We start from the raw sequence: 57,671 nt of genomic DNA, 5'->3' as shown, positions 1-57,671 counted from the left end.
AGAGCGGCCAGTGCAAAAGGTGGTTTATGTGTTGATAACATCAGATCGTGGTCTTTGCGGAGGGTACAATGCAAACCTTATTCGTAAGACCGCGGGCTTGATTGCCGAAACACCGCAAGAGGTTAAGCTGGTGACGGTAGGCCGCAAAGGTCGAGATTTCTTTCGACGCGGCAAAATAGAGTTTTTGGCTGAGTTTGTAGCACTCGGGGATGAGCCGAGTTATAATCAAGCGAAACAGATTGCTCAGGAAGTGATTCGCCTTTATGAGCAAGGGGAAGCGGATGAGGTATATCTCTTATATACCGAATTCGTCACAGCGATGACCCAAAGACCTACGCAAGTCAAATTACTTCCGATCAAACAACCGGAAGGAAAACAAGGCAAGCAGTATATATTTGAACCCTCGCCCGAGGCAATCCTTACCACTCTGTTGCCCAAGTATGTGGAAACACAGATATTTCGGACGATCCTTGAAGGAAAAGCGAGTGAGCAAGGGGCTCGGATGACGGCAATGAGTTCGGCAACGGATAATGCCAAGGATATGATTGGTCGGTTGTCGCTGGCGATGAACAGAGCCCGACAGGCGGCTATAACCACGGAAATATCCGAAATCGTCTCGGGGGCAGCTGCCTTAGAATAATCTTCCATAAATACCCAAAAAGGAGGTTTCGCGCCTGTGAATATCGGCAAGGTTTTGCAAGTTTTGGGAGCGGTAGTTGACGTTGAGTTTTCGCCCGACGAACTGCCGGAAATATATAACGCCCTTGAGATTAAGGTTCCAGACCAGAATATTAACATAACTTTAGAAGTCGCTCAACATCTCGGAAATAACACGGTGCGTACTGTGGCAATGTCCTCAACCGATGGATTACAAAGGGGTACCGATGTAATTGATACCGGGGCACCGATTACGGTCCCGGTTGGGCCATCAACTCTTGGTCGAATGGTAAGTGTCTTAGGATTGCCTATCGACAATGGTGGAGAAGTCAAAGCTGACACTCATTATCCGATCCATAGGCCAGCTCCTGCCTTTGAAGATCAAGAACCTTCAACACGAATTTTGGAGACTGGGATTAAGGTCATTGACTTACTAGCTCCGTATTCCAAGGGAGGAAAAATCGGACTTTTCGGCGGTGCTGGAGTTGGTAAGACAGTATTGATCATGGAACTTATCAACAATATTGCTAAACAACACGGTGGTATTTCTGTATTCGCCGGAGTTGGAGAGCGTACTCGTGAAGGAAACGACCTTTGGAACGAAATGAAAGAGTCCGGTGTTATTGACAAGACTGCTATGGTCTTCGGTCAAATGAACGAACCTCCGGGAGCTCGTCTTCGTGTAGGCTTGACGGGTCTGACCATGGCGGAATACTTCCGTGATGATCAAGGTCAAGACGTACTGTTGTTTATTGATAACATTTTCCGATTCACACAAGCTGGATCTGAGGTTTCGGCCTTGCTGGGTCGGATGCCGTCTGCGGTTGGATATCAACCAACTTTGGCTACAGAAATGGGTCAATTGCAAGAGCGGATTACGTCCACCCGTAAAGGATCTATCACATCTGTACAAGCAATCTATGTGCCTGCTGATGACTTGACAGACCCTGCACCAGCAACTGCGTTCGCGCATTTGGATGCAACCACAGTTCTGTCCCGTGCTATTTCTGAAATAGGAATTTACCCTGCCGTGGATCCGCTAGATTCCACGTCACGTATCCTTTCGCCATTAGTTCTTGGGGAAGAACATTATGGTGTAGCACGACGTATTCAGCAAATCCTCCAAAAATATAAAGAACTGCAAGATATCATTGCTATTCTAGGTATGGATGAGCTATCTGAAGATGAGAAACTTATCGTAGCTAGAGCACGTAAGATCCAACGTTTCCTGTCACAGCCGTTTCACGTTGCAGAAGCATTTACGGGTACGCCAGGAAAGTATGTACCGCTGAAAGAAACTATTCGTGGCTTTAACGAAATTGCGGATGGAAAATACGATCATTTGTCTGAGGCAGCCTTCCTTATGGTTGGGCCCATAGAAGAAGTGATCGAAAAAGCCAAGACATTGGGGGAATAAGCCATGGCAGCAACATTCTCTCTACGCATTGTCTCTCCGGAAGGGAACGTACTGAAAGAAAATGTTGAGTTTGTTGTTCTTCCTGGAGGATTAGGTGAGCTAGGAATACTACCGAATCATGCGCCCTTAATTGCAGGACTGGATGTAGGAGTTATAAGGTACACCCTTAACGGAAAAACTAATCAAGCTGCAATCGCAGGTGGTTTTGTCGAAGTTGTTGATAATGCGGCAGTCGTCCTCGCAGACAGTGCTGAGCTTGCTGAGCAGATTGATGTGAAACGAGCAGCAGAAGCAAAAGAACGAGCTTTGAAACGATTAGGGTCTCGTACCAACGAAATCGATTTACAACGTGCTGAGTATGCGTTGCGAAGAGCTGCGGCTCGACTTAACGCTGCTGGAGACAAAAAATAAACCCATATAGCTAATTGAATTTTTAAAATGATGAAAGCCCTCATTACTGGGGGCTTTTTTCTATTGTGCACGTTGAATTAAAAAATATTTGTGTAATATCTAGTGCAGGTATGTTAGCTTTCTCGCTATTTGGTAAAACTAAGATTGATATCAGAAAATGAGAAAGGAGGGTATAATATGTTCATGAGTTACGAATCCAAAAATGCCTGTCAGTTCAATCATATTAAATTAGCAATAGTTATATTAGCTTGGATATTAATGATTTGCTTTGGAGGCCAGACCCTAAGAGTAATGATACATAATAATGATGTCGGACAGACAGCAAAGTCAGAGGCACCCTTGCTTCTAAATTCTGGGATAACACAGGCGAAAGACGCAGAAGTCAGCGTCATTTTGTGGTTTGAAGATAGAGATATACCTGTCGCAATCAAAAAGAGTAAACCTACACCTGAATGGATATGGACTTATAAGGAATTGCAGATGGAAAATGAAGTATCAGCAACACTGACAGGACAGCAAATACTGAATAAAAGCGAGGAAAATAGTCTTTATGCATGGTATACTACTATGGTCCCGCAAATTGAAAAGGCTGGCGGAGAAATTTATCTGGATGAGCGCATCAATCAAGCTGTAGATATCTCCGCCTATCTAAGCCGGACGAATGCGGACCCTGCTCAGTGGGTCCTCATAGATAATATGATTTCTACCGCAGCTTATCAAAAAAATATTGAGACGAGTGTTATCGCGGGTCAAGATCAAATCAATATACAACTATTAAGTCGCGGAAAAGGGAATGAAGGGCAATCTGTTCTTGCCATCCCCGCCTTGCTCAAGGAATTTTAGCTTAAAAAACAAGAAAAAAGTCGAAATTATGCAGGAAATTTGATAGGTCAAAGAGAATATAAACAGGTCGAAATAAAACTTATCTGGCACCAGGCCATAACTAACATAATCCTTGAATAGGGGGGTGTCTTCAGAATTTGAGTAAGCTTACAGTTACAGGAGGTAAACCACTTGAAGGGACGATTACAGTAAGCGGTGCAAAAAATGCTGTTCTTCCGATTATTGCAGCAAGTTTGCTATGTAAAGAACCGATACGGCTGGATGACGCTCCGGACTTATTAGATGTAAATGTAATGAATCGGGTAATTTCTGCGTTGGGAGCGACAGTGGAGCGTAACGGCTCAACACTGAGTATCCATGCCCGTGAGATAGATTGTATTGAAGCTCCATACGACCTAGTTTCTCAGATGAGGGCGTCTATAGTTACTATGGGACCATTGTTAGCACGAAAAGGGCACGTGAGAATTTCTCACCCCGGAGGGTGTGCTATTGGATCACGTCCAATTAACTGGCATCTAAAGGGCTTGGAAGCTTTGGGTGCAGAAGTCAGAATGGATCATGGGTTCTTAGATGTTTCGACAAAGGGTTTAAAGGGAGCCCGAATTTACTTAGATTACCCAAGCGTAGGTGCCACAGAGAATATAATGATGGCTGCATCGATGGCCCAAGGCACAACTCTTATAGAAAATGCTGCCCAAGAGCCGGAAATTGTAGATCTGGCAACCTTTTTGAATGAGATGGGTGGCAAAGTTCGTGGTGCAGGTACTAGCATTATCTATATTGAAGGGGTTCCGGAATTTCGTGGTACAACTCATACTGTGATTCCTGACCGCATTGAGGCAGGAAGCTATTTGCTTTTAGCTGCAGCAACTGGGGGAGACGTTTTAGTTCAGAATGTAATTGCAGACCATTTAAAGCCATTGATAGCAAAGATGGAAGAAGCGGGAATTCACATGAAGGAGGAAGACGATGGGATTAGAATAAATGGAGACGGCGTTTATAATGCCGTTGATATTAAAACTCAGGTCCACCCGGGTTTTCCGACGGATTTACAAGCTCCATTTATGGCATTTTTAACTCGGGCAAAGGGAACGGGATTGATTACAGAAACCGTCTTTGAAAATCGTTTTATGCATGTCGATGAGCTAAAACGTATGGGAGCGGATATCAAGATTGAAGGTCGAAGTGCAGTTATTCAGGGAATAAATCGCTTAAATGCTGCGCCTGTGACAGCAACAGATTTGCGGGCTGGAGCTGCCTTGATCTTAGCAGCACTGACATCTGAGGGGACAACAAGTATTAGGGGGATTCATCACATTGATCGAGGGTACGAAATGGTAGAGGAAAAACTATCTCGATTAGGTGCCAATATTATCCGCGAGGAAGAGCCAGTTTCCTAGCATCTTACTTGATAAGTGTTCATTATAGGTCATACGCACTCGGTGACACTCATTTTTGTAGCGTTAAAATATTCGTTATTGGCGTATCTGACGTCAGGGTACAATGTGCTTTCCCTGCATAAAGAACAAGAAGTAGATTATTCTACTCTTGTTCTTTTTTACTAGTCAGAAAGTATAACTTATCATATGTAGTTTCCGAAAGGTCCCTTCCCGCCATCCTTGTTCGAGTCATGGCTGGCGGTCCCTCCTCCCCATCACAGCAAAGAAGAGTTATTCTTTATTTAATGTCTGCCATATTCTGTATTCCTTCGGCATAGATTTAAGCAAAATGCTTGTACTGCAGGAGGGTTCAATGAAAAAAGATTGGATATGGCTCATTGCATTATCACTCTGCATTGTCTTCGTAATTCCCTGGAGTGTCTTGAGCTGGCAGAAGGAGAAGGTCACTCCGGAAGATGTGCAAATAAGAGTCTTGATGCCTAATAAAGAAGTTGTGAAACTACCTCTTGAAGAATATTTAGTAGGGGTAGTTTCAGCAGAAATGCCTGCTGAATTTGAACTCGAGGCATTAAAAGCTCAGGCTGTTGCATCCCGGACCTATGCAGCAAAACGCATAGGGCAAAGCAGCCTGCCAGATGTGGGATATGATGTGGACACCACGGTGTTGTCACAAGCATGGCTGTCGGATACTCAAATGAGAAAAAATTGGGGATTGCTTAATTACTGGCGGTATCGGACTAAGATACAAAAAGCCGTGCTCGGAACTCGAGGAATGGTCCTAGTGTTCAATGGAGAATATATCGAAGCTTTATACCACAGCAGCAGCGGAAGAAAGCCCACAGAGCGATCAGAAGAGGTATGGAGCTCTTCACGACCCTATTTACAAAATGTGAATTCAGGTGAGGAAAATTTACAACGCTATGTTAAGAGAAATGTATATACCACCCAGGATCTCTATAAGAAGTTGGGACTTAAAGAGTCACCGCATTCTTTGACTGCAGCAGATTTTCAAGTGTTAAGCAAAACATCGGTCGGGAGAGCCAAGACTGTTCGAGTATTAGGAAGGGTGTATCCAGCGACTCAAATCCGTACTGTTTTAGGACTATCCTCGACGGATATTGAATATGCCGTTCAACCGGAACGCCTTACGATAACTACGTATGGAAACGGGCATGCCGTAGGAATGTCACAATGGGGAGCCAATGATTTGGCCAAAAAGAGTATCAAAGCGGAAGAAATTTTAGCATACTATTATCCTGGAACAAAACTTAATACATTAGGTAACATTTAGAGCATTGAAGGGTGAGCTTCATCTGTCTAAAAGCAGAAACATTCGGCAAAAATAGATCTAGAGGTGAGTCGAATGAAACGTTGGCATATAGCAAAAGAATGGGTTTTGGTCTGGGGGTTTGCCTTCATATTAGCAGGTCTGATCCTTTATATTGGGTATCTAAGTTCTGGGGCTGACATTTCCTTAGAAAAACCACAGAAGTTAACTAACGAGCCAGCTCATGCGGTATCGGCTTCTCTGGCTATAAAAACAGAAAATAGTGGAGCGAACGGAGTATCAGTAACCGAATCAGAACAGATGACGACGAACAGTGCTAATCAAGATCGGGAATTGCAGGAAAATATAAAGCTTGTCCTCGGAGAAAAGAATTCAGTCGATAACTCAATTGGGATAAAGGATTTTCCAAGCCCGGTCAATGGGAAGCCTATACGAAACGTGGGTAATTACTATTCTGAGGCATTCGGAAACTATGTCTATCATGCTGGCTTAGATTATGCTCTGTCAGAAGGAACAATGATTAGAGCTACACACGGAGGAAAGGTTATTCAAGCAGGACCAGATCCTATCCAGGGACAGAAAGTGACTCTGGACTGCGGAGAAGGCTGGCAAGTCACTTATGGAGGACTGGATAACCTTAGAGTTCAAAAAGGGGAGTTTATAGAAACTCAAGGAGCGCTAGGTCAGGTAGGATTATTTCCTGGATCGGAAGGGGAAAGTGATCAACCACAGCTTCATTATGAAGTATGGCACAACGACCAGGTCCAGAGGCTTGTGCCCTAATCAAATAATCAGCATTTTTAGAAACATTTTATACCCAAAAAACTAGTGCACCTTTAGAAGCAGGACAGTTTGAATAAAAAATTAGGCACAAAGCGACTTTAACTACTAGCTTTGTGCCTAATGATATAAAGGCTAAGTATATTGTTAGTGCCAACCGCTTACTCTAAGTTACGAACGTTTTCTTAATATTCCTACTGAAGTAGCAATATCAATATTTATTCATAAAGTAAATAAGTCAATCTGAGTTCTAAGGTTATCAATACCTCTTTCACGCGGGCAAGGATTACGAACCAGAAGGAACGATGATTGGACGCGAAAAGCGATAAATCAGCTTCACTTAGAAGTATGGCAGGGAGATAAAGTACAAAGATCAGGGAGCAATAATAAACATCTCAGTATTTACCAAGTGAGGACATCCTTTTATGGATGTCTTTTTTTGTTGGGGATGCATATAAATGTACTACACTTGTGGACGAAGGAGGGCTCTGCGTGCAAGAATATATACGTAAACGGGTGCTCGATATTGGAACTTACATATTAGAATCGAGTGCTACCGTTCGACAAACGGCTGATGTCTTTGGTGTTTCTAAGTCAACAGTTCATAAAGATGTTACGGAACGCCTGCCATTAGTAAATGAAAAGTTATCCATGGAAGTAAAGCATATTCTTGAGACAAACAAAGCAGAACGGCATATTCGTGGAGGAGAGGCGACTCGAAAGAAGTACCAAGAAAACTAGATATGGGTATTTTTAGTTGAAGAAGGGTGAACTTTAAGGTAATTTGAAAAAAAACTTGGATATCAAAAGGGATTAGCGATTTTATCGCGAATGAATTCAATACAAGATTATAAGTAGCGAATCTCCCGAGAGGGAGATTATGCTATTTGTTTATAGTATTATTTAGATGGACAAGCTATTGCTTAACGAAAGGGGTATCTCCGATAATGTTTGGAATTGATTTTGGAATAGATTTGGGAATAGATTTAGGGACAGCGAGTGTTTTGGTCTATGCTAAAGGAAAAGGGATTGTCCTGCATGAGCCTTCTGTTATTGCCATCGACAGAAACACAAATAAACGAATTGCAGTTGGGGAAGAAGCCAGGTTAATGATTGGACGTACACCGGGAAATATTGTTGCTGTACGTCCAATGCGTGATGGAGTGATCGCAGATTATCAGACCACGGAGCTTATGCTGAAATATTTCCTGGAGAAAGCAGGAGCCAAGAGATGGCCATTCTTTAAAACTCGAGTTGTCGTTTGCATTCCCTCAGGAGTTACAGAAGTGGAACAAAGGGCCGTTAAGCAAGCAGCCTACCAGGCCGGAGCTAAGGATGTGAAAGTGGTTGAAGAGCCATATGCAGCGGCGTTGGGGGCTGGGTTGGATATTTCCGGACCAACAGGCAGTATGGTAGTAGATATAGGTGGAGGAACTACGGATATCGCAGTTCTATCACTTAATGGAATAGTGGCCAAACGAAGCCTTCGAGTCGGCGGGGATAAGTTCGATGAAGCTATTAGTCGGTATATCCGACGGGAGCATAATCTTATGATTGGAGAACGTACTGCCGAAGAAATCAAGATCGCTGTTGGTTCAGCTGTTTCAGAGGGCAGACCGTCTGCGTATATTGATGTGCGTGGACGCGATTTGATTACGGGGTTGCCTAAAACTATTAATGTAAATTCTCAAGAGTGTTTCGTTGCACTTGAGGAATCTATCGATGCAATTGTCGCTGGGGTTAAAGAAGTCTTAGAACGCACTCCCCCCGAATTATCCTCTGATATCCTCGACAAAGGAATAATTATGACGGGCGGGGGAGCTATGATGTATGGCTTTGACACCCGTCTGTCCCGTGAAACCGGCTTGCCGGTTAGCTTAGCTGAGGATCCTATTTCTTGTGTGGCCTTAGGTACGGGTAAAGTATTGACAGGAAAGTATTAGTCTTAGAGAACATGATTTTAGAGAATTAAAAACTATTAACAAACAAAATTGTCCGAGGATAGGTGGTCGATCCGAAATCAGAGTCTTTTCGGATAGGGGCTCTCTTTCCTTGGGCTTTATCATTAATTCCATTTCATTTATCCGAAAGGAATAGATTTTTCATGAGGGTCGACATTCTTGGGATCAGCGTAAATACATATTCTATGCAAGAAACTGTTGAAGAGATTCGGAAGGCTGTAGATGACAGGGTAAAGATGCGTGTAGTTACAGCTAATCCTGAAATGATCTATGCATCTGGCCAAGATCAGCAACTTAGGAGCCTGATTAATTCTGCAGATATAGTAACTGCAGATGGGATCGGTGTTGTTTGGGCTTCTCAGCGGTTAAGAACTCCGGTTCAGGAGCGAGTGACCGGAATAGATTTAATCCAGGCTCTATTTCCTGTGGCTGACCAGAATAAATGGCGAATTTTCTTTCTAGGAGGGAAACCAGGCGTAGCTCGGGAGGCAGGAATCCAGGTTGCCCAGAAATATTCAGGAATAGCTTGGGAGGATTCTCACGGCTACTTGAGCACGGAGGAAGAAACTGAAGTAATAGAAAGCATCCGAGGCTTTCGTCCGGATATTCTTCTTGTCGGACTGGGTGCTCCCCGTCAGGAATATTGGATTGCGGAGCATCGAGATTTGGCAACAGTGAGTATAGGGGTCGGCGGTAGTTTTGACGCGCTTGCGGGTAATGTTGTTCGAGCGCCAAAGCGCGTTCAAGAGTTTCAATTGGAATGGCTCTATCGTTTGTGGAAAGAGCCTTGGCGTTGGAAACGTCAAAGTGTGTTGCCTCGTTTTGTAATGAAGGTGCTTTGGCAGAGGTTTTCTAATATGACCCCCTAATAGAGAAAATTTGTTTCGTATAAGAGATTAGAAGGAAGAAAGAAAATGCCAGAATGGGAAAAACTATGTTCTTGGCAGCGTTTGAAAGAGGACTCGGAAGTTCGAGAGGATTTCTTAGAGCAATCTTGATGGTCGCTAAAAACGGTAATAGAAGAATCAAAGGTTGAGCGTATTTGCTCAACCTTTGATTCTTCTGTCTCGTAAATGTTTCATTACTTTACTGGATGTGTAATTTGATATTACTTAACGGCTCGTTCCAGTAAGCGATTGTATACCTGTTCAGTTTCTCTGATCATACTATCAATGGAAAACATAGGCCAGCGCTTCTGGCCCGCTCGAACCAGGGACTGGACTAAGGTATGATTATCTAGAATAGAAGAACAAGCGGTGGTTAACGCTGCAACATCTCCAGGAGGAACAAGCAGCCCTTCTTTCCCATTGTGAATGACTTCTGAAATTCCTCCGACTGCACTTGCAACAATCGGAATTCCAGCCTGCATTGCTTCGAGGAGAACCAGCCCCATACCTTCACTGATTGAAGGTAAGACAAAAAGGTCCATTGCCTGAAGAGCTTCATACGCTTGGGGCAGGTAGCCGGTGACTGTATGAGGAATAGCGCTTCTTTGAAGTTCTTCAGTTAGGTTTTGGCGAAGAGGACCATCTCCTATAAGCAAGAGGTGGAGATTTGGGAAGCTCAAGTGAAGTTGTGTTGCGGCTTTGATTAAATTGATCTGCCCTTTAGCAGGATGGAGCCGGCCGATCGTTCCAACAACAAGAGCATCCATTGGGATGCCCCACTTTTTGCGAAAATAATAGCGAGTAGTTGAAGGTACGTCAAAGGAAATGGAGGAATAGCCATTATATATGGTTTTTATATTTCGACCACCTCTTAACGTAACTTCTCGTGCTAAATATTCGGATACAGTAATAATTCCCGAGGTTAGAGGCAGGGTCAGACGGTCAAGGTTTAGAGCTATTAGGGCAGATAAGGGAGAGAGATAATCGTGGGCAAGGGAGCTGTGGACAGTGGTTAAGGTAGGGATGCCTAACCATCTGGCACTTAGACGCCCCAAAAGATTGGCCCGAGAACCATGGGTGTGAATGACGCTGATCGCATGTTTTCGTGACCAGTTAATAAGAGTGGGCAGGGGAGTAAGATCAAGGGGGAAGCGCATAGGGAATGTAGTGGCGGGAATCTTATTTTCTATGGCTAGGTCAGCGAAAGGACCTTTGGTCAGGCAGACAAGATGAGGATCAAAGTGAGTCCGGTCAATTTCCTTGAGCAGGGATAACACATGTTGCTCGGCTCCTCCGATTTCACCGCCACCAATAATATGTAGAATCTTGTATTTTTTTTTCATACCCCTGCCATCTTCCCTTCAGACCTAAACTTGGTTATACTGTTTGCATGCAGTTATATGTCTTTATAATACTTAATCATAAGACATATTGGTTCACATCTGCAAGTGATACTCTCAGCTCGCAGTTTGATATTCTCAGTTCGTCACAATTCGTACTCCTGTGAATGCGATTCGAATGCAAGTCGAGAACTGAGCTGAAGCTTGTACCCAGTATGACATATCATTAGACAAAGTGGTTAATATCTGCCATACTCGTGTTGGTAATAGGATATTTGCAGTTCGAAATGCGTGCCACTAACCACGATTAATAAGGAGGAATTTCAGTGTTAGAAAGCCAAGAAATCCAGAAGATCATTCCACATCGTTACCCCTTCCTTCTGGTAGATCGTATCATAGAACTTGAAGAAGGAAAAAGGGCGGTGGGAATTAAGAACGTTACAATAAATGATTCCTTCTTTCAGGGCCATTTTCCAGGGCACCCCATCATGCCGGGAGTGCTGATTATTGAAGCACTTGCTCAAGTCGGTACCGTTGCAATTCTTAAGAAGCCTGAATATGAAGGTTGCTTAGGTTTATTTGCAGGCTTAGATGCTGTTAAGTTTAAGAGGCAGGTTATTCCGGGGGATCAGCTTCGTTTAGAGGTGGAGCTGGTGAAGTTGCGCAAGACTTATGGAGTTGCCAGAGGTGTCGCCTATGTCGGAGATGCACTGGCGGCAGAGGGAACCCTTAAATTCTTCCTAGAGAAGAAGAATCCGGCCCAGTGATTGGTGCAACATTACAACAAGACAGCAGAGCTAGGAGCAACACAGTAGGCTTCCTAGCTCTTTTTTTAGGATTAAGTGTTTTTATCCACGGTCTCTTTTATCCTAAAGAATGGCTTTTGTTTGGATTTCTTCTTTCTGCCTATATCATGTCTTCTTTTTTATACAAAAGATCTATTTTTATGACTGAGGAGTATTTCGGCTTAGGTCTAACAGATTTCCTGCTTTTGGGATTTTTGGCCTTTTCCTTATTAGGACTTCTTCATCCTATTAAATATATAGATGGATTGCTTGAAGCCTTACGTTGGGGAGTCTTTTGGTTCGTCTATCGGTTGGGGATTCGAATTTCTTCTGATGAAAAATCCAAAAGGTATTTGCTACAATATATTGAATGGATAGCCATTGCAATTGCTGTCATTGGTTGGTTGCCTTGGATCGGTAAAGTGGGGGGGAGATTGAGTTCTGTCTTTGGTTACCCTAATGCTGCTGCAGCATTTTTAGGAGCTGCACTCTTACTTTATCCACAAAGAAAGCTAGTTTTAATCTTTCTGGCTGTTTCTCTAGTGGGGACTGGTTCACGTGCTGGTGTGGGATTATTTCTTATAGTTCTCGGAGTTCAACAGATTTTTTTAAGGGTTAACTTACAAAAAAACAGCCCCAGCCTATCCATACGTCAGAGATTTCACTGGCGGCCAAAGATGATAAGTAGATATCTAAGAGGACTATTAGGGGCTATGCTGGGAATTGCAGGAACAATCCTCATACCTCTCTATTATAAGTCAGCATGGGAGAACCTAACCGCTTGGGGTTTTTCTTCTTCAAGTTGGCAGGAAAGAATAGTTTATTTTCAAGATGGGATTAGTTTAGCTTGGAATTCAGGGGGGGTTCCTCAGGCAGGAGGGTGGTTGGCTTTTCCTGCAGTTCAACACTTTCCATATTGGACAGCAGACCCTCATTCGAGTTTTATTCATATCTTGTTGAATCAGGGATTTCTCGGAATTGTGAGTGTGGGGATTTGGGGAAGTTTTTCGTTAGCTAAGGCTTGGAAGATTTGGGGAAGGAATAAACAACATATCAGTTCAATGGTTGAATTGGAAGAATCAAAAGCACAACTTAAGGTGTCAAGTGCCCTGGTCTTTTTAGCACTGCATAGTTTAGTGGACGCAGACTTTTCTTTTGGGGCCTTAGGGATTTTGTTTTGGTTGCTTTTTGGCATTCTTCGTAAACGGCGTGATTATTCTGGAACGATCTTTTCAAAACAAAATAAATTACTTCCCATGCTGAGTAACATGGGAATGTTGGGTTTAAGTTTTATCTTCTGTTTGATTTGTGGGAGCGCCCTCTTGAATCCAAAAATGATAGAGAGAGAGCAAATTTGGAATGCGCAGGCTGTCCAATACAGGGAGCTGGACCCTGAAAAAAGTGTTGAACTATGGGGTAAGAGTTTGAAGCGGGATCAGACCCAAGTTAAGGTGCGTCAAGAGTTGGCAGAGCATTTGCTTAGACAGGGGAACCTGGATTTTGGATTAGAGACTGTGAAAGAAGTTCTTTTATGGCAACCATTTGAGTTAGAAGCCTATGAATGGGCGCAGTCGGTTGTTTGGGATGCGGCCGAGGTAAATCGACAAGCACAACCGGAAATGACTATGCTCCTTTATCAGTGGGTTGAGGAAGTGCCTGAAACTATTGAAGAAAGGGCAGATGACCTTAATGATTTGGATTTAAAGCTTTGGCAAGGGCACAAGAACTTTCGGCCATCCCAACATATTAAGCTCCTTGCAGACTATGCTCGCCAAAGACAACTCACACAACTTCTGCCACAACATAAGTTGTAAGCAGGGGGAGAAAATATGACTTTCTTAATGGGGCTTGTGTTAGTTGCAGCTATTTATTGCTGGACAGCGAATTCACGCTATGAGTGGAGTATTCCTCATAAGTGGCAGGACTTTATTGGTGCATGGAGGGAAGGGCTTAGCAATAAATCACAAAGCGTCTTCTTAGTTTGCGACGGAGGCTCTGAAAATGGAGAAATGGAGAAGCGACTTTGGCTTCTTCAGAAGGCATTACCTAATCTGCAAAAGAGCGATAAACTCCCGTTATCAATTGAAGTTAAGATTAATTCGGATTTGTTTCTAGAACAAAATGAGAAATACATAGCATGTCTGCAGCGGCGGTTCTCAGAAATGGAGATTAGCGGCTACTCGCTTAGTGATAAGCAGGATGTAAGAAATGATCACACAGTGTGAACAGGGAGAGGGGTTTCGGTGCTCTTTTTTCTTACGTTAAACGATAACTATGAGGTTGGTGTTTTTCCGTTTCAAGAAAGGCTTGAGTGGGGTTCGAGAGCAGTCAGCTATCTCAGTGAGCCTCTTCCGTTAGCAATTATTCAAGTGGTTCTAGAGCGCCTAACAAAAAAGAATACCCTTAATTTTAAAAAGAGTCCTCAAGCAATTCAGAGCCGTATCTCCAAGATTATCGAAGAATTTAGTTGGGACGTGGATTTAACTTGGAGGAAGATCCCTGAGGCTATTTCCTTGCCTGAAGAGCGCTTAGTTCTTAGTGCAGATATTGGGAATGAGGCAAGGAAAGCCTTTAATCAACTTGTCAGAGGCAGGCAACTTTCAATAGGGGATCTGCGAGAACTTGCTCGAGAGCTTGGACTGAGGGATGAGGTGATTACAAAATTTGCTCATTATAATGTAGAGCAGGGATGTGCGCAATGGGTTCCTTCTGTAAAACAAAATAAAAGAGGTTGGCAATGTCAACGTTGTGGAGAACAGGATTTAGAAGAGTGGCCCAGTTTTTATGGAGTGGCTGCGACGTGCCAAAGTTGTCAAAGCATAGGTGTGAGTAACTCGTTGAATGTGCTGTATCGAGACAAACGCTCTATCTTGGACGGTCCTTCTGTGGTTTTATTTCAACCTCACTGGAACTTGACTGAGGCCCAACGTTTAGCAAGTTATCAAGTATCGGAGTTTATCAAAGGCACATCTGAAAAAGTTGCGCTTCTCTGGGCAGCATGTGGAGCAGGAAAAACTGAAGTATGTTTTCCAACAGCTGCTTGGGCACTGGCACAAGGGAAATCAGTACTTTTTGCTGCGCCTCGTCAGGATGTTATTCATGATATTGCGCCAAGGCTTCAACGGGACTTTTTAAATTATCCGATTCAAGTTTTGACTGGGACCACCACAGTTAAATTTCAAGTGGGGGGGCTGGTGCTGGCAACTACGCACCAGGTCTTAAGATTTTGGCGGTGTTTTGATGTAATTTTCATGGATGAGATGGATGCCTTTCCTTATCATGGGAACAGAGCATTGGAATGGGGGCTGAATCAAGCCTTGCGACCAGGAGGTAAATTACTTTACTTAACGGCAACTCCTTCTCATGAAGGATTAAAGGCTGTTCGAAAAGGGGAAATTTCGCTCATTCGCCTTCCGGCAAGACATCATCGAAAGCCTCTGCCTGTTCCGATTTGGATAAGGGTTGGAAATTCGCTAGAAGCTGACAGGGGTATAGGTTTATGGGCTAAAGATATTGAATCATTAAGAGGTCAGGGGGCTGTGCTGGTGTTTGTCCCCAAAATATCTTGGATTGATCCATGGATCAAGTCCTTTAAACAACGTTTTCCGGGTTGGTGCGTCGATGGGAGTTATAGTGCGGATCCGGGGCGCAATATGAAGATAAAGAACTTGCAACAGGGCAAATATGATATTTTTATAAGTACGACTATCCTCGAGCGAGGTATTACTCTGCTTGGGATTCAAGTAGTGGTTCTTGGGGCAGACCATCCAATTTTTGATGAGCGTGCTTTAGTGCAAATGGCGGGAAGAGTGGGACGAACCAGGGAAAGGCCTGGGGGAGGGGTTCTGTTTTTGGCAAAGCAGATCACGCCAGCGATGAAGACTGCAGTGCAATGGATTGAGGAACAAAACAAACGTGCTCTGGAATTAGGACTGATTGACCCCTTGGAGAAAGAAGGCTGAAGGCTTGAAGGAGTTGTGGAGGGAAGTATCTAAGGTCGGTCGCGCACTTTGGTACGCGGATAAACAATATTGCGCACTGTGTGGTGCTGAAAAAGGTCCAATTTGCATGACTTGCAGGATTAAATATCTTCGTTCCGACTTAAGGCGTTGCGGAAGGTGTGGAAAGTTGGTTCAGTCGGAGAAGTTATATTGCCTTGATTGTGCCGCGGGCAGAGGACCAAAACAACTGGATCAAGTTACTGCCTGGGGTCATTATTCGGGAGAATTGAAGGAATTTATTAAAACTGTCAAATTTAAAGCCCAGCCACGACTTATTAGAGAGATAGCACGACCTTTTTCAGATTGGGCTATTAGCCAGCTTCCAGCCGTAGATGGTATGGTTGCAGTGCCGATGTATAAAACCCGCTTGGCAGAACGAGGCTTTAATCAAGCGGAGGTGATTGCCTCTGCTTTACACTGGGAATTAGGATTGCCGATTCTTCCAGGTGTCGACCGGATCGAGCCAAGGGCGTCTCAAGTTTTACTATCCCGTCAAGAACGGCTTCATAACCTAAAAGGGATATTTGTTGTGAGACAACCGGAGTATTATCAAGGTCGAACCGTATGGATTATAGATGACGTAACGACAACAGGGGCAACATTCGAAGCGGTTGCAGAGGTTCTTAGGGAAAGTGGAGTAAGAGCAATTTATGGCTTGTGCTTAGCCGCTGGCCTTGAAAAAAAACTTGTGCCTTTGTCTGATTAGAGTTATAATTATAAATGGATGGGCACAGCCTATTACATTTTTTTACGTAAGGGGAATATCTTTCATGGCCTTTGAAGACAAAGATCTAGTATGTAAAGACTGCGGAGTGACTTTTATTTTTACAGTTGGGGAGCAAGAATTCTATGCTGAGAAAGGTTTCGAAAATGAGCCTCAGCGTTGCCGTGAATGCCGCAACATTCGCAAACAAAACCGTAATTCCCAAGAAGGAAGATCACGTGAAATGTTTACGGTCGTTTGTGGGGACTGCGGAGTAGAAACTCAGGTTCCTTTCCAACCTACATCTGATCGTCCAGTATACTGCCGTGAGTGCTATCAGCACCATCGCCCAGCTCGCGATCAATACTAATTTAAAAATTTCATCATTTTGATATTGACAAGCATTGGTTGGCGAATTGCCTACCAATGCTTTTTATTTTTTTCTTTAAAGGTTCCTTTTACATTAATTACTTTGCATAAGTATCAACAAGGTTATCCACAATGGTTTCTCGAAAAAATAGGCCCAAAACGATACTTATCCACACTATCCACACACTCCTGTGTGTAACTTAGGGGGATAAAGTAACTTTAATGGTCAACTCAAGAACTAGAGGCAATCTTTTTTGCTAAAAAAGGGGTATTAGAATGGTTTGCATCGCCATAAATAGGATATCTGACATTATAGGGGAATTATAGAAATAGGCGAATGTTTAAAGACAACTTTCTAAGAGGAGATTGTGTAAAGAAGATCGAATATATAGAAGATTATTTCTGCTGATATAAAAGAAGAAAGGGCATGAAGAGGAGGAGATAGCGTGAGAAGAAGATTGGCAGGGGTTCTTGCCGCCCTTTTTCTAGTGAGCACGTTGCTTACTGGATGCGGCGTAATTAATTCATTTGGCGGAGGTCAGACTGCGGGGGAGAAAACCGTAATATTTGCACGGGGAGCGGATTCGATTAGTCTAGACCCGGCACTTATTGAAGACGGAGAATCTGCTAAAGTTGTGGCCAACGTCTTTGACACATTGGTGAGGTATAGAGAGGGTTCCACCGAGGTAGAACCCTCTCTTGCTACAGAGTGGTTTACTTCAGATGACGAAAAGGAATGGACATTTAAGCTTCGAAAAGGGGTTAAGTTCCATGATGGTACTCCATTTAATGCTGAAGCCGTAAAATTCAATGTAGAGCGACAACTGCCGCCTAATCAAACAGCAGAAATGCCGTATTCGGAGTTTACGTTGGGTATGGTGGATAAAGTTGTTGCAGTTGATGAAAGCACTGTGAAATTTGTTCTAAAGAATCCTTATGCACCATTTTTGCTAAACCTTGCTATGTCGCTCAGCGTTCCTATGGGCTCTCCGGAAGCGATTAAAAAGATGGGCAAAGATTTTGGGGCAAACCCAGTTGGTACAGGCCCATTTGTCTTTGAAAGTTGGGAAAAAGACGCCAAGATTACGCTTAAAGCTAACCAAGATTATTGGGATGGCAAACCAAAAGTTGATAAACTAATCTTTGAAGTTGTTATAGAAAACTCCGCACGCGCCAATAAACTATTAGCTGGCGAAGCAGATATTATTGATGGCATTGACCCGGATGATGTCGAACGTCTAAAAGGGAATACCAATCTTAACGTTAGTACAGTACCAGGTATGAACATCAACTACATGGGAATGCGCGCAGATCGTAAACCTTTCAACGACCCTAAAGTTCGCCAAGCGATATCAATGGCGATTAACCGTGAAGAAATAATCAATAGCCTATACAAAGGAAACGCTGTATTGGCTAATGGCCCCTTGCCTTCGGTTCTCTTTGGCTATGTAAAAGAGTTGCAACCCTATCCTTATGACCCGGCGAAAGCTAAGGGGTTGTTGAAAGAAGCCGGGTATGATGATAATTTAAGTTTCGAACTTATCAGCTATACAGATCCCTGTCCTTACAATGCAATAGGTGGAGACAATCTGGCCATTGCGATTCAGGGATATCTGAAGGAGGCTGGAATAACTGTTAATATTACTTCTGCGGCTTGGAAAGAGCATAAAGAAAACGTGAAGAACGGAAAAGGCGAAGCATATCTGTACGGCTGGATGGGTGATAATGGAGATCCTGATAACTTCTTATATGCTCTGCTTCATTCAAACCAAATTGGCGATGGTCGTTTAAACGATGCAATGTACAATAATCCTAAATACGATGAATTGCTTCTTAAGGCACAGCAAAGTTCAAGTGACCAAGAGCGAATTAAGAATTATACTGAAGCCCAACAAATTCTGGTAAGAGATGCGCCATGGGTGTTTATCAGCAACTCTTTGGATATGGCAGCCTCCAACAAGAGTATTAGTGGATTTAGCATTCATCCAACGGGAGTATACTTCTTGAGGACGCTGGATAAAACAACAAAATGAATTGGGTTTATGATGCGAATACATACTTTGGAAGGGACTAAGGTAAGTTTTGGATCTGCGCATGAAAAAATAACAGGAGAGTGTCTAGATATCGATGAAAAAAGTATTGTATAATTATTCGTAACTAAGTATAATCGGAAGCAAGAAGGATAAGCTGATGCATAACACCAAAGCTTTAAAAGGGGTTTGCTAAGACATCCAAAAGAGAGGGGAATAAAAATGTTTAGGTCAAAAATTCGTTTTGTTTTAACTGCAGTACTTAGTTTGAGTCTTTTGACACTTGCCGGATGCGGAAGTACCAACACACCCGCTCCATCTTCGAATCCAGCTCCCGAGGAAAAGGTTTTGAGAGTCGGTTCTGATATTGCCTATGCACCATTTGAATTTATGGATGAAAAGCAAGTAGCGACAGGCTTTGATATTGAGCTTATTCAGGCTCTTGGCGCAGATATGGGCTATACAAAAGTAGATATTGAGACAGCAGCTTTTGATGGTTTAATTCCAGCTTTGCAAGCAGGGAAATATGAGGCGGTTATTTCTGCTATGACAATCACTGAGGATCGTGCCAAAAGTGTCCTGTTTAGTGACAAGTATTTTTTAAGCGGCCAATATATAGCCATGAAAAAAGGTGCTGATTTTAAATCATTAACAGACCTAAAAGGAAAGAAAATCGGAGTTCAACTTAATACAACGGGACAATATGCCGTTGAGGAAAAAGGTATGGAAACAAATAAGTATGACACAACCCCGGATGCTATGAACGCTCTAATAAGCGGTGGAGTGGATGCTGTTGTGGCCGACTCGCCGGTTGTGCTTTGGTTCCAAGCCCAAAATCCTACGGCCCAGATTGAATCTGTAGATGCAGACTCAGGTGAAGAATATTATGGAATTGCCATGAAGCTTGGAAATACGGAATTAGCAGGAAAGATGAATGCCTCATTGAAAAAGCTCATGGAAAATGGAAAATACAATGAAATCTATAAGAAATGGTTCAAAGTGGATGCTCCTAAAATCTAATAATCCTTTTAAACATGTTTGACTACTTTGCTAAAGGGAAGGCACTGAAATTAAAAAGTGCTTTCCCTTTAATTTGCCCTTAACCTTCTTACACTCAAAGGGCTGGCATTCATGCCAGCAATAGACACGAGATGGCTTAAATTGGTCCTTGAATATAGTCCTTCGTCCATGTATAATCACACTTTGTTTGATTATTTGAAATCCGGATTCATGTTGGAGCGGACAAGTATTTATAAATTGGATACAGGATGTACTCTTATGGACGAAGTTAATTGTCATGTAGTTTTACTTGTAAAAATTTGCGGTAAAATATATAATTTTAGGGCGATGTAATATTAAGCGAAAAGAGAGCTTGAAAGAACTAATTATGCTTCATATCTTCGTAAAGAATAAAGCATAAAGAATAGAATTTGAAGATAGGAGGATTATTGTGGGAATGAACTGGCATGTGGTTGTAGATAATATGCCTATTCTCGCCAAAGGGGCGTTGCTAACTTTAGAACTAACGGCTGGAGCGGTGGCAATAGGGGTAGTAATTGGTTTATTCATGGCTTTAGCTCGGCTGTCTAAGCACAAAGTTGTTCGCGCGGGGGCGATTGCCTATATAGATTTTTTTCGAGGGACTCCATTATTAGTGCAAATATTCCTGGTGTATTTTGGAATACCAATGCTTCTTAAATGGCAGACTATGCCTGATAACTATCAGTATACGGCAGGGATATTGGCGATGGGCCTTAATTCAGGTGCCTATATTGCTGAAATATTTAGAGCCGGCATTCAGTCCATAGACCGTGGTCAATCCGAAGCTGCACGATCGCTGGGGATGACACAAGCTCAAGCGTTGCGTTATGTTATCCTTCCACAAGCTTTTAAAAGGACGATTCCTCCTTTGGGTAACGAGTTTATTGCCTTGCTAAAAGACTCCTCGCTGTTATCCATAATTGCGATACAGGAACTTTTTTATACCGGAAAGATTATAGTTGGACGAACCTACCAACCACTTCCAATGTATATGGCCGTTGCCTTGTATTACTTAGTAATGACTCAGTTGATTGCCCAATGGGTTGCCTATATGGAGAGGAGGTTGGGCAAGAATGATCTTCGTTAAGAATTTGCATAAATCTTTTGGTAAGCTTGAAGTTCTTAAAGGAATTGATTGCCATGTTCATGAAAAAGAAGTGGTGGTTGTCATTGGCCCCAGCGGCTCGGGGAAGAGTACTTTCCTGCGTTGCCTAAATAAACTCGAAGAGCCTACTAGTGGAGAGATTATCGTCGATGGAATTCCTCTTAACTCCGAGGTCAATGTTAATGCAATACGACGAGAGGTGGGTATGGTTTTCCAACGCTTTAACCTCTTTCCACATATGACTGCAATTCAAAACATTGTGCTTGCTCCAGAAGTGGTTCGTAAAACAAATAAAGAGGAAGCAAGAAAGATTGGCCTAGAGCTCTTGGCTAAAGTTGGTCTCTATGATAAAGCGGACGAATACCCTGATCGCCTTTCCGGTGGACAACAGCAACGAGTTGCTATTGCTCGTGCTTTAGCAATGAAGCCAAAGATTATGCTTTTTGATGAGACTACCTCTGCTCTTGATCCGGAAATGGTGGGAGAGGTTTTAGCGGTCATGAAGGATTTGGCACGAGAAGGGATGACTATGGTCGTCGTTACTCATGAGATGGGATTTGCTCGTGAGGTTGGTGATCGAGTGATTTTTATGGATGAGGGGATTATCATGGAAGAGGGAGAGCCCAACGAAGTTTTTGCGAATCCTAAGAATCCAAGGACTAAGGTGTTTTTGAGTAAAATCTTATAAGAGAAGCTTATTGTACGCGCTCCTTTGGCTAAGCAGGCCTGGGGAGCGCGTTTGCATGTCATGCTCTTGGGAGGAGCGGTTTCTGCACGCGTCAGCACGTTACGCCGCTGACGCGCTGGAGGGTTCGCGAGCGCGTCCGAACCTCAGGGTTTGATGCATGTGACGCCGCTCCTTGCCATCGATGCTCTAACCTCAAACGTCCTGTTCCAGTCGTGGGCAAGGCTTGCGGTGTGCGGCTGGACTGCGTTTCACGAAGCTTTCTGCTTGGTAGAAACCGCTCTTTGGGGGTGGTCTTTGGAAGAAAATGTGGTCGTTTTGATGTAACGTATTTCTTGGATTCGAATTCGAGTTGGGGATTTAGGATCTTGAATCTTGACACATTAAATTGGGGAGTATAATTATGCTTAATTTAAGGTTTAAATTTTCTAAATGTTGGGTATCCTCCTAAGTATTAGTCGAGTTGAAGCGTAAGCTTTAGGACTTCGACAATTCAAGGAGGGTTTTTTTACGTGGTAGGCAAAGTCAAATGGTTTAGCAAACAGAAGGGTTACGGATTTATTGAGCAAGAAAATGGGCAAGATATCTTTGTGCATTTTCAATCGGTCATGGGGGATGGATTCCGTACCCTGGAAGAGGGACAGAATGTTGAGTTTGATGTCATTCAAGGCCCACGTGGGGAACAAGCATCCAATGTAATGGTCCGTTAATCCTAAGAAGTATAATCCCTAAAGAGAGAATCGTTGATGTAATGTCAGCGATTCTCTCTTTAGGGATTTAGTTGAGAAATATCATTTCTAAAAACATTATATTAAATAAGCAGGATTTTTTGTGTAAATCGGGAATATTAGTTATGTACCAGCATAGAAGGGGGTTGAATTTATGAACATTAATATTCGTGGTAAACATATCGAACTTACAGACGCCCTTAAAGAGTATGTTATGAAACGTGTGGGTAAGTTGGCAAAATACTCTGATGAGTTTATGGACGTTCAAGTAACCTTGCTTGTCGAGCGTGACCGGCATCGAGTGGAGGTTACTGCTCCACTCAATGGTATGATTTTGCGTGGCGAAGAAGAAACCGAAGACATGTATTCGTCAATCGACATGGTCGTTGAGAAATTAGAACGCCAAATTGATAAATATCGCACGCGTATTAATAAACGGATGCGCTCTAAGGTCCTGAAGGATCATGATCCTAAGCAACAAATTGCAATGAGCGATGAACCGAGTGAGGAGATTGTTCGAAATAAGAAGTTTTCTGCCAAGCCAATGTCAGTCGAAGAGGCGATTATGCAGATGAATTTAGTAGGCCATACATTCTTTGTGTTTACAAATGCTGAAAGCCAAGAAATGAATGTAGTCTATCTGCGTAATAATGGAGACTATGGGTTACTGCAACCTCAAACGTAATCAGCCAGAGTTCGAGCAAATCGCGTGGTGTACTCGGACTGATCTGCCGCTAATAATTGAGCGAAAGGCCCGCATATGCGGGCCTTTCTAGATATATATTGAAAGAATCGAAGGTTTTATTTCGGTTCGAACGTAAATGGGGAAATACCCCACGACTTAATCATCAGGCTTGGTTGCAGTCGTATCTCAAGGATGTTAGAATTAAGAAATATACAAAGATTGAGAAAGGTGGACATAATGGGGTTTTTAGATTTATTCGATGATAATGCACGCGAAATACGAAAATATCAAAAACGCGTTGCAGTGATTAATAGCTTTGAACCGACGATCCAAGCTTTGAATGATGACGAATTGCGTGGTAAGACTGCTGAATTTCGAGGACGTTTGGAGCAGGGAGAAAGTCTTGAGAGTGTGCTGCCGGAGGCTTTTGCAGTTGTACGAGAGGCTGGCCGAAGGGTGCTTAATCAGCGACACTATGATGTACAGTTAATTGGAGGGATGGTCCTTCACGACGGCCGGATTGCCGAGATGCGTACAGGGGAAGGAAAAACTCTTGTAGCCACTTTGCCGGCCTATTTAAATGCCTTATCAGGAAAAGGGGTTCATGTCATAACGGTCAATGATTACTTAGCTCGTCGCGACAGTGAATGGATGGGACGTATTCATCAATTTCTTGGTCTTTCCGTGGGCTTAGTTGTTCATGGGTTGAACTATGAGCAACGTCGAAACAGTTATGCTTCAGATATTGTTTATGGTACAAACAACGAATTTGGTTTTGACTACCTCAGGGATAATATGGTTACAAGACCTGAGGCCTTGGTTCAACGTGAGTTGCATTATGCTGTCGTGGACGAAGTAGACTCGATCCTTGTTGACGAGGCACGCACGCCACTGATTATTTCTGGGGAAGCGGACAAGCCAACTGAGTTATATTTTAGGGTTGCTATGATTATTCCGCGCCTAAAAACCGAAGAGGATTATAAGGTCATTGAAAAAGAGCGTGTCGTCACCCTCACAGAAAAAGGGGTAAGTCGAGTGGAGAGCATGCTAGGTGTTGACAATCTTTATGAAGATATTCATAGCGAGCTCGCACATCATGTTAACCAGGCCTTGAAAGCGCAAACCCTTTTCAGACGTGACCGCGACTATGTGGTTAAAGACGGGGAAGTAATTATAGTTGACGAGTTTACTGGACGTCTGATGTTTGGGCGTCGCTACAGTGAAGGATTACATCAAGCCATAGAGGCTAAAGAGGGCGTTAAGATTGAAAAAGAATCACAAACCTTAGCCACGATCACCTTCCAAAATTACTTTAGAATGTATGAAAAGCTCTCGGGCATGACCGGAACGGCTATGACGGAAGAACCAGAATTTCGCAAGATTTATAAGCTGGACGTTGTAGAAATTCCAACCAACAAGACTTTGTTGCGTAAAGATGAGCCGGACATTATTTATCGTACAGAGGAAGGTAAGTTCTTAGCGGTTGTCGATAGTGTCATCGAACGACATAGCAAAGGGCAACCGCTTCTGGTAGGAACGGTTTCCGTCGAAAGATCGGAACACTTAAGTACTTTGTTAGAAAGGCGAGGGGTTCCACACCAAGTCCTCAATGCCAAATTCCATGAAAAAGAAGCTGAAATTGTTGCTCAAGCCGGACAACACGGCATGGTTACAATTGCCACAAACATGGCTGGTCGAGGAACGGATATTATTCTCGGTGAAGGTGTGGCTGAAATAGGCGGGTTACATATTATTGGGACAGAGCGACATGAATCCAGACGAATTGATAACCAATTGAGAGGGCGTGCGGGACGTCAAGGTGACCCCGGATCAACTCAATTCTTTATTTCGTTAGAGGACGATTTAATGCGTTTGTTTGGTGCCGATAATATTATGGGCATCATGGATAAATTAGGGATGGACGACTCTATACCTATTACCTCTAAAATGATTTCCCGTTCTATAGAAACCGCCCAACGACGAGTTGAGAATCGCAACTTTGACATTCGTAAACATGTACTTGATTATGACGATGTCATGAACCTGCAACGTGAGGTTATTTATGCTCAGCGGCGTGCAGTTCTCATGGGAGAAAATCTGCATGACAATATCATGGACATGATAGAAAAGGCGGCCACAAACAGTATTAGCATGTTTAGCGGGGAAAGTACATTTCCGGAGGAATGGGATTTGCCTAGCTTAGCTGATTATGTAGAAGGATTTTTTCTGCCTGGAATCCATTTATCACCCGAAGAGTTAGCAGAGCTTTCAGCTGAAGAAATTGAAGCAATGCTGATTGAAAAAGCGAAAGCGCTTTACAAGAGCCGTGAGGAGTTATTTGGTGCTGACCTAATGCGTGAAGTTGAGCGAGCAGTAATGCTTCAAGTGGTAGACAGCAAGTGGATGGACCATCTTGATGCTATGGATATGTTGCGAGAGGGGATTGGGTTACGTGCCTATGGTCAGAAGAATCCACTCGTAGAATATAAGCGTGAAGGGTACGAAATGTTCCAAGCGATGATTGACTCCATTCAGGATGATATTGTCCGTTATGTTATGCGGGTGACACCGCAGGTCCGGGAAGAAGTTGCAGAGCAGCCTCGTAATGTAACAGAAAACCGCTATGAAGGTGAACCGAGTAAACCAGTTCACACGGGAGACCAAATTGGACGCAATGATCTTTGCCCATGTGGAAGCGGGTTGAAATATAAGAAGTGTTGCGGGGCAAAGAAAAAGCAAAGTCCAGGAGCGTAGGTCTAATTGCTTATGGATATCATTAGCGCATTGTTTCTTAGAAAGCAAATGGATTTAGAAAGGGTGAATATGAGTGCTTTCTGATTGGAAAAAGGATCTTGAAACATTATCATTGTCTTTGGCAGATTTGAGGGTTTCCCTTTGACGTCGCTAAGCGTATTGATAAAATCAGTGCTTTAGAGACGGAATTCCATAGACCGGATCTATGGAATGACCCGGTCTATGCTCAGAAAATTATGCAGGAGCTGGCCTTGCATCAAAGCAAAGTTAAAATGTATGAGGAGCTGGAGCGGGAACTTGAGGAGACTGCGACTCTCTGGCAATTAGCTGCGGAGGAAGACGATGTGAGCCTGGAACCCGAGATTGAGCAGGGTATAACAGCGCTTAATCAAAGGTTTGCGGCCTTGGAATTAGAGTTATTGCTTTCAGGCCAGTACGATCGAAACAATGCCATTTTGACTCTCCATGCTGGAGCCGGCGGGACAGAAGCACAAGATTGGGTTCAAATGCTTTATCGACTTTATATTCGTTGGGGCGAGCGTCATGGATATAAAGTCGAAACCCTGGACTTTTTACATGGAGAGGAGGCAGGTATCAAAAGCGCAACCCTGTCCTTCAGTGGGGAAAACGCCTATGGATATGCTAAGTCTGAAAAGGGTGTACATCGATTAGTAAGGATTTCGCCATTTGATGCATCAGGGCGTCGACATACTTCATTTGCCTCTGTAGATGTAATACCGGAAGTCGCTGAGGATAACAGCGAAATAAATATTGATACTGAGGATTTAAGGATTGATACATATCGATCCGGCGGAGCCGGCGGACAACACGTTAACAAGACAGATTCTGCTATCAGAATTACGCATTTGCCGTCCGGGATCGTAGTTCAGTGCCAGAGTGAACGTTCTCAAACCCAAAATAAGGCTGCAGCCATGCGGGTTTTACAGGCAAAATTATTGGAACTTAAACGTAAAGAGCAAGAAGCTGAGATTTCCGAAATTCGAGGCGAGCAACAAGAAATTGCTTGGGGCAGTCAAATACGTTCCTATGTCTTCCATCCCTATAGTATGGTTAAAGACCATCGTACGAACGTGGAAACTGGAAATGTTTCAGCAGTAATGGACGGGGAAATCGATGCATTTATTGCGGCGTTTCTTCAGAAAACTAAAACAATGCAATAACCCACAAAGTATAGCCATCAGATTTGGATGTGTTAAAGGAGGGAATCGAGTGACCACAATTGAATTAAAGCGAGTCGCAAATGTTATTCGGCAAGACATTATAGCCATGCTTGTTACTGCGAAATCTGGGCATCCTGGCGGAAGCCTGTCCGCTGCGGATATCGTGGCAACCTTATTCTTCAACGAAATGCGAATTAATCCCAAGGATCCAAAATGGGCGGATCGTGACCGTTTTATCCTTTCAAAAGGGCATGCCGCTCCCGTGCTGTATTCTGCTCTGGCGGAAAAAGGTTATTTTTCCAAGGAAGAGTTAAAGGGGCTTCGTCAAACAGGGCATATGTTACAGGGACATCCTGATATGAAAAAGACTCCTGGTGTGGATATGTCTACAGGCTCCTTAGGGCAAGGACTTTCAGCAGCCAATGGAATGGCCCTCGCAGGAAAGTTGGATGGCAAGGATTACCGAGTGTATGCTTTATTGGGCGATGGTGAGATGGCGGAGGGACAAGTTTGGGAAGCAGCGATGGCTTCTGCCCATTACAAACTGGATAATGTTACAGCTATCATAGATTATAACGGGTTGCAGATTGATGGCAAAACTGACAGTGTCATGTGTTCGGCTCCGCTTTTAGAGAAGTGGCAGGCATTTTGCTGGCACGTGATTGAGGTAGACGGGCACGATATTGACGCGTTGCTAGCAGCCTTTGCCGAGGCAAAAACGGTCAAAGGAAGGCCAACTATGATCATCGCCAAGACAGTGAAGGGTAAAGGGGTTTCCTTTATGGAAGACCAAGCAGGTTGGCATGGTAATGCGCCTTCAGTTGAGCAAGGCGAACAGGCCCTCAAAGAACTGCGGGAGGAGGCGGCGAACCTTGGCTGATAAACAAGCGACACGTGAAGCATATGGTAAAGCCCTCCAGATTTTAGGAGCGGAAAATCCAAACGTCGTTGTTTTAGATGCGGATTTATCGAAGTCGACTAAGACTGCTGACTTTGGTAAAAAATATCCGGAACGTTTCTTTAATATGGGGATTGCTGAGTCAAACCTGTTGGGAACGGCTGCCGGCCTAGCTGCAGCTGGTAAGATCCCATTTGCCAGCACCTTTGCAATTTTTGCAGTTGGACGGGCATTTGAACAGATTCGCAATTCTATTGCTTATCCGAAGCTAAATGTAAAAATAGCAGCTACACATTCAGGAATTACGGTTGGGGAAGACGGCGGATCCCATCAGGCCATCGAAGACGTGGCGATCATGCGCGCTGTTCCCAATATGGTTGTTTTAGTCCCTGCTGATGGAGAGGAAACACGCCAAGTGATTTTAGCCTCTGCTAAATATTACGGACCTGTTTACATAAGGATGGGTCGTCTGGATGTTCCCCTGCTTTTTGACGAGGATTATCATTTTGAAATCGGGAAGGCAAATGTCCTTAAAGAAGGAACAGATGTTGCCATCATGGCTAATGGTATTATGGTTTCTATGGCCCTGGAAGCGGCCGATGATCTAGCCGCCGAGGGGATTAAGGTGAGTGTGGTTAACGTTGCTTCTGTAAAGCCGTTAGATGAAGACGCGATTGTACGTGTTGCTAAAACCACTAAAGCTGTTGTGACAGCAGAGGAACACAACATTATCGGCGGGTTGGGAAGCGCGATCTCAGAAGTGCTTGCTGAAAGGCAACCTACGCCTATAGTTCGCGTCGGACTAAAAGACACCTTTGGGGAATCAGGGAAACCCATGGAACTTCTTGAAAAGTACGGTTTGACTAAAGCGGCGTTGATCAAAGCTGTTCATGAGGTTCTTGCAAAAAAGCAAAAGTAATTTAAGGCAAAACTTATTTTTAAAAGCGGATCTAATTGCAAATGGGACCAGCATTCTGAAGTGCTGGTCTCTTTTTCTGTTCTACCGATGGATAACCAATAATAACCCTCGAATAGGGTCGATAGGTGATGTAAGCCCCAGGAACTCACTTTAGGCGGAGCAGCAGTTCACCTAAGTGGGTTCCTTTTTTGGGGTATTCTTGAGCGTTAAGCAGTTACTGACTAATTCCAAAACATAAGAATGTTTTGGAATTAGAGACAGGAAATCCACGGCTGGTGTCGAATAAAATAAGAGTTATAGAGAAAAAAGGGGCGCTGCGTACAAAATCAAGGAGGACTGTATGATTCAGTTAACAAATGTGTCCAAGATTTATCCAAATGGTGCCAGAGCCCTTGTCGATGTCAATCTGAAAATTGGCAAAGGGAACTTTGTTTTTCTGGTAGGGCCTAGTGGGGCCGGTAAATCGACGTTAATCAAGTTATTATATCGTGAAGAGACTCCGACCCGTGGGCAGGTTCAGATCAACAGCAAAAATTTAGTTAGAATGAAAGACCGTGAAGTGCCTTATCTAAGGCGTAATATCGGGGTGATTTTTCAAGATTTCAAGCTATTGCCGAACAAAACAGTTTTTGAAAACGTTGGGTTTGCACTTGAAGTAATCGGAGTTGCCAAGCGTGAGGTTAGAAATCGTACCCTGGCGACATTAGAACTTGTTGGTCTTAAGGCAAAGGAGACCGCATACCCCCATGAACTGTCTGGCGGTGAACAACAGCGGGTCTGCGTAGCCCGGGCCGTTATTAATAATCCTGCACTATTAGTGGCAGATGAACCAACCGGCAATCTCGACCCAGATACTGCATGGGATATTATGGAGTTACTTTATGATATCAATAAACGTGGCACGACCATCGTGATGGCTACTCACGCCAGGGCTATTGTAAATAAGATGCAAAAGCGTGTCATTGCTATAGAAAACGGCCGAGTAGCGCGTGATGAAGAAAAAGGGGGATATGGCTACGATGCTTAATTCCTCCGGTTATATTTTCAGAGAGACGATTAACTCTATGAAACGAAATCCGTGGCTTAGCCTGGCATCCGTCGTAACGGTTATGGTTTCTCTAGTGATCTTGGGTTACTCGATTTTTTTCTTAGCGAATGCCGCGAATATGGCAAAATCCTTTGAATCTGAGTTAGAGATTGGTGCATTTGTGCAAATTGAATACACGCCAGAAGAAGTACAGGACTTGAAAAGCCAGATTGAACAGATGCCGGGAGTAGAGTCAGTGACCTTGGTAACAAAGGAACAAGCCCTAGAGGATTTTGGTAAAACATTAGGGGGATCACAAGGTAATATTGTTTCTGATGTAGGAGGAACCAATCCTTTTCCAGACAAGTTGACAGTCAAAGCTACCGATCCCCAGAACGTTAAAGCTTTGGCTAGCTCGTTGGAGAGCAACCCCGGGTTATACAAAGTACGTTATGGACAGGACTTTGTGGATCAGCTTCTTAAATTTACACAATGGTTGAGATGGATTGGTTTTGGTGTTGTCGCCGCCTTCGGTGTTGCAGCTGTTGTGCTTATTTCTATTAATGTTAAAATGAATGTCTTTTCTCGTCGCCGGGAAATTCAGATTATGAAGTTAGTTGGCGCCAGTAATAGTTTTATTCGTTGGCCTTTTCTTATTGAAGGGTTAGCTCTAGGCCTGGTAGGAGGGACATTTGCAGCTGTCATTGTTGGGCTAGGCTATAATTGGATTACAGTGTATGTTCAATCAACACTGACTTTTTTGCCGGTGGTTCAAAATGAAGTTCTTTTTCGTCAGGTTTCTATGGGTCTATTACTCGGGGGCATGGTGATGGGAGCCTTGGGAAGTTTATTTTCTTTGCAGAAATTCCTGCGCGCATAGGGATCAGAAGTGTCTTGCTCTGTGGGGCATGCACACTCAGCGATAATGTCTGCAGGACACTGTCGCTAAGTATTTCTATGATAAAGTTTTATTTAAGGACGGTGGGTTGTTTGTTCGGGAAGAAAGCCATACCAACTGTGCTGGTTAGTCTTCTTTTGCTTGGAACGTCGGCATTGCCTACCCGGGCTGATCAACTGGGGGAAAGTATTCAACAGAAAAATGATATTCAAAGTCAAAAAGATCAAGCTCGTGGACGACTAAACAAGCTTACCTATACATCGGAAAAGATGAAGACTCAGCTGGCTCAATTAGAAACGCAAGTTGCTGCGGCTCAGACCGCTTTGAATCAAAATAAGGTTGCCTATGTTCAAGCGCAAACCCAAGTTAGCGCTGCACAAAAGGAATTGGATCAAAAACAAAAAGAGCTTGATGACCGACGTGTAGCCCTGGGAAAACGTGCACGGGGAATTTATGAAAGTGGTCAGATTAGTCATTTGGAACTTCTCTTTCAGTCTACGGATCTCAGTGATTTCATTACGCGAATGGAATATTTTTCTAAGTTAGTGGACAATGATCGTCAACTGCTTGCGGATATTGAATCCCAGAAAGCACAAATTGCTAAGAAAAAGAGCGAATTACAGGCTAAAAGGGATCAAGCCGCAAAGCTTGAAAAAGAAGCTGCGTTAGTTACTGCAGACCTTGAGAATAAAAAATCCCTGCAAAGTAATGCTTTAGAACAGAATCAGAAAGCCCAGCAAGCTGCTTTTGATGAAATTGACCGATTGGAAGCTGAGTCAAAGGCATTGACGGAGAAGATTCGTAAATTGCAGGCAACACAGGCAGGAAAAGGATCTCAGGCAGGCGATGGAACAATTTCCACTTGGCCGGTACCCGGCTATTATGAGATAACTAGCCCCTTCGGCTGGAGGACTCATCCTATTACGAAAAAACGCAGTATGCATACCGGAACGGATGTTGGCGCTCCTACGGGGACTAAAATTCACGCTGCAGGAGCAGGGGTAGTCATAATGGCGGGTTGGAATACGGCCTATGGAAATATGACTATTATTGACCACGGCAGTGGTATATCCACGCTCTACGGGCATCAGTCGCGCTTGGATGTCAGCGAAGGGCAATCCGTTGAAGCCGATGAAGTCATTGGGGCTGTCGGCTCAACTGGGTGGAGTACAGGAGCACACTTGCATTTTGAAGTTAGAGTAGGTGGAAACCCTACTGATCCTTTACAGTATTTCCCTAACTAATGGATAAGCAGTATTTCTACGCAAGGATAAGCATATAATAGAGTAAGTTTAAAGAAAGCTTGGCTAGTGCTAAACCTTGTTGAAGGCGTCCCTTTTTCGCCATCCTTGGTCAGCGATTGCCTAGTTGCACTAAATGCGCTGGTCTAACCTCGAACCTGGTGTTCGAGGTTAGAGAGACGCCATGGATGGCAAAAAGGGACATTCAGAAAGTTATACTTTCTGACTAGTGCAAGAAAGGGAAGGGGTTACTGGATTGCAAGAGTGGAACATGAAACGAATAGCCAAAAACGTCGGAGTTATCTTCCTGGTTTTTTCTGTATTGGTAACCACGTTAGTGAGCGGGGTAGTAATTGCCAACGTCAATAACATGGGACGGCTAGTGCATGTAGTACAACTTGTTCGGAATGATTACTTAGAAAATGTATCGACAGTTCAGCTTGTGGAAGGCGCAACTAAAGGGATTGTAGAAATCTTAGGAGACCCATATTCAACGTACATGAATGCTCAGGAGAACCAAGAACTGTTTCAAATGCTTGAAGGGAAATTTGGCGGGATAGGAATAGTCCTGAGTCTCAAGGATCCTAAAAAGCTCGTAGTACTGCGTCCAATCAAAAATTCCCCGGCAAGCAAGGCTGGAATTCAATCGGGTGATGTTATCAGTAAGATTAATGATGCGGATACTTTGGGTATGGAGCAGGATAAGGCGGTAGGGTTGATGCGGGGAGAACCCGGAACGAAAGTGGATATAGCTCTATATCGAGAGAGTAGTAATAAGACCTTTACTGTGAGTCTAACGAGGGAAAACATAACTGTTCCAACCGTTGATGGGCAAGCATTGCCTGGGAACCCTGATATTGCCTATGTCAGCATAACTCAGTTTGGCTCAGATACAGGGACAGAACTTAAAGACACTTTTAATACCATAAACATTAATAAATTCAAAGGACTTATTCTGGATTTGAGGTATAACCATGGCGGCGAGCTTAATGCTGCGGTACAAGTTGCCAGCTACTTCGTTCCAGAAGGTCCAGTTGTTTATATAGTAGACAAGCAAGAGAACGTTGATACTAAGATGTCAACAGGTACATATCTGGGGATGCCGATGGTGGTCCTTGTGAATGAAGAAAGTGCTTCAGCGGCTGAAATCGTTGCAGGAGCGATTAAGGATAAAGAAACAGCAAGTTTGGTGGGAGTAAAAACCTTTGGAAAAGGGATTGTTCAAACAATCTTCCCATTGGACGGAGGAACCAGCGTCAAACTAACGACTGCTAAATACTTAACGCCTAATAAGTTGGATATTCATAAGAAGGGAATCGAACCAGATGTTGTGGTAGAATTAGGGAAAGGACAACAAGCTACCATCACTCCTCAAGACACTAACTATGATGCTCAACTCCAGAAAGCGTTGGAAACACTGCAAGGGAAGCTTAAATAAGGGCTTAAAGAATCAACGTATCATTACTCTGTTATACCCTAGGGAAATAAAATAGTGATTGCAAAGGCACGCTCATAAAATCGAGCGTGCCTATAATTATTCCTACCCCAACTACGAATATCAACCACGTTTTAGTGGCCTTCCTCCCCCTTCTTGCATAGACTACGCTGACCGAAAAAAACGACGGGGGTAAGAAGCATGAGAAATAAGACTGGGGTGCGACATTACTTTGCCGAGGGACTGACCACCAGGGGTTACATATCTTTATTGCCAAACATGATGCCAAGTTGGAAACGTGCCTATATCTTATTAGGAGGCCCTGGGACCGGTAAATCAACGTTGATAAAGATTGTTGGCTTAGAATTGTTGGATAGAGGATATGATATTGATTTTCTACGGTCGGTACGGGATCCGGATTCGATGGCAGGGTTTATTATGCCTCGGATGGGGTTAGGTATGTTAGATGCCATGAAGGTTTCTCCACTTCGTTGGCAAGCCCCGGGTGTTGTTGAGAAATTCACTGATTTCAGCCTGTTCTGTGATGAAGTGAAGTTGGAGAAGCAAAGGTCTTCAATAATTGAGATTGAAAAACGGCTTCAAGAACTGCAAATGACTTTAGAAGAAGAGCTGGCTTCTGAACTAGGGTCGTTAATAGGGTCCAGGACGACAAAGCCTCCATTAGATAAAGGGAACATTTCTTGGATTCTCGGGAACTCAGCTCAGCTGAAAGTTAAAAAAGAGAATACAGGTCCTTGGCCACTAGCGGAAAATGCTCTTAAATTACTGCAAAAAAGTGTTGTAAATCCGTTTTTCCTGCACGGCTTAACTGCGGAAGGATGGCTTAATCTGTCCCCGCACTTCTTGACAGATTTTGATCAGATTAGGTTGGAAGGAGACGAAACTCTAGATGCCTTAGATTGGGTGCTTCGTGAGGCTCAACAATTAGGGCAATTAATTGAAATCGTCTTGCACCCTCTCAATCCAGATGAAGTCATCGGGATAGTCTTTCCAGAGAGGCGTTTAGCGATCTGGCAAGGTAATCCGGAAAATTTGCATGACCAAGGATTAGAACGGCCCTTAAGCAAAACGTTAATAGAGACCTTAGCATCTTGGCAGATGAATAGAGCACAGCTTAAGGCTATCTACATTGAGGCGGTTAATTTTGATCAAGTAGACAGTTGTCGTGAAACCATATTGAACCAGATTTTGTGTGATTTAAATAACAAAGTTAATTTAGAATAATTACATTAGCTGAATAGGGTTGGGTCTATAAGGAATTCCCCAAGATCTGCCATCAAAAGCTCAAGGTCGGACTCTTTAAGAGATAGTTTATCCAGCGCTTCCTGTTGTATCGGGTTTAATAAACTGTCCACACCTCCGCCAATACCGAGCAAACTTGCAAGCCCGTTAGCAACATGAATTACGCAGGCGAGTTCGGGGTAGCTTGGCGCTTGTGACGGAGAATGATGGTAGGAAATTGCGGATACCAGATCTTCCGGCAAAAACCAAGTCCTGGCCAAAAACCCACCAACAGTTGCATGATTATACCCTATGACTTTTTCCTCAAGTTCAGAATAGGATAGTTTTACCTCTTTTACTTTCTCGACAAGGAAAGGACCCACTTCCTGTACATAAATAGAGATAACCAGTTTTCCGATATCATGAAGCAAGCCTGCAGTAAAGGCAACATCCCCGAAAGGGAGTTTATGATATTGACAAAGACGTTTCGCTGTCATAGCGGTAAGCATAGAATGCTTCCAAAGGCCCTCTTGCTCAATCTCGTAACCTATAAGGTTATTTTTCAATAAAGGGGCAACTGCGGAAGCCATTGCTAGCCCTTGTGTCACCTGAAAACCAAGCATGACGATCGCTTCTTGAAGAGAGGAGATTCGTCTGGCGTACCCATAATACGCAGAATTGGCTTGTCGCAGGATACCAGCTGTGAGTGAAGGGTCTTGGCCGATAACGGTTTCTAGCTCTTTAACGGTTGTCGCAGGGTTTTTAGTTAAGGCAATAACGCGCAAAGCAGATGTGGGTAGGGGCGGAAGAGCTTGTACACGCTTTAAGACATGTTCCAATTTAATAGTCAACTATAGGCCCTCCTTAATTTTTTGCAAATATTCAAAGGAAATTTTTCACAGGGATTTTTTATGACGACTAGGGGAAACTAATTTAAAGAATTGCTTGAGAACCCCGAAAGGAGTGCGTAACATGCCAAAAAGATTGCGATTCTTGGTTGTTCTAATTGCCTTATGTCTTAGTTTAACCATAACTGGTTGCAGTCTACAAGATCTTTTAGGGAAAAATAAAAATAAAACTTCTGCTAAAAAGGAAAGTGAACCAATTATAGCAGTTTCATTGAATGAGCAAGACCCTAACAAACTGCTTATTTTAAAAGGAATCGAAGATCTTGCCAAGAAAGAAGATGTAAAGGTAAAGTATATAAATAGTGAATCAAAAGAAGAGTCTCCCTTAAAAGATGCAAAGATCTTAATTTATCAAGGAGGAGATGAGAGCATTTTACAAGAATCTCAATCTGAAGAAATTCCAATCTTAGCTTTAACCCAACTGCCATCAGGAATAAAACCTGAAGGTATAATTATCCCTGATCAGGAAAAAGCCGGAGAGCTTATGGCTCAGACTTTATTGGGAAAATTTACTGAGGGTCAATTGGTTATACTGCAAGGAGATCCTAATGAAAGTGGGTCCCAACAACTTTTAGCGGGAAATATGGCTATTCTTAGCAAGTATCCTCAGATGATCATACATACCATTTCAAGTCCCAAAGGATCTGAATCAGTAGCAAAGACAGGCTTAGTCGACTTTCTCCAAAAGAACCCTGATAATGTGCAAGGGATTTTAGCCCATAATGAAAGCTTGGCGGGACAGGCGAGCGAAGTTCTCAAACAAACTCAGTTAGACAAAAAAGTTAGTTTGATTGGTGGACAAGCTAGTATCCCATCCTTAGAGAGGATGGCTAAGGGTTCTCAAATCGGAGATATTGATACCTCTCCTTATCTACAGGGTGCCAATGCCTATCAATGGGCTCAGAAAATAATTAAGGAAGAAGCTCTAGAAGTAAATAATTCAATTACCAGCGAGCAAGGGGAAATACCTGCTAAAGTTATAGCGGTGAAGGCAGTAACTTCATCTAATTTAGCGGTCATTCAAAAAAGTTATACTACAACTATGCAAACTGCGGAAAAAGATAAAAAGCAAAAAGAGCAAGCAGAGTCCAAGGGGAATGAAGAAAAGGATCAAGGGAAAGACCAAGAGAAGAAAGACCAAGCAGCCGATAAGAAAGAAGAGGACGGGCAGTCCGGTGACAAGCAAAATCCTGTTCCTCCGGGCGTTGAGAAAGTTACAGAACGAATAAAAACGGAAACAACACGAGATTATTTTGATGCTGAAGGGAAAGTAATGGGCACAGAAAAAACCGTTAATGAACAGGTGAAAACAGTTCCGCCAGAGATGTTAAATCAAAAAGCAGAGCAACCAAAAGATTCCGAGGGAGATCAGGGAGATCAGGGAGATCAGGGAGATCAGGCGAAGGATGATTCGAAAAAAGAGGAAAAGTAAAAACGAAGTACAAAATAAGGAGACAGATTTGTTGTTTGGTAAAATAACATCCTGTCTCTTTGTTATCGGACAAAAGCCTCGTAAACTAAAATTTTAGAAATTCAACCAAATATATATTGTATTGCAAACAAACATTGCAGGGTATTATTCTTGTGCTTCGTGATTTGTATAAGCACCAGGGTAGATGTAAAATACAGAGTAGAGTAACCTATTATATAATCGAAAGGAAGAGTGGCGCATGGAATTTTGTATACATGCCCCATACCAACCTGGCGGAGACCAACCACAGGCTATCGATGCGCTGACTGTAGGTCTGAATGAAGGATTGAACCACCAGACGTTGCTGGGGGTCACGGGATCGGGAAAGACCTTCACTATGGCCAATATCATTATGAAGGTTCAAAGACCAACCCTGATATTGGCGCATAACAAAACTCTGGCCGCCCAACTTTACAGTGAATTTAAAGAGTATTTTCCGGATAATGCCGTGGAGTACTTTGTGAGTTACTACGATTATTATCAACCAGAGGCTTATGTGCCTTCAAGTGATACATTTATCGAAAAGGATGCATCGATAAATGAAGAGATCGAGAAGCTGCGACACTCGGCAACCGCTGCTTTGTTGGAGCGTCGCGATGTGATTGTAGTGGCCAGTGTTTCGTGTATTTATGGTTTAGGTTCACCAGAAGATTACCGTGATCTTGTCCTTTCCCTGCGACAGGGGCAAGTGATTGATCGTAATGAAATTCTGCGCAAGCTGATAGCAATTCAATACGATCGTAATGACATAGCGTTTACTCGGGGAACTTTCCGTGTGCGTGGAGATATTGTAGAGATTTATCCGGCCTCATCTAGTGAACAGGTGATTCGTGTAGATATGTTTGGAGATGAAATTGAGCACATCTATGAAATTAATATGTTGACTGGGGAGATTTTAGGGGAGCGGCATCATGTCTCAATTTTTCCGAACTCCCACTATGTAACTGCCCAAGAAAAAGTTATGCAGGCAGCAGAAAATATTGAAATAGAGTTGGAAGAGCGACTGAATCTATTAAATTCCGAAAACAAGTTGCTTGAGGCACAACGCCTTGAGCAACGAACTCGCTATGATCTGGAAATGCTCAGAGAAATGGGATTTTGTAATGGAATAGAAAATTATTCTCGTCACTTAACATTTCGTGAGGCAGGAGAGACTCCTTACACCTTACTAGATTACTTTCCAGATGACTTTCTCCTTTTTGTGGATGAATCTCATGTTTCCCTTCCACAGGTGAGAGGAATGTATGAAGGAGACCGGTCACGTAAGACTACCTTAGTAAACTACGGATTTCGTCTGCCTTCCGCTCTGGATAATCGACCATTGACCTTTGCCGAGTTTGAACGAAGGATCAAGCAAAGTGTCTATGTCAGTGCAACACCCGGACCCTATGAATTAGCACATTGCCCGACGGTTACAGAGCAAATTATTCGCCCCACCGGGTTATTGGACCCAGAGGTTATTGTCCGTCCTACCAAAGGTCAGATCGATGATTTGCTCGGGGAAATGAGAAGACGGATTGCGAAAGATGAACGAGTCCTCGTGACAACCTTGACAAAAAGAATGGCAGAGGATCTGACGGATTACTTTATAAATTTAGAAATCAAGGTAAAGTATCTGCATTCAGATATTAAGACCCTCGAACGAGTGGAAATTCTTAGAGAACTTCGCTTAGGCGAGATTGACGTAGTTGTTGGCATTAACCTTTTACGGGAAGGACTGGACTTGCCGGAAGTTTCTCTCGTGGCAATTCTCGACGCGGACAAAGAAGGGTTTCTTAGATCGGATCGCTCACTCATTCAAACCATAGGTCGTGCAGCCCGTAACTCTGAAGGTAAAGTTATTATGTATGGAGATAAAATTACTCGCTCGATGCAGAACGCCCTGGATGAAACGAATCGACGCCGTGAAATTCAAATGGCCTGGAACGAGAAGTCGGGAATTACTCCTCAAACCATACGCAAGGCAGTTCATGATGCTCCAGAGGCAATGAAAGTTGCGGAACTCAAAAAGGCCTATGGGACAAAGCTTCCCCCTGACGAGCTGGCACAACTCATTAAGAACCTGGAAGCAGAAATGCGGCTAGCGGCAAGGGAGTTAGATTTTGAGCGGGCTGCAGAAATCCGAGATGCTATGATTGATTTAAAAGGGGAAGAAAACAAATACAAAATGACGAGTCAACAAGGCGGGAGTAAAAGAAATACTCGGTACGACCATAAAGCACAGAAAAAGGGATCTTCTCGAAAAAGTAAGAAATAGGAGTTTATCGGTGAATTTGAATTGGAACGGTTGTATAATGATATTGGATACTTTATAATAAGTTCGTATATGTTCGGCCTGGATCGAAAGTTTGTTTGGGTACATCTAAATGTCTCTCCCCAACTCATCACTTAGGAGGAAAACCATGACCCAAGATTACCTACGCGTGCGTGGTGCACGCGCTCATAATTTAAAAAACATCGATATTGATATTCCTCGCAATAAACTTGTAGTAATCACAGGGCTGTCAGGCTCGGGAAAATCTTCCTTAGCCTTTGATACAATTTATGCTGAGGGACAAAGGCGGTATGTAGAGTCCCTTTCTGCCTACGCACGGCAGTTCTTGGGGCAGATGGACAAGCCTGATGTAGATTCCATCGAGGGGCTTTCTCCTGCGATTTCCATTGATCAAAAGACGACTAACCGTAACCCCCGCTCGACGGTGGGGACGGCAACAGAAGTCTCTGATTACCTCCGTTTGTTGTATGCCCGGATCGGTCATCCGCATTGCCCAAAGTGTGGCCGAGCTATTTCCCAGCAGACGGTCCAACAAATGGTTGATCTGCTGATGAATCTCCCAGAACGGACAAGACTGCAAATCTTAGCCCCACTCGTAAAAGGAAAAAAAGGGGAACACCAGAAGGTCTTAGAAGACGCTCGAAAGGCAGGGTATGTTCGGGTAAGAGTGGACGGGGAGGCTAGGGACCTCAGTGAAGAAATTGAACTGGCAAAAAACAAAAAGCATTCTATTGAAGTCGTAATCGATCGCATTTCATTAAAATCCGAAAGTGCTGAACGTCTGGCAGATTCTCTTGAAACAGCTCTTAAACTGGGAGAGGGAAACGTCATTGCAGACATCATTGAGGGAGAAGAGTTACGTTTCAGTGAAAACTTTGCCTGTCCGGATTGTGGGATTGCTCTCGAGGAAATCTCGCCACGTCTTTTTTCTTTTAACAGTCCCTATGGAGCCTGCCCAGCGTGCACCGGACTAGGAGCAAACCTTGTCGTTGATATTGACCTGCTCATTCCCAATCGTTCCTTATCCCTGGCAACAGGTGCAATAGCGCCTTGGGCTAAATCAACCTCAAGTTATTACCCGAAAATGATGGAGGCCGTAGCCCAAAACCTCAAATTTGGGATAGATACCCCTTTAAAAGACTTGAGTCAAGAGCAATGGAAAGGGTTGCTCTATGGGACGAATACTCCCATAACCTTTCAATATCAAAATATTTTTGATCAATCGAAAACCTACAACACCACTTTTGAAGGGCTGGTTCCCTTATTTGGGCGTCGTTATCGCGAGTCGACCTCGGATATGGTACGTGCTGAAATTGAAGGGTATATGAGCGAAAACCCTTGCCCAGAGTGCCAAGGTAAGCGACTGAAACCCGAAGCGTTAGCGGTGAAGGTAGGCGGGATCTCAATTGACGATTTGTCTCGTCTTTCAATTACCGAAGCGATTAACTTTGTAAATACTCTCGATCTCACCCTCAAAGAGGAGACCATTGCCCACCAGATTTTGAAAGAAATCAAGGAAAGACTGGGCTTCTTAATGAATGTAGGACTGGATTACCTGACCATGTCCCGTGCTGCAGGTTCGCTCTCCGGTGGAGAAGCACAACGGATTCGCTTGGCGACTCAGATTGGGTCAAGTTTAATGGGTGTGCTTTATGTTTTAGATGAACCAAGCATCGGCCTCCATCAAAGAGACAATGCCAGATTGTTAGAGACACTGAAACGGTTGCGTGATCTCGGAAATACCTTGATTGTGGTCGAGCATGATGAAGATACGATGGTTGCCGCTGATCATATAATCGATATCGGTCCCGGAGCTGGGGCCCATGGCGGGCGAGTAGTGGCTGAAGGCCCTATTGAGGAAATTAAGGCCAATAAAGAATCGATGACCGGGCAGTATTTGAGTGGTGCCAAGCAAATCAGCGTACCGGTGGAGCGACGTCAACCGAACGGTAAGTGGCTAGAGGTGTTAGGTGCTCGAGAGAACAACCTGAAAAATGTCCATGCGCGTATTCCCTTGGGTTTGTTTACATGTGTAACTGGAGTCTCGGGCTCGGGTAAAAGCACTTTGGTCAATGAGATTATCTATAAGGGATTAGCGTCCAGACTTAGTCGAGCACGGGTTCGCCCAGGGGCGCACGATCAATTAAAAGGTTTGGAGCATCTGGAAAAGGTCGTTGATATTGACCAGTCTCCAATCGGTCGGACGCCCCGTTCAAACCCTGCCACCTATACCGGTGTTTTTGATTTTATTCGTGAGCTTTTCTCTATAACTCCGGAAGCAAAGATGCGAGGGTACAAACAAGGTCGGTTTAGCTTTAACGTTAAGGGGGGCCGTTGCGAGGCTTGCCGTGGAGATGGAATCATTAAGATTGAGATGCATTTTCTGCCCGATGTCTATGTTCCCTGTGAAGTCTGCGAGGGAAAACGCTATAACCGGGAGACCTTGGAAGTACGGTATAAAGGCAAAACCATTGCGCAAGTTCTTGATATGACAGTTGATGAAGCGGTGGAGTTTTTCCAAGTAGTCCAGAAGATTGCTCGAAAACTCCAGACACTCCAAGATGTGGGGCTTGGCTATATTCGCCTGGGGCAACCTGCAACCACCTTATCTGGTGGAGAAGCCCAACGCATTAAGCTTGCTACTGAATTAAGCCGACGCAGTACGGGGAGAACAATCTATATTCTTGATGAACCGACAACAGGCCTACACACGGCAGATATTGATAAACTCCTGCATGTTCTTCACCGCTTAGTAGACGGCGGAGATACCGTGCTTGTCATTGAGCATAATCTTGATGTTATCAAAACTGCAGACTGGTTGATTGACCTGGGTCCTGAGGGAGGGAATCGGGGCGGAGAAGTGCTGATTGCTGGGAAGCCCGAGGAGGTTTCGTCTTTCCCGGCATCCTATACCGGACAGTATTTAAAACGCTATTTAACTTAAAGGCTCAATACAGTGAGAACTATTTGCTAACGTTAGTAAAGAGGCACTAATAGACTGGAGCTAACCAGAAGCACGATCTCGACAAGTTTAGCCGAAAGTCTAAACAACGATTCGAACATCGAGCCTCGTACTTGTGCCTCGGATAGAGGAGTGAAGCAAAATTTGACGATTCGCTTAGTGGCTATGGATCTCGATGATACATTGCTTAGAGATGATTGGACAATTTCACCGCGAGTGGTAAAGGCAATACAAAAGGCCCAGATGCAGGGAGTGAAAATGACCATTGCCACAGGACGTATGCCTATCTCGACACGTCCTTATGCAAAGCAGCTGGGGCTGGATGTTCCTGTGATTACGTATCATGGGGCGATGATCCAGCAGGCTGTCAGTGGGGATATACTTTTTCGGTGCCCAATTCCCAGTGCTTTAGCCTCTGAGATTGTTCAAGATGTAGGGTTAAGGGGGAACTATGCGCAGATCTATCTCAAGGATCGCGTTATCGCCCAGACACTTAATGAATGGTCCGAGGAATATGCGCGGATCGCGAGTGTTCACATCGAAGAAGCCGACCTTCCGGGCATTCTTGCCCAAGAACCGGAAGGGGTTGAGAAAGTCCTCGTGATCGCGGGAGAGTCTGACCTAGATCAATTGGTCCCTCTGTTAAATCAACGCTATGGAAAAAAAGTGCATATTACAAAATCAAAACCCCATTTTTTGGAGATAATAGAGGGCACTGTAAATAAAGGCGTAGCTCTGGCTGCTTTGGCAGAGCGCTTGGGAATATCCCGACAAGACGTAATGGCAATAGGGGACAGTTTTAACGATTTAGAGATGATTCAATATGCCGGGGTTGGAGTAGCCATGGGAAATGCCCGCAAAGAAATAAAGCAACAGGCAGATATCGTGACACTCACAAATGAGGAAGACGGAGTGGCAGAGGCTATCGAACAATATGTTTTGCTGGGATAACAATTGCAATGGAAATAAGTATCGGATGTAAGATTTAGCGTGAACCCTAGTTATGAATCGCAAATGAGAAATAAGCATTTGAGTGGAGGCTAAAACATGAGTGAAACTAAAAAAATGAACATCCAAACAATTCGCCAAACTGCACGGGAAAAGCTTAAGGGTTTTTGCCGAGTCTGTCCAGAGTGTAATGGTAAGGCTTGTGTAGGAGAAGTTCCTGGTATGGGGGGGATGGGCACAGGGACATCGTTTAAAAACAATGTCCAAGCATTAGCAGACTATCGCATTAATTTGAGGACATTGCACGGTGTTAAAAAGCCCAATACACAGATCAAAATTTTTGGTCAAGAATTAAAAACCCCAATCTTCGGTGCTCCGATTACCGGTAATAACTTCAATATGGGTGGGGCTTTGAATGAAGAAGAATGGGCTGAGGCTATGATTCAGGGTTGCCTAACTTCGGGGGCCATGGGATCTACAGGGGATGCGCCTGACCCCGCAATGTATAAGGCAGGTCTTGGTGTGGTTGCGAAAGCCCAGGGTTTAGGTATACCGTTTATGAAGCCGCGGGAATTGCCGGAAGTATTTGATTATCTGCGTCTGGCAGAAGAAGCAGGAGTTCTTGCAGTGGGTATGGATGTAGATGCTGCAGGCTTAGTTTCCATCCCTGTCAGCCCAAAAACCAAGGAAGATCTGAAAACGATCATTGATAATACGTCATTACCCTTCATTATTAAAGGAATCATGACAGTTGAGGAAGCCGAAATGGCTGTTGAAGTTGGTGCTGCCGCAATTGTCGTTTCAAACCACGGTGGAAGAGTACTTGATTACACTCCAGGAACGGCGGAGGTTTTGCCGGAAATCGCTGCGGCTGTAGATAGACGCATCCCGATCATTGTTGATGGTGGAGTCCGTACGGGAGTTGATGTTCTGAAGATGTTAGCTTTAGGGGCAGATGCGGTTATGATTGGGAGACCTCTTATTATCGCTGGTTACGGTGGAGGCGCAGAAGGAGTTGCCTTAGCGATAAGGAGAATGACGAATGAACTGAAACAGGCTATGGTTCTGACTGGCTGCCAAACACTCGAGGATATTGATATGGATGTGTTTTTTTAAAAGGAAAACTTTAAATCATGGAGTTAGGTAAAGAAATACTATTGTGAGTTTGAATTCAGGAAAATAGAGTTTGATTATTTCCGAAAAGAACAAGGATACTCCTTCGGAAAGATTACGCCGAAAGTTGCGGCTTGCCAATGAGTACGAAAAAGGTGCCTGTATCAATTTATTGATAGGCACCTTTTTTGTTTTCATTTCACCATTCTTGTTTAAGTTGTGACTGTGTTCTAACCTTGAAGTTAGTTTGCTAATGATTTAATCGTGTATTTAAATTAACATCCAGGATTGAATTAAGATCGGAAATGTATCAGCGTGTGTATCTTAATTCTAAATAATTGGATAATTAGCCTCGTATTCCAGAATAATTAATCCTTCTGAAGACGTTATTGTTGTCTCGTTATGCCTTATCAATCTGGCATAACAATTGCATTAGGGGCGTTAAACCGCTATACTTAAGGCGGAAGGGGGTTGCGATTTTGAATATTCTTTTGGTTGCCCTCAATGCGAAATATATTCATACGAATTTAGCCCTTCGTTATTTGCGAGAGGGAGTTCGTACGTCATACCCGGATGTTTTGCTTAAAGAATTTAGCATTAACGATCACCTGGATCGAATTGCAGGGGAGATTTATGAAGCCAAGGCCGATGTCGTTGGTTTTTCATGTTATATTTGGAACCTGAAAGAGACTGTGGAGGTGATTAGACAGCTTCGCCCTGTCTGTCCGAATACTCGATTTGTTTTAGGGGGCCCGGAAGTATCCTTCGAAGCTGAGGAGTTTCTCCTGGAGCATCCTGAAATAGATGCTCTTGTTATGGGTGAAGGGGAAAAAACCTTTTTAGAGCTGTTAAAGACGTGGCAGGATGGTCGTGATCCCTCTCATGTTCAAGGTATTGCTTGGACAAAGAACGGGAAAATTATGGTTAATCCCGCTCCATTCAGCCCTCTTAGCATGAACGAGCTGCCGTTTCCTTATACTGAAGACGAAAACTTCACAGGCCGGTTGGTCTATGTTGAGACGACTAGGGGATGCCCTTTTAACTGTCAGTATTGCTTATCCTCTACTTTTCAAGGAGTCCGTTTTTTGGAGCTTGAGAGGTTTCGAAAGACGTTCCGTCAGTTGTTGAAAAATGGTGCCCGAACCATAAAGTTTGTGGACCGAACCTTCAATGCCAATAAACGGCATGCTCTTGGAATTTTAGACATTGTACGAGAAGAAAGTGAGCTGCACTCTGATGCCAAGTCGATTCGAGTTCATTGCGAAATGGCAGGAGATTTATTAGATGCGGAATGGATGGACTACCTCAGAAATTATCCACGGGGATTAGTTCAATTAGAAATAGGAGTACAATCTACACACCAGCCAACGCTTAAGATAGTTTCACGTCCACAAAGGTTTGAGGAGTGGAGGAAATATATAGCTGAAATGCGGTGCTTGGGAATACCGCTTCACTTAGACCTGATCGCTGGATTACCTGAGGAAAACTGGCTAAACTTTCGGATGTCATTTAATGAGGTATATGAGACAGATCCGGATATGCTTCAGCTAGGCTTTCTCAAAGTCCTTAAAGGATCTGGTTTGCGGTTGCAAAGCAGTCGCTATGGACTCTTGTTCGTACCTGACCCACCCTATACAATTTTGGAGACTAAGGACTTATCACATAATGAAATACTTCAATTGCAACGCATGGAAAGTATTTTGGATAAATATTATAATTCAGGGAAGTTTGAGCACGCCTTACGACATGGACTCAAACTCTTTCCGACCCCCTTTGATTTTTATCATAAGTTTGCAGAGCTTTGGCACAAGAAGGATTGGTTTTCCCGCCAGTGGCAAGGCAAAGCCCTCTTTGATAAACTGTGGGAATTTCTCCAAGACGTACAGAACACCGAAAAAAGGGAAGGGATGGACATCCTTCCATGGAATATAATCCGTGACGCACTGAGGTTTGATTATTACATGTGGGAACGTCCGAATATCATCCCTAACTATTTACAAGATGAAAACAGCCTGGAGCTGGAGAAGAGAACAGATCAGTGGAAGACAATGCAGGATAAGATCCGCAAGGATGCTTATTGGGAGATGATAATTCCAGAGGTTAAAAAAATGGACCGGCGGCAGTGGAATCGCAATACAGCGATTGCATATTTTACGTCGGATTTACTACAAGAATCCAACAGACCTTGTTGGTATCTTTTTCACTATCAACAGGGGAAAGTGAAGGCCTACCGATATGAAGAATCATGAATGGAGTGCGGTTCAAGTCATGGACAGCGCCTGGCGGCTTGGCGTTAGCCAAGTTTTCTGTATACTGGTCAGTTTCATTCTTGTCACCGGGTGTTCGTCTGCTCCTCAGACGGGACAACCAGGTGGACCGGCCCCCTCAGTTGTGGACATCTGGCATTCTTTGCAAGGGGCAGAGGCGGATGCCTTAGAGGGTCAGGTTCAAACGATTGTAAAGACAAATCCTGAGGTTATCGTAAAACTTAACTATGTGCCGACTCAGAACTTTGCCGCCTTTTCCTACCAAGCAGAAGCAGGTGGGGAAGGCCCGGAGATTTTTATAGCTTCAAGAGATATTATCCATGAGCTTTATGGGCAAGGCGCATTGGCCCCTGCCGCACATAATGATAAAGAGGCCTTTCCTGCAACATTAGCCGCCTTTCGATTTGGAGAGGTGGATTATGCACTTCCTTGGATGACGGATATTCCTTTGCTCTATTTTAGAACGGACACTGCTTCAGTGCCGGCCAGTCTGGCGGAGCTGTTCTCCGTCAATGGGATTTCTATTGCCTCTCCAGATACCGCCACACTTTCAGCATGGTGGAATGGGCAGGGTGGGCGGTTGATGAATGCCGGAAATATTAGCTTAAATGATCCAAACAATTTGGCCTTTCTTCAACAAATCTTAACTTGGCGGAGTACGAACGTCCTTCGTGTTGATCTGGCCGCTCTGACCGCATTTGCTAATGGTCAAACACCCTATGTTATCGCAGGAGCCAGTACCGCAAAACAGTTGACACAATTAAATGTCCCGTGGGGAAGCATGCCTCTTTCCGATTTGTTGGGCGGACAAGGGCAAGCCCTGATAGGGACAACGTTAGGAATTGCTAATTCCGCAATTAAAACCACTCCAGCGATGCTGGATGCTATTCAAAAGGTTGAAAAGGCATTGCTCTCATCAGAAGTTGAAGCAGCGATGCAGGCTGCTGGAAGTCTTCTTCCAGCTAATATGAGTTATTATGGACGTCCGGAAGCTCAGAAAGGCGTGTTTCCTCAGGCAAATATTGCTCTGTCCAAAGCCTGGGTTTTGGAGGGGAACGGACAGGAATGGAAGTTGATACCCTTGCAAAATGAAGCATGGAGTAATGTCTTGGCAGGGAATGCCACTCCTGAGGATGCGCTAAATAATGCCCAAGAGCAAGCCGGAAAAGTTTTATCGGTTAAGGGGCAGCCATAATAAAATAAGAGGAGGTGAAAAAATGAATAAACAAGGATTAGAACTTATTGTTATTACTGGCTTATCAGGAGCTGGAAGAACTCAGGCTATGCAAAGCCTTGAAGACCAGGGGTTTTTCTGTGTGGATAATTTACCCCCTACTTTTCTGGTCAAATTTGCGGAGCTTTGCGCTCAGTCCAGAGGAAAGGTTTCTAAAGCAGCAATTGTTTGTGATCTGCGAGGTGGGGAATTCTTTTCTTCGCTCAGTGAAGCTTTAAACAATCTGGAGAAGGAAGGCTTCCGTCTGGAAGTGCTCTTTCTCGATGCATCGGATGAAACCCTAATTCGTCGTTATAAAGAATCAAGACGCAGGCACCCGCTCTCTCCACAGGGGCGAGTATTAGATGGAATTCAGGCGGAACGGCAACAACTGGAAGAACTTAGGATTCGGGCAGATAACATTATAGACACTTCCAACTTGAGTTCCCAGCAACTTCGCAGTCAAGTAGCGGAGCTTTTTTGTAAAGCTCAGGGGTTAGGCCAAATGGCTGTTTCAGTGATATCCTTTGGCTTTAAATATGGAATGCCCATGGATGCAGACTTGGTTATGGATGTACGGTTTCTCCCGAACCCTTTTTACGTGGAATCATTACGTCCTCTAACTGGGGAGCATGAATTAGTCAAAGACTATGTCTTTGGCAATCAAATGGCCCAGGAATTTATGGAAAAATACTTGGATTTATTGGAGTTCATCCTTCCCAATTATATTAGAGAAGGAAAAACTCATTTGGTCATTGGGATTGGTTGTACGGGTGGACAACATCGCTCCGTTGCTATTGCAGAAAGAGTAGGGAGTTTTTTAATAGAACGTGATTATGCCATCACTGTTAAGCACAGGGATGCTATAAAAAACCAAAAGCGTGGAATAACGCGATGAACCCAAAAAGATACGAACCCTTTTATCGATATCTAAAATGGCTTTACCCCGATTTGAAAGTAAAAAGGTGGTTTATCCTCGCCGTTCTGGGAATCTTCCTTTTTGCAACAGGATTTTCCGTCATGAATGATGGGGTGGCTATCGGCTATGCGGAGTTGCAATTCCGAGAGGTTATTTACCAATTGACGGGTAGTACTAAGCATATTGCCGTGCCGACTGGCGCAATTATTAGCGCCCTGGGAATTTTTGCGATTATCGTTGGTTTTAAACGTATGCTTTATTCGATTATTTCTTCTGTGCTCCCGGAAAATGAAGTGAGAATTGTGGATAGGATCTATTCCCGCCATCATTTGAAAAGGGGACCGAAGATTGTGGTGGTTGGTGGGGGAACCGGGCTTTCTGCCCTCTTGCGTGGTCTTAAAGAATACACCTGTAATCTTACTGCCATTGTGACAGTTTCGGATGATGGGGGAAGTTCTGGAAAACTACGTGATGAATTGGGCATACAACCACCCGGAGATGTACGCAATTGCATGGTCGCATTGGCTGAGACAGAGGAGATCATGGATACTCTCTTTTCTTATCGCTTTGAAAGTGGAGCTCTTGAAGGACATAGTTTGGGTAACTTGCTTTTAGCAGGATTAACCGATACCTTTGGCGATTTTCAAAAGGGAATTGAACAGGTCGGCAAAGTGTTTGCACTCCGTGGCAAGGTGTTTCCTACTACCTTGGATCAAGTAGTCCTTATGGCAGATTTTGAAGACGGAACCCGTGTAGTTGGGGAGACTTCGATTCGAGTCACTGAGGGTAAAATAAAGAGAGTCTATCTGGAGCCTAGTGATTGTACCCCTTTACCAGAAGCCATACAGGCAATTGAAGAAGCAGACCTTATAGTTTTAGGACCAGGAAGTCTCTATACCAGTGTTTTGCCAAATTTATTGGTCTTAGGACTTAGAGAAAAGATTCGAGAAGCCAGCGCTCCCTGTGTTTATGTATGTAATGTTATGACAGAAAAAGGGGAAACAGATGGCTATAAAGTCTCCGATCACCTGCAAGCGATTCTGGATCACTGTGGTGCAGGCTTTGTAGATGCAGTGCTTGCCTCCCGTGGTGAAATTACTGCACCGCTTTTAAAACGCTACAGTAAGGAAGAAGCTGTTCCGGTGGTTACTGATCCTAAAATGGTTCAGCATTTAGGTGCGAAGTATTTTGAAGCGAATTTAGTCCAGGAGAGGAATGTCGTACGTCACGATTCGGATCGACTGGCGAAGGAACTCATTCGGTTACTTTTTCGTTTAAAACCAATAGGAGAACGTATTGCTTTAGTTGATGCCTATTTACTCACACGGAAACTTCGAAAAGAGTTATAAGAGGAATCTTTTTAAGATGGAGTTACAACACGGCTAGGATAAAATTCGTGTAATTATCGATGATTGGACTTAGTAATCTAACCACGAATCTCGAACATCGAACCACGAGATAGGGGGGGCTGGAGAATTGTCCTTTAGTGCTGTTACGAAAGAAGAACTTGCCCGCTTAGACTGTCAGAAACCTTGTTGTGATTTAGCAGAATTAGCGGCTTTAGTCCGTATGGATGGAACACTGCAAATTAGTGCAAATCAACAATATACTCTGAATGTGATCACAGAGAGTGCACCTGTAGCTCGTAAGATTTATCGTTTAGCCAAAGATGTTCTAAAGCGCCAGGTGGATATTGTGGTACGACGCAAGCTGAGACTTCGCAAAAACAATTCATACCTGGTTAGAATCCATCCCCGCGGACTGGAGGACTTACAGCGCTTAGGTCTAGTTGATAGTAAGGGCCAAATTTACTTGGGAATTGCACCGGGTCTTATTAAAAAGCGTTGTGATCAAAAGGCCTATTTGAGAGGAGCCTTCTTAGCGGGGGGGTCGATCAATAATCCGGAAGGTACCTATCATCTTGAAATTGTCAGTAATGATGAACAACATGCCAAAGAGTTATGTCAATTAATCAATAGATTTAAACTAGGTGCTAAGGTGAGCATGCGCAAGCATTGGTATGTGGTATATCTCAAGGAGAGTGAACATATTGTGGATTTTCTTGGTTTCATCGGAGCTCATCATGCTTTATTAGAATTTGAAAATGTTCGAGTTCTTAAAGATGTGCGAAATCAAGTAAATCGCCTAGTTAATTGCGAGACTGCTAATCTTGACAAAATTGTTGATGCGGCTGTACGGCAATTGGAGAACATTCAATTTATTGCCGATACGATTGGGCTTCAGTCTTTGCCACCCAACTTGCGAGAGATAGCTGAGTTGCGGTTAGCTTACTCGGAAGCCAGTTTAAAGGAACTTGGAGAAATGTTGCGACCTAAGGTAGGGAAATCTGGAGTCAATCATCGAATGAGAAAAATCGATGAGTTAGCAGATCGAATTAGGAACCAGAAAATGGGAACTTAAAAATGGAAGGATAGAATAAATATAGATTTAGGGGGGAATAAGGTGCGGTTAGGTTATGGTCTGAGTCTCGAGCAAACCCAAAAACTCATTATGACCCCAGAATTGCGCCAAGCAATTACGATTTTGCAGTTGTCCGCACTTGACCTTTCCACGTATGTTGAGGAACAGCTTTTGGAGAATCCTTTACTGGAAAATCTAGAAGAAAGTACGGACAGTAAGGTAGAAGCAGAGCCTCCTGTAGTGGAGGAAAGCCTTCCCATTGACAAATGGGAAGTTGACTGGCAGGATTATTTTCATGACCAGGATGAAAATCGAGTTCGCCAAGAACGAGTGATTACAGAAGACAAACAACGGTTTGATCCCTTTATTGCGGCTGCCCCGACCCTTCAGGAACATTTACTGGAACAACTCCATGTTCAAAAGGTCACCTGTTCTTTAGATATCGCGGAATATATTATCGGGAATCTGAATGACAAAGGATATCTTACATTGTCGTTAGACGATATTGTTCGGGAAATGGATGTTTCCCTCCCAGAGGTCGAAGACGCGTTGACAGCAGTTCAGAGTCTGGATCCATTGGGTGTTGGGGCACGGAATTTGGAGGAATGTCTTTCGCTGCAATTACCCCTCCTGATTTATTGCCCTCCTGAATTACCAGAGTTTTTGAAGCATTTGGAAGACTTGGCAGCAGGGCGGTTGCAACGAATTGCCCACGCTTTGAAAGTTTCGCTAAGTCGAGTTCAAGAATTGGCTGACTCAGTAAGGAAGCTCGACCCTAAACCGGGTCTCCGTTTTTCTGGCCCGGGGGAAGTTCGTTATATAGTCCCAGATGTAGTTATTGAAGAGATTGAAGGCGAATTCATTATTCTTGTTAATGATATTACTGTCCCGCGCTTAGGAGTCAATAAGGCATACCGTGATGCCTTGAGCCAGGATGAAGGAACTGACACTCGCAAATTTGTTGAACAGAAATTAAATGCTGCTGCCTGGCTCATACGAAGTATTGAGCAACGGCGTCTAACTCTATATAAAGTAGCGGATGCTATCGTAAAATGGCAAAATGAATTCCTCCGCAGCGGAATTCGTCATCTAAAACCGCTTACCTTAAGAGATATCGCAGACGAAATTGGAGTTCATGAGTCGACGGTCAGCCGAGCAACTGCCCATAAATACGTTCAAACTCCCCGTGGGATTTTCGAATTCAAATTCTTTTTTGCCAATAGCATGGGGCGTGGTACTCAAAATGACTCAGGCGTAACTACTGATGTTATTAAATTAGTTCTGCGTGACATCATCGCCTCAGAGAATCCTAAATGTCCTTACTCTGATCAGAAATTAGCAGACCTTCTAAAGGCTAGAGATATGGAGATTTCTAGACGGACAGTTGCAAAGTACCGTGACGAGTTGGGAATTGCGGCGACGACAGTCAGGAAGAGGTATTAGGGGGCGCGAGGGAGAAGTAGCGGGGGATGAGAACGGAAATGTATGACGGCAAGTTGACGTGACGGCGTGAAGTGACAGTACCAACAATGATGAAAAGTTAATTGCTAAATTCTGAAAATACATATATTATAGCAATATCTATATTTGGGAATTTTTAACTTAATATTTAAGGCTGGAGTTATAGAAAGCCGCAAATTTATCCGTTTTAGACGGGTTTATTTGCGGCTTTTTTCTAATACTAATTAGAACGTATTAATTGACTCGCCAGCCAGGACTAGTTGCAGGAAGGCTTGGCCCATCCGGCATCTGGGCCTATCGCTGCACCTCACCATCATGGCGCTGCTCTAGCCTCGAACATCCCTGTTCGAGTCATGGACATCGCCTGGGATAGGCGGTAACCAAGTTTTATAAATATGTAATTGAGAGGCTGGTCATTGTCAAAGGAGTTGAACGCAGATAAGTTGGTTTGGTACGATCTTAGTATTTCTGGGCGGATTGGGCCTCTTTATGTATGGGGTACAGACAACATCTGATGCCCTGCAAAAATTTGCCGCACACCGTCTAAAAGAAATTCTCCAATCACTTACCAAGAAACCCTTTATGGCTGTTTTGTTAGGGATGGTTATGACGGTTGCTTTTCAAAGCAGTGCTGCGACAACAGTTTTGGTGGTTGAGTTCGTCAATGCAGGGATGATGAATCTCGGGCAAGCTTTAGGGATCGTTTTAGGCTCAGCAGTAGGAACGTCAATCTCCATTCAACTTATTGCTTTTCAGATTCTTGATATAGCGCTAGGGGCTGTCTTTGTCGGGTTCGTTCTATATTTTTCAGGTAAAAGACAGTGGAAGCATCTGGGACATTCGTTGATCGGTTTTGGGTTGATTTTTGTTGGGATGTCCAATATGTCGAACGCTTCCGCACCACTTCGAGATATTCCCGAAGTCTCTATAGCCCTTTCCCAATTGGGAAGCTACCCCTTTCTGGCGATTATAGCAGGATTGATTTTAACGACCGTGATTCAGAGCAGCACAGCAGTTTTCGCTATTATGATGTCTCTCGCAGGGCAACGGCTATTGGACCTTTCTGCCATTGTTCCGTTGGTCCTTGGTGCCCACATTGGAGGTACAGTTACAACATTGCTGACAAGTGTAACTGCTTCTAAGATGGACGCTAAAAGAACAGCAATAGCAAATACAGGGTATAAAGCAGCAGCGGCAATCATGGTATATCCTTTTTTACCCCAATTTGCTCATCTTATCCAATGGACAACAAGCAATTTACAAAGACAAGTAGCCAACGCCCATTTGTTATTCGCGGTCTTGATGGTTATCATATTCTTCCCGCTTAATAATCTTATTGCCAAAGGCTTGAAACATATCGTTCCAGATCGTGCCAGCAAAGATATCCCCTTAAAGTTCCAAGTCATTGATGAGGTATCCTTGGAAGTTCCTGCTGTAGCACTCAAGCAAGCCAATGGAGAAATTCGAGCTTTGGGCAGGTTTATCTATACAAAAATGATGCAAAGAATTCCTGATATTCTCTTATCAGGTAGTGAAGATTTAACTGAAGAGGTTGTAAAGGCTGAAGAGGAGGTGGATTGGTATTATCGGCATACTATGCGCTTTTTGGCAGTCCTCGCCCAGAAAGGACTTACTGATGAGCAGGCGGAAGAGAGTATGAACATTCAGTTTACTGCTAAAGAATTTGAGTATATAGGGGATTCAGTTATGGCAATGGTGCTTTTAACAAAAAAGTTGCATCGTGAAAACTTGAGGGTTCCAGCAGAGAACTGGAGACACCTGGACTATTTATATCAACGAGTAACTAATAATTTTTCGAAAGTACTGGATGCCTTAGCTGAGGGGGATTCACAAATCGCCGCAGAAGTGATTCGTGAACATCCTGAGACTACTCGCATCCAGAGAGACTTGCAGTTTAACTTTCTTGCTCAGTGCCCTCAGCAAAGCAGTCTGGAAAGTGATTTGAAAATAGAAGAAAAGTTTCGGTATGCTGCCTTAGACTTAATAAATCTTTTATATCAAATGGATGAGCATACCGTTAATATTGCCAAGGTTGTTTTAGGAATTGTTTAAATACTGGAACACATATATCCATTTTTACACAGAAATTACAATTTGATGTTATGATGCAAAGAACAGATCTTGATTGGTTAAGGAGAGATGGCACTTTCAATAAATTTTCGTGATTTGAGCATAGCGAAAGGAATGAAACTTAGCATGAAAATTTTAGGCCACAGAGGATCTGTGGGTACATCTCCAGAAAATACGTTGCTTTCCTTTGCATATTGGCTCAAATAGAGGACTCAGAGGTTATTAAACTTCAGGGGACTTTGGAAAACTTCACTGGAGGAAGCGTCATATACGGTTCCGCCAGTGGCTTTTTTTATGCTATCAGATACGGGAGGTTGGTTTGTGCAATCAGCGGAGGATGATCCGGTTTATGTTGAGCAATGGATCAAGGGGGGTGCTTATGCCCGTATTCCTATACGGGCATATCCTTGGCCGAGGCATATAATAGAGTCATGGTGAAAAGGGGAAAACTAAAGAGATAAAATTGAAAATTCAATTAGTTATTGGGGGTTTATGTGTTTCCATTAAGCATAAGACTTTATATAATAACTAATCTTGTTTTCTCTGCTCTTTGCACGCAGGAGATTTGCTTTTGGCATGGAATTACAGAAAAGAGGTGTAAGTAGGATGTTTCGTACATCTGGGTATGATCGTGTTCTGTTGAATTTGCGTGTAATGACGGTGGAGTTGGCAGAAGCGGTACAAAAGCACTTGAGCGCAGCGATTGAGGCGCTGGAAAAAGGCGAGATGGTTCAGGACTGGGAAAAGAAAGACGATGTTATCGATCAATTAAGAGATAATATCATAAACCGCAGTTTTGATATCATGAGTCTACAACAACTTCGGAGCCAAGATTTGCGTTGGATTTTGGGTTTTCAAAGAATGGCGCAGGAACTAGAGCGTTCTGCAGACTACGCTTGCGATCTGGCTGAATTGAGTGAGCTTAAGCCAGAGAGAGATTGGCCGGAAGATATCCAGCAGATGGCCAAACATTTACTCCTGATGATAGAGTACACGGTGGCTGTCTTGAAGGATGAGAAAGAAATCCTGATGGATTTGGCTGAGGAGGATAATGTTTTGGATCAAGCGTATGCCAATTTTAAAGCAGCCCTAGTTAAAGGTAGCCAAACTAAATGTAATGATGGTCAATTGGGTTTATGCCTGGTGATTGCCAGGACGATTGAGCGTATGGGTGATCATATTGTAAATGTAGCTGAGACGCTTCTGTATATCCAAACGGGCAGCCGACGATTAGCTAAGGTATCAAATATCACTACTGAATTTTAAGAATAAGCAGCCATGTCCTTGGCTGTTTGCTCTTTTTCCTATTTAATTCAGGGAGGATTCTGCTGTAGAAACCTCGAATTGGATGTCAAGTGTCGATTGTACCTTGAACACGTTACATTAAATTTACTAAAGTGCTCCTTTGCTCTAGTTGCTTTTTGCAGTGAAATCATTGCCGATATCATTAGATATTAGTAGATGTTGGGAAAAGGGGGAGAAGACAGGGATGTCCCAAAATTACATTTTAGCATTAGATCAGGGTACTACGAGTTGCCGAGCGATTTTATTTAACCATGAGAGTGACGTCATCGGGGTCTCGCAAAAGGAATTCACCCAATTTTATCCCAGGCCAGGGTGGGTGGAGCATGATGCTGAGGAAATTTGGAGTACCCAATATGGGGTCATGGCCGAACTAGTAGCCAAGACGGGTGTGTCCCCAAAGGACATTGCCGGAATTGGAATCGCTAATCAACGAGAGACGACTGTAGTCTGGGACAAGAACACAGGAAAACCGATTCATCCAGCAATTGTCTGGCAATGTCGCCGTACGACAGAGATCGTGGAAGAATTGAAAGCTAAAGGATGGGAGGAACCAATTCGGTCGAAAACCGGGTTGGTTCTTGATGCCTATTTTTCAGGAACGAAAGTAAAATGGATACTGGATCATGTGAAGGGTGCCCAGGAAAAAGCAGAGGGTGGAGACCTCTTGTTTGGGACCATAGACACATGGTTGATTTGGAAATTGACGAATGAAAAAGTGCATGTGACAGATTATTCTAATGCCTCTCGCACACTATTGTTTAATATCCACGAGTTAGGATGGGCTGAGGAAATCCTCGCTGAACTTGGCATACCCAGAAGTATGTTGCCAGATGTAAAGCCATCAAGTTGGATATACGGGCAAACGGAAATCAGCCTGTTCGGCAAGGATTATATTCCCATTTCAGGGATAGCGGGCGACCAGCAGGCGGCTTTGTTTGGTCAAATGTGCTTTGAACCTGGCATGGCCAAAAACACGTATGGGACGGGCTGTTTTATGCTGATGAACACAGGTGAGCGTGCTGTACCCTCTCAAAGCGGGCTATTAACGACGATCGCTTGGGGCTTGAATGGGAAAGTGGAATACGCTTTGGAGGGCAGTGTTTTTATAGCAGGTGCAGCAATTCAATGGCTGAGGGATGGGCTTAAAATTATTGAATCAGCTCAGGATTCAGAGTATTTGGCAAGTAAGGTTGAGGATACCGACGGTGTCTACGTTGTTCCGGCCTTTACCGGACTTGGAGCACCCTACTGGAATATGCGCGCTCGAGGAGCAATTTTCGGCTTAACTCGGGGAACTGGGCAGGCTCACCTGATTCGAGCGACCCTGGAAGCGATGGCTTATCAGACGAAAGATGTCCTTGGAGCAATGGAAAAGGATGCTGAGATGACGCTCCAGACCTTGAGAGTAGACGGAGGCGCCGTGGCCAATAATTTATTAATGCAGTTTCAGGCGGATATTTTAGGAGTTAACGTAGAACGTCCCGAAGTCATTGAGACAACGGCATTGGGAGCGGCTTACTTGGCTGGTTTAGCGGTGGGCTTTTGGAAGAATCAAGCGGAAATCCGCTCCAGTTGGAGAATGGATCGTTGCTTTGAGCCTCAGATG

The 57,671-nt window shown here is 43.7% G+C and carries 47 protein-coding genes (2 of these 47 cut by a window edge); 45 read left to right on the top strand and 2 right to left on the bottom strand.

Annotated elements, in window-relative coordinates:
• The 10 genes from atpG to LJE72_RS11825 all read left to right on the top strand — a co-directional run.
• Positions 1–640, top strand: the 3' portion of a protein-coding gene (atpG, locus tag LJE72_RS11870; RefSeq protein WP_073027529.1) for an ATP synthase F1 subunit gamma. The gene continues 206 nt to the left of window position 1, outside the view; only the last 640 of its 846 coding nucleotides appear in the window; its start codon lies beyond the left edge, outside the window; the stop codon is at positions 638–640.
• Positions 641–676: 36 nt separating this feature from the next.
• Positions 677–2,074: a F0F1 ATP synthase subunit beta gene (atpD, locus tag LJE72_RS11865; protein ID WP_229247778.1), complete on the top strand. Its 1,398-nt coding sequence runs from the start codon at positions 677–679 to the stop codon at positions 2,072–2,074.
• A gap of 3 nt (positions 2,075–2,077) precedes the next feature.
• A complete protein-coding gene (locus LJE72_RS11860) occupies positions 2,078–2,485 on the top strand; it encodes a F0F1 ATP synthase subunit epsilon (RefSeq protein ID WP_229247777.1) in 408 nt (135 codons plus the stop codon).
• A 177-nt stretch (positions 2,486–2,662) separates the two neighbouring features.
• Complete coding sequence (locus LJE72_RS11855; protein WP_229247776.1) at positions 2,663–3,328, top strand: hypothetical protein; 666 nt, start codon at positions 2,663–2,665, stop codon at positions 3,326–3,328.
• A 137-nt stretch (positions 3,329–3,465) separates the two neighbouring features.
• Complete coding sequence (murA, locus tag LJE72_RS11850) at positions 3,466–4,728, top strand: UDP-N-acetylglucosamine 1-carboxyvinyltransferase (protein ID WP_229247775.1); 1,263 nt, start codon at positions 3,466–3,468, stop codon at positions 4,726–4,728.
• A gap of 352 nt (positions 4,729–5,080) precedes the next feature.
• The gene (gene spoIID, locus LJE72_RS11845; protein ID WP_229247774.1) at positions 5,081–6,019 is read left to right on the top strand and encodes a stage II sporulation protein D; all 939 of its coding nucleotides are present in this window, start codon (positions 5,081–5,083) and stop codon (positions 6,017–6,019) included.
• Between the two features lie 72 nt (positions 6,020–6,091).
• Complete coding sequence (locus LJE72_RS11840) at positions 6,092–6,799, top strand: M23 family metallopeptidase (protein WP_229247773.1); 708 nt, start codon at positions 6,092–6,094, stop codon at positions 6,797–6,799.
• Positions 6,800–7,288: 489 nt separating this feature from the next.
• On the top strand, positions 7,289–7,537 hold the full coding sequence (gene spoIIID, locus LJE72_RS11835; protein ID WP_009619498.1) for a sporulation transcriptional regulator SpoIIID: 249 nt from the start codon (positions 7,289–7,291) through the stop codon (positions 7,535–7,537).
• 206 nt (positions 7,538–7,743) lie between these two features.
• A complete protein-coding gene (mreB, locus tag LJE72_RS11830) occupies positions 7,744–8,739 on the top strand; it encodes a rod shape-determining protein MreB (protein WP_229247772.1) in 996 nt (331 codons plus the stop codon).
• Positions 8,740–8,900: 161 nt separating this feature from the next.
• Complete coding sequence (locus LJE72_RS11825; RefSeq protein WP_229247771.1) at positions 8,901–9,626, top strand: WecB/TagA/CpsF family glycosyltransferase; 726 nt, start codon at positions 8,901–8,903, stop codon at positions 9,624–9,626.
• A gap of 239 nt (positions 9,627–9,865) precedes the next feature.
• Here LJE72_RS11825 and LJE72_RS11820 read toward each other — a convergent pair whose 3' ends face one another.
• A complete protein-coding gene (locus LJE72_RS11820) occupies positions 9,866–10,987 on the bottom strand; it encodes a glycosyltransferase (protein ID WP_229247770.1) in 1,122 nt (373 codons plus the stop codon).
• Positions 10,988–11,310: 323 nt separating this feature from the next.
• Here LJE72_RS11820 and fabZ point away from each other — a divergent pair, with 323 nt between their 5' ends.
• The 21 genes from fabZ (at position 11,311) to LJE72_RS11715 (ending at position 34,714) form a co-directional block, all read left to right on the top strand.
• Complete coding sequence (gene fabZ, locus LJE72_RS11815) at positions 11,311–11,751, top strand: 3-hydroxyacyl-ACP dehydratase FabZ (RefSeq protein ID WP_229247769.1); 441 nt, start codon at positions 11,311–11,313, stop codon at positions 11,749–11,751.
• Entirely contained in the window at positions 11,748–13,583 is a 1,836-nt protein-coding gene (locus LJE72_RS11810) for an O-antigen ligase family protein (protein ID WP_229247768.1), read from the top strand. Before fabZ ends, LJE72_RS11810 begins: the two co-directional genes overlap by 4 nt.
• 15 nt (positions 13,584–13,598) lie before the next feature.
• Positions 13,599–13,994, top strand: a complete 396-nt coding sequence (locus LJE72_RS11805) for a hypothetical protein (RefSeq protein WP_229247767.1) — start codon at positions 13,599–13,601, stop codon at positions 13,992–13,994.
• Positions 13,995–14,012: 18 nt separating this feature from the next.
• Positions 14,013–15,731 carry a helicase-related protein gene (locus LJE72_RS26550; RefSeq protein ID WP_229247766.1) on the top strand — a complete coding sequence of 573 codons (1,719 nt, stop codon included), beginning with the start codon at positions 14,013–14,015 and terminating at the stop codon, positions 15,729–15,731.
• A gap of 4 nt (positions 15,732–15,735) precedes the next feature.
• Positions 15,736–16,476 (top strand): ComF family protein, encoded by a 741-nt coding sequence (locus LJE72_RS11795; RefSeq protein ID WP_229247765.1) that lies wholly within the window; start codon positions 15,736–15,738, stop codon positions 16,474–16,476.
• A 64-nt stretch (positions 16,477–16,540) separates the two neighbouring features.
• On the top strand, positions 16,541–16,843 hold the full coding sequence (locus LJE72_RS11790) for a zinc-ribbon domain containing protein (RefSeq protein ID WP_014905249.1): 303 nt from the start codon (positions 16,541–16,543) through the stop codon (positions 16,841–16,843).
• A gap of 445 nt (positions 16,844–17,288) precedes the next feature.
• Positions 17,289–18,875: an ABC transporter substrate-binding protein gene (locus LJE72_RS11785; RefSeq protein WP_229247764.1), complete on the top strand. Its 1,587-nt coding sequence runs from the start codon at positions 17,289–17,291 to the stop codon at positions 18,873–18,875.
• Between the two features lie 219 nt (positions 18,876–19,094).
• The gene (locus LJE72_RS11780) at positions 19,095–19,892 is read left to right on the top strand and encodes a basic amino acid ABC transporter substrate-binding protein (protein WP_229247763.1); all 798 of its coding nucleotides are present in this window, start codon (positions 19,095–19,097) and stop codon (positions 19,890–19,892) included.
• 436 nt (positions 19,893–20,328) lie between these two features.
• Positions 20,329–21,000 (top strand): amino acid ABC transporter permease, encoded by a 672-nt coding sequence (locus LJE72_RS11775; RefSeq protein ID WP_248286333.1) that lies wholly within the window; start codon positions 20,329–20,331, stop codon positions 20,998–21,000.
• Entirely contained in the window at positions 20,987–21,706 is a 720-nt protein-coding gene (locus tag LJE72_RS11770) for an amino acid ABC transporter ATP-binding protein (protein ID WP_229247762.1), read from the top strand. The genes LJE72_RS11775 and LJE72_RS11770 overlap by 14 nt, the downstream gene beginning before the upstream one ends.
• Before the next feature lie 509 nt (positions 21,707–22,215).
• A complete protein-coding gene (locus LJE72_RS11765; RefSeq protein WP_073027562.1) occupies positions 22,216–22,413 on the top strand; it encodes a cold shock domain-containing protein in 198 nt (65 codons plus the stop codon).
• A 172-nt stretch (positions 22,414–22,585) separates the two neighbouring features.
• Entirely contained in the window at positions 22,586–23,116 is a 531-nt protein-coding gene (hpf, locus tag LJE72_RS11760; protein ID WP_229247761.1) for a ribosome hibernation-promoting factor, HPF/YfiA family, read from the top strand.
• Positions 23,117–23,353: 237 nt separating this feature from the next.
• Positions 23,354–25,870, top strand: a complete 2,517-nt coding sequence (secA, locus tag LJE72_RS11755) for a preprotein translocase subunit SecA (protein ID WP_248286325.1) — start codon at positions 23,354–23,356, stop codon at positions 25,868–25,870.
• 73 nt (positions 25,871–25,943) lie between these two features.
• Positions 25,944–27,051 (top strand): peptide chain release factor 2 gene (gene prfB, locus LJE72_RS11750; RefSeq protein WP_229247760.1). Its coding sequence is split into 2 segments (ribosomal slippage): positions 25,944–26,012 and positions 26,014–27,051, totalling 1,107 coding nucleotides; the frame shifts between segments, so codons are not numbered across the junction.
• Positions 27,052–27,100: 49 nt separating this feature from the next.
• Positions 27,101–27,931, top strand: coding sequence for a transketolase (locus LJE72_RS11745; protein WP_229247759.1), 831 nt, complete (start codon positions 27,101–27,103; stop codon positions 27,929–27,931).
• On the top strand, positions 27,924–28,868 hold the full coding sequence (locus LJE72_RS11740) for a transketolase family protein (RefSeq protein WP_229247758.1): 945 nt from the start codon (positions 27,924–27,926) through the stop codon (positions 28,866–28,868). Before LJE72_RS11745 ends, LJE72_RS11740 begins: the two co-directional genes overlap by 8 nt.
• A gap of 340 nt (positions 28,869–29,208) precedes the next feature.
• A complete protein-coding gene (ftsE, locus tag LJE72_RS11735) occupies positions 29,209–29,895 on the top strand; it encodes a cell division ATP-binding protein FtsE (RefSeq protein ID WP_229247757.1) in 687 nt (228 codons plus the stop codon).
• On the top strand, positions 29,888–30,775 hold the full coding sequence (ftsX, locus tag LJE72_RS11730; RefSeq protein ID WP_229247817.1) for a permease-like cell division protein FtsX: 888 nt from the start codon (positions 29,888–29,890) through the stop codon (positions 30,773–30,775). The genes ftsE and ftsX overlap by 8 nt, the downstream gene beginning before the upstream one ends.
• 110 nt (positions 30,776–30,885) lie before the next feature.
• Complete coding sequence (locus tag LJE72_RS11725) at positions 30,886–32,037, top strand: murein hydrolase activator EnvC family protein (protein ID WP_229247756.1); 1,152 nt, start codon at positions 30,886–30,888, stop codon at positions 32,035–32,037.
• 253 nt (positions 32,038–32,290) lie between these two features.
• A complete protein-coding gene (locus tag LJE72_RS11720; protein WP_229247755.1) occupies positions 32,291–33,472 on the top strand; it encodes a S41 family peptidase in 1,182 nt (393 codons plus the stop codon).
• Positions 33,473–33,670: 198 nt separating this feature from the next.
• Positions 33,671–34,714 (top strand): hypothetical protein, encoded by a 1,044-nt coding sequence (locus LJE72_RS11715; protein ID WP_229247754.1) that lies wholly within the window; start codon positions 33,671–33,673, stop codon positions 34,712–34,714.
• 5 nt (positions 34,715–34,719) lie between these two features.
• Here the strand turns inward: LJE72_RS11715 and LJE72_RS11710 are convergent, their stop codons facing one another.
• A complete protein-coding gene (locus LJE72_RS11710) occupies positions 34,720–35,562 on the bottom strand; it encodes an HDOD domain-containing protein (RefSeq protein WP_073027578.1) in 843 nt (280 codons plus the stop codon).
• A gap of 121 nt (positions 35,563–35,683) precedes the next feature.
• On the opposite strand from LJE72_RS11710, the gene LJE72_RS11705 reads away from it, so the two are divergent.
• The 14 genes from LJE72_RS11705 to glpK all read left to right on the top strand — a co-directional run.
• Positions 35,684–37,051: a sugar ABC transporter substrate-binding protein gene (locus LJE72_RS11705; RefSeq protein WP_229247753.1), complete on the top strand. Its 1,368-nt coding sequence runs from the start codon at positions 35,684–35,686 to the stop codon at positions 37,049–37,051.
• 238 nt (positions 37,052–37,289) lie between these two features.
• Positions 37,290–39,347 (top strand): excinuclease ABC subunit UvrB, encoded by a 2,058-nt coding sequence (gene uvrB, locus LJE72_RS11700; RefSeq protein ID WP_229247752.1) that lies wholly within the window; start codon positions 37,290–37,292, stop codon positions 39,345–39,347.
• A 145-nt stretch (positions 39,348–39,492) separates the two neighbouring features.
• A complete protein-coding gene (uvrA, locus tag LJE72_RS11695; RefSeq protein WP_229247751.1) occupies positions 39,493–42,309 on the top strand; it encodes an excinuclease ABC subunit UvrA in 2,817 nt (938 codons plus the stop codon).
• A 162-nt stretch (positions 42,310–42,471) separates the two neighbouring features.
• Positions 42,472–43,278, top strand: a complete 807-nt coding sequence (locus tag LJE72_RS11690) for a Cof-type HAD-IIB family hydrolase (RefSeq protein ID WP_229247750.1) — start codon at positions 42,472–42,474, stop codon at positions 43,276–43,278.
• Positions 43,279–43,392: 114 nt separating this feature from the next.
• Positions 43,393–44,391 carry an alpha-hydroxy-acid oxidizing protein gene (locus LJE72_RS11685; protein WP_229247816.1) on the top strand — a complete coding sequence of 333 codons (999 nt, stop codon included), beginning with the start codon at positions 43,393–43,395 and terminating at the stop codon, positions 44,389–44,391.
• A 476-nt stretch (positions 44,392–44,867) separates the two neighbouring features.
• Entirely contained in the window at positions 44,868–46,637 is a 1,770-nt protein-coding gene (locus LJE72_RS11680) for a B12-binding domain-containing radical SAM protein (RefSeq protein WP_229247749.1), read from the top strand.
• Entirely contained in the window at positions 46,624–47,850 is a 1,227-nt protein-coding gene (locus LJE72_RS11675) for a type 2 periplasmic-binding domain-containing protein (protein WP_229247748.1), read from the top strand. The genes LJE72_RS11680 and LJE72_RS11675 overlap by 14 nt, the downstream gene beginning before the upstream one ends.
• 22 nt (positions 47,851–47,872) lie before the next feature.
• Entirely contained in the window at positions 47,873–48,766 is an 894-nt protein-coding gene (gene rapZ, locus LJE72_RS11670; RefSeq protein WP_229247747.1) for an RNase adapter RapZ, read from the top strand.
• Positions 48,763–50,136 carry a gluconeogenesis factor YvcK family protein gene (locus tag LJE72_RS11665; RefSeq protein WP_229247746.1) on the top strand — a complete coding sequence of 458 codons (1,374 nt, stop codon included), beginning with the start codon at positions 48,763–48,765 and terminating at the stop codon, positions 50,134–50,136. Before rapZ ends, LJE72_RS11665 begins: the two co-directional genes overlap by 4 nt.
• Before the next feature lie 127 nt (positions 50,137–50,263).
• Positions 50,264–51,208 (top strand): DNA-binding protein WhiA, encoded by a 945-nt coding sequence (gene whiA / locus LJE72_RS11660; RefSeq protein WP_229247745.1) that lies wholly within the window; start codon positions 50,264–50,266, stop codon positions 51,206–51,208.
• Between the two features lie 42 nt (positions 51,209–51,250).
• The gene (rpoN, locus tag LJE72_RS11655; RefSeq protein ID WP_229247744.1) at positions 51,251–52,651 is read left to right on the top strand and encodes an RNA polymerase factor sigma-54; all 1,401 of its coding nucleotides are present in this window, start codon (positions 51,251–51,253) and stop codon (positions 52,649–52,651) included.
• Positions 52,652–53,158: 507 nt separating this feature from the next.
• Positions 53,159–54,742 (top strand): Na/Pi cotransporter family protein, encoded by a 1,584-nt coding sequence (locus LJE72_RS11650; protein WP_229247743.1) that lies wholly within the window; start codon positions 53,159–53,161, stop codon positions 54,740–54,742.
• Positions 54,743–55,366: 624 nt separating this feature from the next.
• Complete coding sequence (locus LJE72_RS11645) at positions 55,367–56,026, top strand: phosphate signaling complex PhoU family protein (RefSeq protein WP_229247742.1); 660 nt, start codon at positions 55,367–55,369, stop codon at positions 56,024–56,026.
• Between the two features lie 223 nt (positions 56,027–56,249).
• Positions 56,250–57,671, top strand: partial view of a glycerol kinase GlpK gene (gene glpK, locus LJE72_RS11640; protein WP_229247741.1) — the 5' portion only. It continues 75 nt past the right edge of the window; 1,422 of the gene's 1,497 nt are visible here — the first part of the coding sequence; it begins with the start codon at positions 56,250–56,252; its stop codon lies off the right edge, out of view.

This window comes from Desulfosporosinus shakirovi, from assembly GCF_020595055.1.
In the GTDB taxonomy this organism is placed as follows: Bacteria; Bacillota; Desulfitobacteriia; order Desulfitobacteriales; family Desulfitobacteriaceae; genus Desulfosporosinus; species Desulfosporosinus shakirovi.
This window is presented reverse-complemented; position numbering and strand designations above follow the sequence as displayed.

Bases quoted from the DNA above. Each gene is read 5' to 3' on its own strand.
- LJE72_RS11715 (WP_229247754.1), top strand. From the start codon at position 33,671: ATGAGAAATAAGACTGGGGTGCGACATTACTTTGCCGAGGGACTGACC.
- LJE72_RS11650 (WP_229247743.1), top strand. From the start codon at position 53,159: ATGTATGGGGTACAGACAACATCTGATGCCCTGCAAAAATTTGCCGCA.
- uvrB (WP_229247752.1), top strand. From the start codon at position 37,290: ATGGAATTTTGTATACATGCCCCATACCAACCTGGCGGAGACCAACCA.
- hpf (WP_229247761.1), top strand. From the start codon at position 22,586: ATGAACATTAATATTCGTGGTAAACATATCGAACTTACAGACGCCCTT.
- LJE72_RS11820 (WP_229247770.1), bottom strand. From the start codon at position 10,987: ATGAAAAAAAAATACAAGATTCTACATATTATTGGTGGCGGTGAAATC.
- secA (WP_248286325.1), top strand. From the start codon at position 23,354: ATGGGGTTTTTAGATTTATTCGATGATAATGCACGCGAAATACGAAAA.
- ftsE (WP_229247757.1), top strand. From the start codon at position 29,209: ATGATTCAGTTAACAAATGTGTCCAAGATTTATCCAAATGGTGCCAGA.
- spoIID (WP_229247774.1), top strand. From the start codon at position 5,081: ATGAAAAAAGATTGGATATGGCTCATTGCATTATCACTCTGCATTGTC.
- LJE72_RS11825 (WP_229247771.1), top strand. From the start codon at position 8,901: ATGAGGGTCGACATTCTTGGGATCAGCGTAAATACATATTCTATGCAA.
- rapZ (WP_229247747.1), top strand. From the start codon at position 47,873: ATGAATAAACAAGGATTAGAACTTATTGTTATTACTGGCTTATCAGGA.
- LJE72_RS11805 (WP_229247767.1), top strand. From the start codon at position 13,599: ATGACTTTCTTAATGGGGCTTGTGTTAGTTGCAGCTATTTATTGCTGG.
- LJE72_RS11665 (WP_229247746.1), top strand. From the start codon at position 48,763: ATGAACCCAAAAAGATACGAACCCTTTTATCGATATCTAAAATGGCTT.
- LJE72_RS11685 (WP_229247816.1), top strand. From the start codon at position 43,393: ATGAACATCCAAACAATTCGCCAAACTGCACGGGAAAAGCTTAAGGGT.
- LJE72_RS11705 (WP_229247753.1), top strand. From the start codon at position 35,684: ATGCCAAAAAGATTGCGATTCTTGGTTGTTCTAATTGCCTTATGTCTT.
- LJE72_RS11775 (WP_248286333.1), top strand. From the start codon at position 20,329: ATGAACTGGCATGTGGTTGTAGATAATATGCCTATTCTCGCCAAAGGG.
- LJE72_RS11770 (WP_229247762.1), top strand. From the start codon at position 20,987: ATGATCTTCGTTAAGAATTTGCATAAATCTTTTGGTAAGCTTGAAGTT.
- mreB (WP_229247772.1), top strand. From the start codon at position 7,744: ATGTTTGGAATTGATTTTGGAATAGATTTGGGAATAGATTTAGGGACA.
- LJE72_RS11780 (WP_229247763.1), top strand. From the start codon at position 19,095: ATGTTTAGGTCAAAAATTCGTTTTGTTTTAACTGCAGTACTTAGTTTG.
- LJE72_RS11860 (WP_229247777.1), top strand. From the start codon at position 2,078: ATGGCAGCAACATTCTCTCTACGCATTGTCTCTCCGGAAGGGAACGTA.
- LJE72_RS11645 (WP_229247742.1), top strand. From the start codon at position 55,367: ATGTTTCGTACATCTGGGTATGATCGTGTTCTGTTGAATTTGCGTGTA.
- LJE72_RS11840 (WP_229247773.1), top strand. From the start codon at position 6,092: ATGAAACGTTGGCATATAGCAAAAGAATGGGTTTTGGTCTGGGGGTTT.
- LJE72_RS11675 (WP_229247748.1), top strand. From the start codon at position 46,624: ATGAAGAATCATGAATGGAGTGCGGTTCAAGTCATGGACAGCGCCTGG.
- LJE72_RS11855 (WP_229247776.1), top strand. From the start codon at position 2,663: ATGTTCATGAGTTACGAATCCAAAAATGCCTGTCAGTTCAATCATATT.
- uvrA (WP_229247751.1), top strand. From the start codon at position 39,493: ATGACCCAAGATTACCTACGCGTGCGTGGTGCACGCGCTCATAATTTA.
- LJE72_RS11790 (WP_014905249.1), top strand. From the start codon at position 16,541: ATGGCCTTTGAAGACAAAGATCTAGTATGTAAAGACTGCGGAGTGACT.
- ftsX (WP_229247817.1), top strand. From the start codon at position 29,888: ATGCTTAATTCCTCCGGTTATATTTTCAGAGAGACGATTAACTCTATG.